Origin of the sequence: Actinomadura sp. NPDC048394 (assembly GCF_040651755.1) — a bacterium.
GTDB lineage: Bacteria > Actinomycetota > Actinomycetes > Streptosporangiales > Streptosporangiaceae > Spirillospora > Spirillospora montaniterrae.
Genome location: NZ_JBEZJL010000094.1, coordinates 1 through 42803 on the forward strand (window position 1 = coordinate 1; position 42803 = coordinate 42803).

The window sequence follows — 42803 nt, forward strand, 5'->3', positions numbered from 1 at the left end:
GAAGCCCAGGTCAACAACCCCGGATCCCTCCTGCACTGGACCCGCAAGATGATCGAGATCCGGCAGCGCCACCCCGTCTTCGGCGTCGGCACCTACGTCGAACTATCCGCCTCCAACCCCTCCGTCCTCGCCTTCACCCGCGAGATCGGGAACGGGGACACCAACCAGTGGGGCGGCACCGACACGGTCCTGTGCGTGAACAACCTGTCGCGCTTCCCGCAGCCGGTGGAGCTGGACCTGCGGCGGTTCCGCGGATCGACGCCGATCGAGTGCATGGGCGGCGTGCAGTTCCCCGCGATCGGCGAACTCCCCTACCTGCTCACCCTGCCCGGCCACGGGTTCTACTGGTTCCTGCTGCCGCCCCCGCCCGACGAGCCGGGCGACGAGAGGGTGAGGTAGCCGTGCCCGGCGGTCCAGGCCGCGGCGGCGACCCGTCCCTCGTCCGGCTGCTGGCCGGCTGGCTGCCCCGGCAGCGGTGGTTCGGCGGCAAGGACAGCCCCATCGACGACCTCGCGATCGGCACCGCCACCGAGCTGCGGACCGGTGACCCGGGCCTGCACCACCTCGTCCTCGACGTCCGCCAGAACGGCGCCACCGAGCACTACCAGGTCCTCCTCGGCGTCCGCCGCGACCTGCCCGAGCGGCTGCGGCCGCACGAGATCGGGCTGCTCGCCGGGGCGACGGGGATCACCGGCCACGCCTACGACGCCGCCCACGACCCCGAGCTGACCCGGCCGCTGCTCGCCCACATGGCCGGGGAGTCCGTCATCGGGCCGCTGCGGTTCCGCCGCGCGCCCGGCACGGGCATCCGCACCGACCTGGACGGCGCCCCGTCCACCGCCGAGCAGAGCAACACCTCGCTCATCTTCGGCGACGCGTACATGTGCAAGCTGTTCCGCAAGCTGGCGCCCGGCGTGAACCCCGACCTGGAGGTCAACCTCGCGCTGACCCGCGCCGGCTGCGAGCACATCCCCGCCGTGCACGGCTGGATCGAGCTCGCGCCCGGCGGCGACGGCGGCGATGGCGAACCCGTCACGCTCGCGCTGCTGTCGGAGTACCTGCGCACCGCCACCGACGGGTGGCAGCTCGCGCTGACCAGCGTCCGCGACTGGTTCGCGCAGCCGCTGCCGCCCGGCCCGCCGGCCGCGGTCACCCCGGACGACGCGGGCGCGGCAGGCGGCGACTTCGCCGCCGAGGCCGAGCGGCTCGGCGCCGCGACCGCACAGGTGCACCGCGACCTGGCCCGCGCGTTCGGGGTGACGACCGTGCCCGCCGAGCGGCTGCGCGCGCTGGCCGACGGGATGAACGAGCAGCTCGACGCGGTCGCCGCGGCCGTCCCGCAGCTGCGCCCGCACGCCGCCGCCGTCCGCGCGGCGTTCGGCGAGCTCGCGGCCGCGGGCGCGGAGCTGCCGTTCCAGCGGGTGCACGGCGACTACCACCTCGGGCAGGTGCTGCGCACCGACCACGGCTGGGTGCTGCTGGACTTCGAGGGCGAGCCCGCCCGGGCGCCCGCGGAGCGGCGCGCGCCCGCGCATCCGCTCCGCGACGTCGCCGGGATGCTGCGCTCGTTCGAGTACGCGGCCCGGTTCCTGATCGCCTCGGACGGGAGCCTCGCGCCGGGCGCGGCGGAGGCGCTGGAGCTGCGCGCCCAGGCGTGGGCGGAGCGGAACCGGGCCGCGTTCTGCGCCGGGTACGCGGCGGCGGGCGGCCCCGACCCGGCCGCGCACGCGGCGCTGGTGCGGGCGTTCGAGTTCGACAAGGCGGTGTACGAGATCCGGTACGAGGCGCGGAACCGGCCGTCCTGGCTGCCGGTTCCGCTGCGCTCGCTGGAGCACCTGGCCGGCTGACGCGCCCCCCGGCCGGCGCGCTCCGGCCGGCCGGGCTGGCACGACCCGGGTCCGGCCGGCCGGCGCGGCCCGGTTCAGAGGTCGATGGAGTAGTCGAGGACGACGCGGTCGGCGGGCAGCACGATGTCGCGGCAGACCTCCATGACCGAGGCGCGCGACAGCATCCGGCGGGTGATGGCGATGACGGGGACGCCGCCGCCCATGCGGAGCGTCTCGGCCTCCTCGGGGGTCGGCATGCGGGAGCGGACCGACTCCTCGACGCGGGTCGGCGGGTGGCCGAGATAGGCCAGCTGCGCGAGCGTGCCGCCGGGCCACGGCTCGCGCTCCGGGTCGGCGACGGGGGTGCCGCCGACGAGGTTCCACGGCAGGTAGTTGACGGAGATCTGCTGCGGCTCGCCGCGGGCGTAGAACACGAACCGGCGCCGCAGCAGCTCGGTGCCGGTGGGCAGCTCGAACAGCGCGCCCAGGTCGTCGTCCGCGCGCACACGGGTGAACTCCTTGTCGAGCCCGTACTCCTGCCAGCTGATCTTCTGGTCGCGGGTGAAGGTGGTCTCGGGCACCGCGAGCGGCCTGGTCACCGCGCGGTAGCGCTCCATCGCGACGCGGCGGGCCGGCGGCACGACCCGGACCACGGTGCCGCCGCCGCGGCGCGTCTCGACGAGCCCCTCGGTGCGCAGCAGCGCGACCGCCTGCCGCACGACGATCTCCGAGACGCCGTGCGCGGCGCACAGCTCCGCCATGGTCGGCAGCCGGGTCCCCGGCGGAAGGCTGCCGTCCCGGATCCCCTCTCGCAGCGTGTCGGCGATGCGCAGGTAGGCGGGACGGTCCGGCACCGGCGTCACCTCCCCTTCGTTCAGGCGCGCCCCCGGTCATTCGACGCAGTGGTCATTCGATGCGGCGTTCGATTTCACCCCTCCTCCCCGTCACTCATACCTAGCGGGCCGCTATCCGCGGGGGCATGGTCCGCTTACGGACAGCTTGACACCTCTCAGACCGAGTAAGACTTTTGTATACAGAAGAGCCGCCTCGGGGAAAGGACGACCTTGATGGGCGACTTCGAGGATCTGAAGACGGCCATCGAGGGGGAGTTTCCGGGCTGGCAGGTCTGGCGGAGCGACGCCGGGCGCTGGTACGCCACCCGGAGCGGCGATCTGACGGACGCGCAACTGCAGGCGGGATGTGCGATGACGGTGGCCGCGGACGATCCGGCGGGGCTGCGCGAGCTGCTGCTCGAGCAGGCGCGCGGGGACGGGTGAGGCGGCCGCGATGGGACGTCGCGGGGAGCGGCGCGGCCCGGTCCGCGGGCGGGGGCGGACCGGGCCGGAACGCTCCGGTACGGAAGGTACCTGTGTCGCTGAGGTGACACAGGAATGGATCCCAGGGCGGCGGGGTCGCCGTCACCCCTGGGGCCAGGTAGACGTGACCGCATGGACGGCGCAATCGGCGCGACCCCCGACAAAGTGTCGTGCCGTCCATGCGGTCGCAAATCCGCCTCGCTCCGCCATGTGAGTTCGGCCGATCTCAGGGCACTCCTACAGGGAAACGGCATCAGTGTTGTTCCCGGGGACGGCCCCGGACCCCGGAACCCCAGGCGAGGAGGCCATGACGTCATGGCACGGGTGACGCGCGCGGAGATCGACCGGCTCGTCGGCGGCGACCACCACGATCCGCACGGCGTCCTCGGGGCGCATCCGGGCCGGGACGGGGTGACCGTCCGGGCGCTGCGCCCGCTCGCGGAGAAGGTCGAGGTCGTCCTGCCGAACGGGGACCGGCACCCGCTGCGGCACTTCCACGAGGGCGTGTTCGCCGGGACGCTGCCGAAGTCGGCGTCGCTGGCGGGCGGCGACGAGGGCAAGGCGCCCCTCGCGGTCCCCGACTACCGGCTGGCGGTGACGTACGGGGACGGCATCGAGACCGTGCAGGACGACCCGTACCGGCATTTGCCGACGCTCGGCGAGCTCGACCTGCATCTGATCAGCGAGGGCCGGCACGAGGAGCTGTGGCGCGCGCTGGGGGCGCGCGTGCGGACGTACGCATCGGCGTTCGGACCGGTGTCGGGCACCGGGTTCGCCGTATGGGCGCCGACGGCGCGCGGGGTGCGCGTGGTCGGCGACTTCAACCACTGGGACGGCCGCGCGCACCCGATGCGGTCGCTCGGCTCCACGGGCGTGTGGGAGCTGTTCGTCCCGGGCGTCGGCGACGGCATGTGCTACAAGTTCGAGATCCTCGGCGCGGACGGGCAGTGGCGCACCAAGGCCGACCCGATGGCGCAGCACACCGAGCGTCCGCCGGCGACCGCGTCGCGCGTCTACACCTCGTCCTACGCGTGGGGCGACGGCGACTGGATGGACGCCCGCAAGGAGCGCGAGTGGGTGCACGAGCCGATGAGCGTGTACGAGGTACACCTCGGCTCGTGGCGTCCCGGGCTCGACTACCGCGAGCTAGCCGAGGAACTGACCTCGTACGTGAAGGACATGGGGTTCACCCATGTGGAGTTCCTGCCGGTGGCGGAGCACCCCTACGGGCCGTCCTGGGGCTACCAGGTGACGTCCTACTACGCGCCGACCTCCCGCTTCGGTACGCCGGACGACTTGCGGTACCTCGTCGACAAGCTGCACCAGGCCGGTATCGGCGTCATCATCGACTGGGTGCCCGCGCACTTCCCCAAGGACGAGTGGGCGCTGGCGCGCTTCGACGGCACCGCCCTGTACGAGCACGAGGACCCGGCCCGCGGCGAGCATCCCGACTGGGGCACGCTGGTGTTCAACTTCGGGCGCGCCGAGGTCCGCAACTTCCTGGTGGCGAACGCGTCGTTCTGGATCGAGGAGTTCCACGTCGACGGGCTCCGCGTGGACGCGGTCGCCTCGATGCTGTACCTGGACTACTCGCGCAACGAGGGCGAGTGGACGCCGAACGTCTACGGCGGCCGCGAGAACCTGGAGGCGATCTCGTTCCTCCAGGAGATGAACGCGACGGTCTACAAGCGCAACCCGGGCGTCCTCACGGTCGCGGAGGAGTCGACGGCGTGGCCCGGCGTGTCCCGCCCCACGCATCTCGGCGGCCTCGGCTTCGGGTTCAAGTGGAACATGGGCTGGATGCACGACACCCTCGAGTACCTCCGCCACGAGCCCGTGTTCCGGCACTACCACCACAACGAGATCACGTTCTCGCTGGTGTACGCGTTCTCGGAGAACTACGTGCTGCCGCTCTCGCACGACGAGGTCGTCCACGGGAAGGGGTCGCTGCTCAGCAAGATGCCGGGCGACACCTGGCAGCGGTTCGCCGGGCTGCGCGCCCTGCTCGCCTACATGTGGTCGCATCCCGGCAAGCAGCTGCTGTTCATGGGCCAGGAGTTCGGGCAGGGCGCCGAATGGGCGGAGGAGCGCCCGCTCGACTGGTGGCTGCTGGACAACGCCGCCGAAGGCGCGCTGCATCTCGGGCTGCAGAAGCTCGTCCGCGAGCTCAACCGCGCCTACCGGGAGGAGCCCGCGCTGTGGTCCCGCGACAGCGACCACGAGGGGTTCCGCTGGATCGACGGCAACGACGCGGGCGGCAACACCCTCTCCTACCTGCGGTACGGGACGTCCAAGGACGACGGCGAGCCGCCCGTGATGGCCTGCGTCGTCAACTTCGCCGGCAACCCGCACGAGAACTACCGCATCGGCCTGCCGAAGGAGGGCGGCTGGCGGGAGGTCGTCAACACCGACGCCTACGAGTACGGCGGCAGCGGCGTCGGGAACCTCGGGCGCGTCGAGGCGACCGCCGAGCCCTGGCACGGGCTGGAGGCCTCGGCCGTGCTGCGGGTCCCGCCGCTCGGCGCCGTGTGGCTCGTCCCGGAGTGACCGGGCTCTAGGGTGGCGCCATGAGCGCCGCGCAGCACCTGCACATCGTCCCGTCCGAGTTCCTGGTGGAGCACCTGCCGAACGCGACGTTCCCCGAGGACGACGAGTGGATCGCGCTGGTCCGCGCCCCCGAGGGCCTCACGGTCGTGCGGGAGGCGTCGCCGTTCACCGAGGCGGAGCGCTGGGTCGGCTTCTACGGCGACGCCGGCCACGGCCTGGACCTGCCCGGCATGCTCGCCGCGGTCGTCGGGCCGCTCGCCGACGCGGGGGTGCCGGTGTTCGTCGCCTCCACGTACCACGCCGACCTCGTCCTGGTCCCCGACCACCGGCTGAAGGACGCGACGCAGGCCCTCCGCGACGCCGGTCACCGCGTCTCGGACCGCTGACCCGGTCCCCCGCGGTCAGCGCCGTTCGAGCCGGTCGAGGAGCCAGCGGGGACCGGTGACGTGCGCGCCGGCCGCCTCGCAGCGGGCGCGCAGCCCCCGGTCCGCCGTCACGACCAGGTACTCGGTGTCGGGCTCGGGGTTCCGGACGAGGTCGACGATGTGGTCGTCGCCGCTGCCCGGCGCCGCCACCACCCGCACGCCGTCCGCCGGCTCGTCCGCCACCGGCCGCGCCGCGCCCTCGACGACCAGCACGACCTCCGGGAAGCAGCGGTCGAACGCGACGAGGCCGGGCGGCACGCCGCGCACCCCCTCGCCGAGCACCTTCAGCGAGTCGCGGAGCCGCGCGTTCGCGCCCGCGCGGTCCTTCCACCAGCCGTCCGGCCGGGACCCGACGACGTTCGCGCCGTCCACGACGAGCACCAGGCCCTTCATCGCGTCCCGCAGCAGCGGCCACGACCGCTCGAACGGCGCGAACAGCTTGCGGTCCTCGACCTCCTCCACGCGGACCCACTCGGCGCGGCGCGTCTCCCGCGACGCCGGCTTCACGTGCACCTTCTCGTCGAGCGCCCCGATCACGGACGTGAACGCCCAGCCGCCGTGGTCCTCGACGCGGGTACCGCGCACGCGCACGAGCGCGGTGTCGAGCGTGCACTCCTCGCTCGTCTCCCGCAGGGCGCCCGTCACCCCGTCCTCATGGCTGTGGATGGCGCCGCCGAACATCCCCCATGTGCCGCCGCCGAGACCCCACCAGGCGCGCTGCTGCAACAGGATCCACATCTGGCCTTCCGCGTCGCGGTGGTAGGCCAGCAGGCCCGCCGCGCCGTACCGTCCCCAGTGCGTGTGCCCCTGGTCGCAATCGGCCCAGCCGTCCCCATCGCCCATGAGCCGACGATATCCGCTCGGTGACCGAAGTACGGTGGTGCCGTCGTTCGGGGGGCCGACGCAGGTCCCCCATGCCGGAGGAAGCCGAAGATGCCCGCTCTGCCCCTCGTTCCCGACGATCCCCGCGCCATCGGCCGCTACCGGCTGACCGGACGGCTCGGCGAGGGCGGGCAGGGCGTCGTCTACCTCGGCGAGGGGCCGTCCGGCGAGCGCGTCGCCGTGAAGGTCCTGAAGAACGCCGACGCGCGGGCCCGCGAGCGCTTCGCCCGCGAGATGGCCGCGGCGCGGCAGGTCGCGCCGTTCGCCACCGCCGCGGTGCTCGACTCGTCAGCCGAGGGCCCGCTGCCCTATGTCGCCAGCGAGTTCGTCGACGGGCCGTCGCTGCAGGAGCGCGTCGCGGACGCGGGTCCGCTGCGCGGCGGGGACCTGCAGCGGCTGGCGGTGAACACCGCGAGCGCGCTGGCCGCGATCCACGCCGCCGGGATCGTGCACCGCGATCTCAAGCCCGCGAACGTGCTCCTCGGCCCGGACGGCCCCCGCGTCGTCGACTTCGGGATCGCCCGCGCGGTCGACGCCGAGACCCGCACGCAGATGGTCGGCACGCCCGCCTACTTCGCCCCCGAATGGCTGCGCGACCATCCGCCGACGGTGAAGTCAGACGTGTTCGCGTGGGCGGGCACGATGGTGTTCGCGGCGACGGGGCGCCCGCCGTTCGGCGGGGCGGTGACGGTCGAGGCGATGATGCACCGGATCGCCACAGCCGACCCCGACCTCACCGGGGTGCCGGACGCGCTGCGCCCCCTGCTCTCCGAATGCCTCGCCAAGGACCCGGACCGGCGGCCGTCCTCCCGCGACCTCGCGATGCGGCTGATCGACCCGACCTCGCGTCCCGCGCCGGACATCACCCGGCCGCAGCAGCCCTACGGGGGTCCGCCGGTGCCGGTCCCGCCCGCGCCTGGCCCGGATGCCGGCGGGGGCTCGTTCCCGTCCGGGCCGGCCACGGACCCGTCTCCGTCGCGGAACCTCACGCAGCCGCACCCCCAGCCGCCGGTCCCCGGACCGCCGCCCGCCGACGACCGGCGCGGCGGGGGCAGGAACACCCGTGTCATCGTCGGGGCGGCCGCCGCCGTCGTCCTCGCCATCGCGTGCGCGACGGCCGTCATCCTGCTGAACAAGGGCGGGGGCTCTGACTCGCCGGTCACCGCGTCGTCCCACAACTCGCCGGCCCAGAGCTCCTCGTCCTCTGCGACCTCCCCGTCGACGTCCGGCGGCGGGGACGGCTCGGGCGGGAACGGCTCGGGCGGGGGCGGCGGGGCGCTGCCCGCGGCGTTCGGCGGGACGTGGGAGGGCACGCTGACGCAGAAGGGCGGCATCACCATCGGCGACGCCAGCACCACCGTGACGGTGCACCTGGCCGGCGGGAGCGACGGCGGGACGGCCGAGTACCCCCGGTGGGGCTGCCAGACCCGGCTGACGGTCTCCGGCGTCTCCGGCTCGAAGGTCGACTTCGACGAGACGGCCGTGCGCAGCACCGGCTCGGCCGGGTTCTGTACGGGCGGGCCGGTGTCGCTGGAACAGGTGTCCGGCGGCCTGCGGTACACCTCGACCGGCATCGGCACCACGTCGGGGACGCTCCACAAGGTCGGTTGAGGCGGCCCGGTGACGAAGGGCACAGTGCCGCGCGGACGGTACGCCGAATACCATTCGGTGCGAGACGTCGCATGATCAGGGGAGACACGAGTTGAGCGTCGAGGCGGGACCGGCGGCCTTCGAGGAGACCGCCCGGATGTGGGACACCCTGACGGGCGCCGAGCTGATCCAGGCCATGGCCGACGGAACGTTCCCGCAGATCTCCGACATCAACGACCACATCGGGCAGGTCATCACGTCCGCCGAGCCCGGCCGCGTCGACATCTCCTGGACGCCCGCCGAGAAGCTCTGCAACCCCGGCGGCACCGTCCACGGCGGCTACATCGCCATGATCCTCGACAACGCCGTCTGCCTCGCGGGCAGCAGCACCTGCGAGCACTTCATGCCGATGCTCACGCTCAACCTCAACGTCGACTACCTGCGCGGCGTCCGCGCGGGCGAGACCTACACGGTCGCCGGGACGTGCGTGCACCCCGGCAGCACCCGGATGGTCGCCAACGCCGTCATCAGCGACGCGCAGGGCCGCCCCGTCGCGCAGGCGTCCGCCAGTGTCCTGCCGAACAAGGCCTTCAAGCGCAAGTAGGGCCTTCAAGCGCGAGTAGGGCCTTCAAGCGCGAGTGGGGCGGGCCGCGGGCGAACGCATAGGCTGGGGCCATGGTGGATCCCGGAACCGTCGTCAACGTCATCAAGCAGGCCCGGGACCGGCGGACGGCACCGCTGATCCTGGAGCTGGACCTCACCGAGGGGATCGTGGAGACCGCGCCCGCGGACCCGATCTCGGCGATCATGTCCATGCGCCGGACGAACCTGCGCGACGTGCTCGACGGGCTGCGCCGCGCCCGCTCCGACCACCGGGTGAAGGCGCTGGTGGTGAAGGTGACCGGCGGCGTCGGGCTGGCGCTCGCGCAGGAGCTGCGCGAGGCGGTCGGGGCGCTGCGGGACGCCGGCAAGCTCACCGTCGCCTGGGCCGAGACGTTCGGCGAGGGCGGCCACGGCACCGTCCCGTTCTACCTCGCCACCGGGTTCGACAAGGTGTACCTGCAGCCGACCGGTGAGGTCGGGCTGACCGGCGTCGCGCTGGAGGAGCCGTTCTTCGCGGGCGCGCTGGAGAAGGCGGGCGTGCAGCCGCGGTTCGCCAAGCGGTACGAGTACAAGACGATGGCGAACACCTTCATGGAGAAGGCGTACACGCCTGAGCACGAGGAGTCGTCCCAGCGGCTCGTCACCTCGCTCGGCGAGCAGATCACGGCGGGCATCGCCGCCGCCCGGGACCTGCCCGAGGACAAGGTCCGCGACCTCACCGACCGCGGCCCGCTGCTCGCCGGCGAGGCGCTGGAGGAGGGCCTCGTCGACCACCTCGGGTACCGCGACGAGGTCTACGCCTTCCTGCGCAAGGAGTTCGGCGCGGAGGCGCAGCTGCGCTACGTCTCCCGCTACAACCGCACGCACGGCCTCGCCCGCCGCATCCCGCAGCCGGGCCGCCAGGACGTCGTCGCGCTGATCAACGGGCAGGGCCCGATCCGGCTCGGCCGCAGCGGCCGCGGCGGCCCGCTGCCGAACTCCGGCCCCGCGATGGGCTCCGACACCGTCGGCGCCGCGTTCCGCGCCGCCGTGAAGGACGACCGGGTCAAGGCGATCGTGTTCCGCGTCAACAGCCCCGGCGGGTCCGCCGTCGCGTCCGACGCGATCTGGCGGGAGGTCGTCCTCGCCCGCCGCGCCGGCAAGCCGGTGGTCGTCTCGATGGGGAACGTCGCCGCGTCCGGCGGCTACTACGTCTCGATGGCCGCCGACACGATCGTCGCGCAGCCCGGCACCATCACCGGCTCGATCGGAGTCGTCGTCGGCAAGGCGGTGGTGAACGACCTGCTCGACCGGATCGGCATCGGCCTGGGGTCCGTCGCGGACGGCGACCACGCCCGCATGTTCAGCGCCACCAAGGACTTCAGCGACTCGGAGTGGGAGCGCATCAACGCCTCCCTCGACAAGATCTACGACGACTTCACGGCGAAGGTCGCCGAGGGCCGCGACCTGTCCCGCGAGCGCGTGCACGAGCTGGCCCGCGGCCGGGTCTGGACGGGCGCCGACGCCCGGGACCGCGGCCTCGTCGACGAGCTGGGCGGCATCGACATGGCGCTCGACCTCGCCCGCAAGAAGGCGGGGCTGCCCGCCGACGCGCCCGTCCGCTCCTACCCGCACACGTCGCCGCTGGAGCGGCTGCGCCCGCCGGAGTCCAGCGAGGACCGCACGGCCGCGTCCGCCCGGTTCGACGGCTGGGGCTCGCTCGGCGGCCTCGCCGCCCGCCTCGGCCTCCCGTCCGCCGGCCCCCTCACCCTGCCCGGCTCCTGGGAGATCCGCTGAGCAGCGATTTCGTCGAGGCGGTCGCGGGGTTCGCCACCGGGGTCGTCGTGCTGACCGTCCGGGACGGCCGCGACGACCTCGGCACGACGGTGACCTCGTTCATGTCGGTGTCGCTGGAGCCGCCGATGGTGCTGGCCGGCGTGGCGTCCTCGTCCTACCTGGCGGAGGTGCTGTCGCGCGCGGACCGCTGGGCGGCGACGGTCCTCGGCGCGGGCCAGCGGGCCCTCGCCGGACGCTTCGCCGCCGAGGGCCGTCCGAGCGCCCGGCTGCTCCTCGCGAGCGAGCCGCACCACCGCGGCGAGGCGTCCGGCGCCCTGATCCCCGAGTCGGGCGTCACCGCCCTCGAATGCGAGACGTGCCAGCGCATCGAGGCCGGTGACCACACCCTCTTCACCGCCGAGGTCCTCGCCACGGACTACGTCGCCCGCGACCAGAGGCCGTTGATCAGGGTCAACCGCCGCTACCTGCCCCTCTGAGGCCTCTGAGGCGTTTCGCGGACCTGAGCCGCCGCGCGAGCGCGTTATCTGACCGGTGGGGTGAAGCCGGAGGCGAGCCCCACCGGGAAGCTCGCGAAGCGAGGTCGCGCTCGCCCGAGCACGGTCAAGGGCCGAGCCGCCAGGCGAGACCCTTGGGCCGGGATCGCGGTCATACAGCCGGCAGGCGTTCGAGCATGCCGCGCAGGTCGTCGGCGTGCTCCTCCTCCTGCGCGAGGATCTGCTCGAAGACGCGCTTGGTGGTGGGGTCGCCGTCGCCGAGCCACTGGATGATCTCGGTATAGGACGCGATCGCGATGCGCTCGGCGACCAGGTCCTCCTTGATCATCGCGACGAGGTCGCGGCTGTCGTCGTACTCGGCGTGCGAGCGGGTGGTGAGGGTGTCGGGCGCGAAGTCGGGCTCGCCGCCGAGCTGGACGATCCGCTCGGCGAGCTGGTCGGCGTGCTGCTGCTCCTCGGCGGCGTGCTGGAGGAACTCGCCGGCGACGGCCTCGGCGTGGATGCCCGTGGCGGTGTAGTAGTGCCGCTTGTAGCGCAGCGTGCAGACGATCTCGGTGGCGAGGGCCTCGTTGCACACCTGGATCACCCGCGTGACGTCGGCGCCGTACGCCTCGGTGATCGGGCCCTTGTCGATCTCCTGGCGGGCGCGCTCGCGCAGGGTCTTGATGTCCGTCAGGAACTCGGCCATTCCGTTGCCTCCCGGGGTCGGTTACCCGGAGGCACCTACCCGATGGCCTCGTTTCCATACGGCAAATGTTTGCGGGACGCCGGGGCGGTAGGCGAGGTGGATGTGCGACGGGGCGTCCAGCACATGGACGTCCGCGCGCGCGCCGACGGATAGGTGCCCGACATCGGTGCGCCGCAGGGCGCGGGCACCGCCGGCGGTGGCGGACCAGACGGCTTCCGCGGGGGTCATGCGCATGTCGCGGACGGCCACGGCGACGCAGAACGCCATGCTGGAGCTGTAGCAGGAGCCGGGGTTGCAGTCGGTGGCGAGGGCGACGGTGGCGCCGGCGTCCAGCAGGCGGCGGGCGTCCGGGTAGGGCTGGCGGGTGGAGAACTCGACGCCCGGCAGCAGCGTCGCGACGGTGCGGGACGAGGCGAGCGCGTCCACGTCCGCGCCGCTCAGGAACGTGCAGTGGTCGGCGGACGCGGCGTCGAGCTCCACGGCGAGGCGGACGCCGGGGCCCTCGCCGAGCTGGTTGGCGTGCAGCCGGGGCATGAGCCCGGCCTTGATCCCGGCCTGCAGGACCTCGCGGGCCTGGTCGGCGTCGAACGCGCCCCGCTCGCAGAAGGCGTCCACCCAGCGGGCGTGGGGCGCGCAGGCCGACAGCATGCCGGTGGCGGCCAGGCGCGTGTAGCCGGCGGTGTCGTCACCGTACTCGGACGGGACGACGTGCGCGCCGAGGTAGGTGACCTCGTCCGCGACCTCGGCGGCGATGCGGACGGCGCGTTCCTCCTGCTCGACCGTGAGGCCGTACCCGGACTTGCACTCGACGGTGGTCGTCCCCTGCCGGGCCATCTCGTCCACCAGGCGGCGGAGGTTGGCGCGCAGCTCGTCGTCGGACGCGGCGCGGGTGCGTTCGACGGTGGTGCGGATGCCTCCGGCGGCGTAGGGGCGGCCGCTCATCCGGGCGGCGAACTCCTCGGCGCGTTCACCGGCGAAGACGAGGTGGGCGTGGGAGTCCACGAACCCGGGGAGGACGGCGCGCCCGGCGGCGTCGAAGACCTCGTCGGCGGCGGGCGCCTCGGCGGCGGGGCCCGTCCACGCAACGGCGCCGTCCTCGATCACCAGCGCGGCGTCCCGGACGATGCCGAGCGGCCCGTCGCCCCGCCCCGGGTCGTTGGTGACGAGTTCCCCGATGTTCGTGATGGCGGTGCTCAAGCGGGCTCCTCGCGGGTGGCGGACTCGACGGCGGCGGCCAGCGCGGCGGGCACGTCGTCGACCAGCAGGTGCCGGGCGTCGTGCACGATCTGGCGGCCGGACACGACGACGTGCCGGACGTCGGCGGCGGTGGCGGCGAAGACGGCGGCCTCGGCGGCGTGCGCGCGCCCGGCGCCGGCGGTGCGGACGGAGTCGAGCGCGACCGTGACGAGGTCGCAGTAGGCGCCGGGTTCGAGGCGTCCCGCCTCGGGCCAGCCGAGCGCGTAGTGGCCGTTGGACGTGGCGGCGGCGAGCAGCTCGCCGGCCGTCCAGTGGCCGCGGACGCGGGTGCGGAGGCGCTCGTCCAGCTCGACGGCGCGGGCCTCCTCGAACAGGTCGATGACGGCGTGCTGGTCGGAGCCGAGGCAGATGGGCGCGCCCGCGTCGGCGAGGCCGCGGGCGGGCCCGATGCCGTCGGCGAGGTCGCGTTCGGTGGTCGGGCACATGCAGACGCCGGTCGTGGTGGCGCCGAGCAGGCCGATGTCGTCGTCGGTGAGGTGGGTGGCGTGGACGGCGGTGCTGAGCGGGCCGAGGGCGCCGGCCTCGGCGAGGAGGCGGGCGGGCGTCACGCCGTACGCGTCGAGGCACGCGGTGTTCTCGGCGGGCTGCTCGGACAGGTGGACGTGCAGCGGCGCGCGGTGCTCCTTCGCCCAGGACGCGACGGCCCGCACCTGCTCGCGCGGCACGGCGCGGACCGAGTGGATCGCGGCGCCGACGCGGGCGTGCAACCGGCCCGCCTTGTCGGTCTGCTCGTAGAGGGTGTCGACGCGGCGGGCCCAGTTCCCGGCGGTGCCGTCGCCGAACCGCAGCTGCGGGCCCTGGAGCGGCTTGCCGATGCCGCCGGTGAGGTAGCAGGTGTCCAGTAGCGTGATCCGGATGCCCGCGTCGGCGGCGGCCGCGATCAGCGCCTCGCCCATCGCGTTCGGCGCGTCGTAGGGTGCGCCGCCGGGGCGGTGGTGCAGGTAGTGGAACTCGCCGACGCAGCTGATCCCGGCGAGCGCCATCTCCGCGAACACGGCCCTGGCCAGCGCCCGGTAGGAGTCGGGGTCGAGGCGGTCGGCGACCTTGTACATCTGCTCGCGCCATGTCCAGAACGTCCCTCTGTTCATCTGGACGCGGGAGCGGAGGGCGCGGTGGAACGCGTGCGAGTGCGCGTTCGCGAGGCCCGGCAGGGTGAGGCCGGGCAGGTGCTGGGCGTGCGGCGGGGCGGGGACCCCGCGCGCCAGGCGCGTGATCCGTTCGCCGTCGGCCTCGATGAGGACGTCGGCCGCCACCCCGTCGCCGAGCCAGGCGAACTGGGCATGCCATTGCATATCGGGTTCCCTACCCGCGGGCCAGGTCGTCCAGTACCGCCGCGAGGGCCTCGACCCCGGCGAGGCAGTCGGCGGTCTCGGCGTGCTCGGCGGGCGCGTGCGACACGCCGGTCGGGTTCCGGACGAACAGCATCGCGGCCGGTACCCGCGCGGACAGGACGCCCGCGTCGTGTCCCGCGCCGGTCGGCAGCACGGGCGCCCCGCCGAGCGTCCTGACCAGGCGGTCGCGCAGGGCCAGGTTGAAGTCGACGATCTCGGTGTAGGACTCCTCCGCGACCTCCACCGTCACCCGGTGCGGGCGGGCGGCCTCGCGTGCGGCCTTGCCGACCTCGTCCACGGTCCTGCGGACGGCGCCGTCGGCGGGCCCGCGCGCGTCGAGCCAGGCGGTGACGGACGACGCGATCGCGTTCACCCCGCCCGGGACGACGCGGACCTTCCCGACCGTCGCCACCGTCCCGTTGCGTTCGGCGGCGTCGCGGGCGGCGAGGACCATCCCGGCGAACGGGATCATCGGGTCGCGGCGGTCGGCGAGCGCGGTCGTCCCGGCGTGGTTGCCCTCGCCCGCGAACCCGAACCGCCACCGCCCGTGCGGGACGATCGAGCTCGCGACCCCGACCGGTTCGGCGAGCGCCCGCCCCTGCTCGACGTGCAGTTCGACGTAGCAGCCGACGCGCCCGAGCAGGTCGTCGTCGGGCCCGATGGCGTCCGGATCGAGCCCGGCGCCGTGCAGGACCTCGGCGAACGTACGCCCGTCCCCGTCGGTGAGCCCCCGCGCCCGGGCCGGGTCGATCGCGCCGGCCAGCAGCCGCGATCCGAGGCAGGCGACCCCGAACCGGGCGCCCTCCTCCTCGGCGAACGCGGCGATCCCGACGGGCCGCCGCAGCGCCGCGCCGCGCTCGCGCAGCAGGTCGACGGCGGCGAACGCGGACACGATCCCGAGCGGCCCGTCGAACGCGCCGCCGCCGGGCACCGAGTCGAGATGGCTGCCGGTGAGCACGGCACCGTCGCGCGTGCCGTCCCCGGGGTACCACCAGGCGATCATGTTGCCGTTGCGGTCGTGCTCCAGCGGCATCCCGCGGCGGCGCGCCTCGTCGGCGAACCAGGCGCGGCACTCCAGCTCAGGCGGAGTCCACGCGAACCGGTGGTATCCGCCGGTGGCGGCGTCGCGCCCGACGGGCAGCAGCGCCCGCCACATCTCATCGAAGCCCATCAGCCCTGCTGCATCGGGATGCGGACACCGCGCTCGGCGGCGACCTCGGCCGCGCGGTCGTAGCCGGCGTCGACGTGCCGCATGACGCCGGTGCCGGGGTCGTTGGTCAGGACGCGCTGGAGCTTCTCGCCCGCGAGGGCCGTCCCGTCGGCGACGCAGACCTGCCCGGCGTGGATCGAGCGGCCGATGCCGACGCCGCCGCCGTGGTGGATCGACACCCACGTCGCGCCGGACGAGGTGTTCAGCATGGCGTTCAGCAGCGGCCAGTCGGCGATGGCGTCCGAGCCGTCCTTCATGCCCTCGGTCTCCCGGTACGGGCTGGCGACGGAACCGCAGTCGAGGTGGTCGCGGCCGAGCACGATCGGCGCGCTGATCTCGCCGCGCGCGACGAGGTCGTTGAAGACCTCGCCGGCCTTGTCGCGCTCGCCGTAGCCGAGCCAGCAGATCCGCGACGGCAGGCCCTGGAAGTGGACCTTCTCCCCCGCCATCCGGATCCACCGGGTCAGCGGCTCGTTGTCGGGGAACAGGTCGAGGATCGCCTGGTCGGTGCGCGCGATGTCCTTCGGGTCGCCGGACAGCGCCGCCCACCGGAACGGACCCTTGCCCTCGCAGAACAGCGGCCGGATGTAGGCCGGGACGAACCCGGGGAACTCGAACGCGCGCGCGTACCCGGCGAGCTGCGCCTCGCCGCGGATCGAGTTGCCGTAGTCGAACACCTCGGCGCCCGCGTCCTGGAACCCGACCATCGCCTCGACGTGCCGCGCCATCGACGTGCGGGCCTTGGCGATGAAGCCTTCCGGGTCCTTGTCGCGCTCGGCGGCCATGTCGTCGAACGCGACACCGCTCGGCAGGTACATCAGCGGGTCGTGCGCGCTGGTCTGGTCGGTGACGATGTCGATCGGCGCGCCGCGCCGCAGCAGCTCGGGGACGAGGTCGGCGGCGTTGCCGAGCACCGCGATCGACAGCGGCCGCCGCGCCTCCCGCGCCTCCTCGGCGAGCCGGAGCGCGTCGTCCAGCGAGCCGGCCTTCACGTCGCAGTACCGGTGCTCGACGCGCCGCTCGATGCGGGACGGGTCGCACTCGATACAGATCGCGACGCCGCCGTTCATCGTGACGGCGAGCGGCTGCGCGCCGCCCATCCCGCCGAGCCCGGCGGTCAGCGTGATCGTCCCGGCGAGCGTCCCGCCGAACCGCTTCTCCGCGACGGCCGCGAACGTCTCGTAGGTGCCCTGCAGGATGCCCTGCGTGCCGATGTAGATCCACGACCCGGCGGTCATCTGGCCGAACATCGTCAGCCCGAGCGACTCCAGCCGGCGGAACTCCTCCCAGGTCGCCCACTGCGGCACCAGGTTGGAGTTGGCGATCAGCACGCGCGGCGCCCACTCGTGCGTCCGGAAGATCCCGACCGGCTTGCCCGACTGGACGAGCAGCGTCTCGTCGCCCTCCAGGTCCGCGAGGGACCGGACGATGCCGTCGAAGGCGTCCCAGCTGCGGGCCGCCCGCCCCGACCCGCCGTAGACGACGAGGTCGTCGGGGTGCTCGGCCACCTCCGGGTCGAGGTTGTTCTGGATCATCCGCAGGGCGGCCTCCTGCGGCCAGCCCTTCGCGGCGGTGAGCTTCGTGCCGCGCGGCGCGCGGACGGGACGGGGACCGGACATGTGCGGGCTCCTTAGGAGAGGGGGCCGGTGACGGATTCGGCGGCGGCGACGAGCGAGCCGTCCCGGACCAGGGCGGTCGCGGCGGCGATCTCGGGCGCGAGGTAGCGGTCCGGGCCGGGCGGCGGGACGGCCTCGCGCAGCTTCGCGACGACGGCGGCGGTCGCGGGTCCCGGACGCAGCGGGGTGCGCAGGTCCAGCGCCCGCGCGGCGGTGAGGATCTCGATCGCGATCACCTGCGTCAGGCCGTCCACGGCGCGGCGCAGCTTGCGGGCCGAGTTCCAGCCCATGGACACGTGGTCCTCCTGCATCGCCGAGCTCGGGATGGAGTCGGCGGACGCGGGAGCGGCGAGCCGCTTCAGCTCGGAGACGATCGCGGCCTGCGTGTACTGGGCGATCATGTGGCCGGAGTCGACGCCGGGGTCGTCGGCGAGGAACGCGGGCAGCCCGGACGAGCGGCCCTTGTCCAGCATCCGGTCGGTGCGCCGCTCCGACATCGACGCGACGTCCGCGGTCGGGATGGCGAGGAAGTCGAGCACGTACGCGATCGGCGCGCCGTGGAAGTTGCCGTTGGACTCGACCCGCCCGTCCGGCAGCACCACGGGGTTGTCGACGGCGGACGCCAGCTCCCGCCCCGCGACCAGCTCGGCGTGCGCGAGGGTGTCACGGGCGGCGCCGTTGACCTGCGGCGAGCAGCGCAGCGAGTAGGCGTCCTGGACGCGGGTGCAGTCCGGGCCGCGGTGCGACTCCATGATCTCCGAGTCGGCGAGCAGCGCCCGCAGGTTGGCCGCCGACGCGGCCTGCCCCGGATGCGGCCGCAGCGCCTGCAGGTCGGCGGCGAACACCCGGTCGGTGCCGAGCAGCGCCTCGACGCTCATCGCGGCGGCGACGTCGGCGGCGGTCAGCAGCTTGTGCAGGTCCCGGATGGCGAGGACGAGCATGCCGAGCATGCCGTCCGTCCCGTTCAGCAGGGCGAGGCCCTCCTTGGCGCCCAGCATGACCGGGGCGATGCCGTTCTCGGCGAGCACCTCGGCCGCGGGCCGCAGCTCGCCGGCCGCGTCCCGCACCTGCCCCTCGCCGATCAGCGCCAGCGCGACGTGCGCGAGCGGCGCGAGGTCGCCGGAGCAGCCGAGGCTGCCGTGCTCGAACACCTGCGGCGTGATCCCGGCGTTCAGCAGCGCGGCGAGCGTCCGCGCGGTGACCGGCTGGACGCCCGTCCGCCCGGTCGCGAGGGTGTGCAGGCGCAGCAGCATCAGCGCCCGGACGACCTCGCGCTCGACCTCCATCCCGGACCCGGCGGCGTGCGACCGGACGATGTTGAGCTGCAGCTGCGCCCGCATCTCCGGCGGGATGTGCCGCGTCGCGAGCGCCCCGAACCCCGTCGAGACCCCGTAGACCGGCAGCGGGCGCGACGACAGCTCCTCGATGTGCGCCCGCGACTCCCCGATCAGCGTCAGCGCCTCGTCCGTCAGCGAGACCGCCGCGCCGTCCCGCGCCACCGCCACGACCTGCTCGAACGACAGCGGATCCGGACCGACCCGAACACTCGTGTCTCCCATGACGAAACCCATACCCACGATTCCACCCGCCAGGGGGCGCCGCAGGCAGGGCCGGGCGGCCACATCCGTCTCAGATACGAGACAATGCGAGCATGAGCCAGGTCCCCGCCGCCCGCCGCGCGCTGGCGGTGCTGCGCCTGCTGGCCGCCGCGCCCGGCCCGCTGCCCGCCTCCGCGATCGCCCGCGCCCTGGACCTGCCCCGCTCCAGCACGTACCACCTGCTCACCGCGATGGCCGAGGACGGGTTCGTCACGTCCATCCCCGAGGAGCGCCGCTGGGGCCTCGGCGTCGCCGCCTTCGAGATCGGCTCCGCCTACCTGCGCCACGAACCGCTCGAACGCCTCGCGCGCCCCCTGCTGCGCCGGCTCGTCGACCGCGTCGGCGAGATCGCCCAGCTCGGCGTCCTGCACGGCGCCGAGACCCTCTACCTGCTCAAGGAGCAGCCGCCCCGGCACGCCACGCTCGTCACGGACGTCGGCGTCCGGATGCCCGCCCAGCTCACCGCGAGCGGCCTGTCCCTCCTCGCGCACCTGCCGCCCGCGCAGGTGCGCGCGCTGTTCCCGGGCCGCTTCGTGAACCGCACCGGCCGCGGCCCGGCGTCCCTGCGCGAGCTGCGCCGCGTCCTGGCCGAGGACGCGCGGCGCGGCTGGTCGTCCGAGGACGGCTACATCACCGAGGGCTTCGCCAGCATCGCGGCCTGCGCGTTCGACCACACCGGACACCCGACCGCCGCCGTCACCGTCACGTTCCGCCGCGACCGCCACCCGCCCGAGACCTGGCCCGGCCTCGCCGCCCACACCCGCACCGCCGCCAGTGCCCTGACCACCCGCCTCACCGGCCGCCCGCCCTCCTGACCCTAGGTAGATTAAGTATTTGCCTAATACCTCTAGGCAGACTAGCGTCGCGGGCATGCGACCCCTCACCGAGCGCGACATCCGCACGTCCTTCGTCAACTGCTCCAAGGGCGAGGCACGGCGGCTCGGCCTGCCCAAGGATCTCGGCGAGCGCCCCTGGGACGACCTCGACTTCCTCGGCTGGCGAGATCCCGGGGCGCCCGAGCGCGCCTACCTGGTCGCCGACCGCGGCGGCCGCCTCGTCGGGATCGCGCTGCGCGGGACGTCCGGCACGTCCCGCGGCTTCACCGCGCGCAGCCTGTGCTCGCTGTGCCTGACCACCCGGACCGGCGGCGGCGTCGCCCTGATGACCGCGCGGCGGACGGGCGAGGCGGGACGCCAGGGCAACACGGTCGGCCAGTACCTCTGCACCGACCTCGCCTGCTCGCTCTACCTGCGCGGGAAGCGGCAGGCCGCGGTGGGCGGGGACCTCGACGAGTCCCTGACCGTGGACGAGAAGGTCGCCCGCACGCGGGCCAACCTGCACGCCTTCCTCGACAAGGTGACCGCCTGAACCGGCGCGCGGGGATACCCCGGCAAGGCCGGGCGCGGCGCGCCGCCGGGCATTCATTACCATTCCGCGGACGCCCATCCCATCGGTCGTCCTTTTCCGGCCCAGCCGGGATATTCGCTGAAGCCGCGGCGAACTCTAGGGCAAGATGACTCCATGCCCGATCGCGGAATCCACGGAAAGCGGCACCGTGGCCACGGTGGGCATTTGAATGGTCACTTGCCGCGGCCGGCCGCCGGAACCGGCCCGGGCGCGCGACCAGCAGCCGCCTCCGTAGCCCAAAGGTAGAGGCCAACTCCTTAAAAGAGTCGAAGTGTCGGTTCGAGTCCGACCGGGGGCACCGCGCATCGCCGCGGTATGCGGTGATCGATCCACGATTGCCGCGTGCCGCCCGACGGTGCCGACGCGCGGCCCCGGCAGTGGCCCTCCCCGGCCACGGCTCGGTGGCGCTGGGCGCGGCGGCGGGGCAGCAGATCGAGGCACAGTTCCACCAATTCGTCGACCACACGCCGGCTTACGGATACAACGGCGTCGTCCTGCCGGGTTTCCTCGAGTACATCGGCTTCGGCGGGGTGGGCGGCGGCCATGCCGCCCACCGCGCGGCGATGCGCGCGGCTTTCGGGCAGGTCTGGCGGTACGCCCACGACATGGGCATGAAAGTGCATTTCCAGACCGCCGGACGGCCGCGGTGGCGACCGTTCACCCGTCCCGGGTGAAGACGCCCCGGCGGATTTCGAGGGGGCCGTCGGTGAGCGCGGTGATGTAGTTGATGACGCGGGTGTAGCCGTCGTCCAGGAGCATCGGCAGCGACGGGCCGGCAGGCGGGCCGTCGGCGAAGGTCTTGTCGATCCAGGTCCGGACCCAGGGCGTCTCATCGGTCCATTCGACGGTGGTGAAGCCGGCCCGCTCGATCGAGGCGTGCAGCGCGCCGGCGGGGACGACGAAGCTGTCGGTGCCGTCGAGCGACCACGGCATCGGCCAGGTCAGGTCCGGCGGGCCGCAGGCCTCCCAGACGGCCAGGCGCGCGCCCGGCGCGAGGCAGCGGGCGATGCGGGAGAACCAGGCCGACTTGTCGTCGACGTTCATCTGGACGTGCATGGTGATCGCCGCCTGGAACGGCCGTTCGGGGGTGAACGCGGCGATGTCGCAGGTCTCGAAGCGGACGAGGCCGTCCAGCCCGGACCCGGCGGTCAGCGCGCGGGCGGCGGTGACGTAGGCCGGGGTGATGTCGATGCCGGTGACCCGGTTGCCGGTGCGGCGGGCGATCTGCCGGGCCGGGCCGCCGAATCCCGACCCGACGTCCAGGACGGTGCCGCGCTCGGCGAGGGCGAGGCCGCCGATGAGCAGGTCGACCGCTTCGGCGCCGCCGATGTGGAACTGGTCGAGGTCGCCCGGTGTGCCGGGATGCTCGCGCAGGAGGCGGTCGATGGTCCGGTCGATGCCGGTCTCGTCGTAGGTCATCGCGTCAGTTTAGTTTTTAAACTAGCTGGTTTCTATAGTAAACCGCAGTGGGCTAGGCTCGGCGGGTGCGAAGCTATGGCCAGTACTGCTCGATCGCCCGCGCCCTCGACGTCGTCGGCGACCGCTGGACGCTGCTGATCGTCCGGGAGCTGCTCCTGCGGGGGCCGTCCCGGTTCACCGACGTGAAGAACGGGCTGCCCGGCGTCGCGACCAACCTCCTGTCGACCCGCCTCAAGGAGCTCGAAGACGCCGGGCTGGTCGGCCGCGAGGACGCCCCGCCGCCCGTCGCCACCGTCCTGTACGCACTGACCGACGACGGGCTGGCGCTTGAGCCGGTGTTGAAGGCGCTCGGGCTGTGGGGGCTGCGGCTCATGGACGCGGAACGCCCGGACGACGCGTTCCAGGCGCGCTGGCTCGCCTACGCTCCCGCCTGGTTCGCCGCCGACGCCGATCCCGGCGCGCCGCCGGCGGTCGTCCAGCTGATCGCGTCGGGCGAGGAGGCCGTCATCGAGGTCGGCGGAGGGGAGGTCCGCGCCCGCACCGGGCGCGCCACCGACCCCGATCTCGTCCTGGAGGGACCACCCCACGCCGTCCTCGGGCTGCTCACCGGCGTGATCGGCATCGACGACGCCGTCGGGCTCGGGTTGACCGCCGAGGGCCGGCGCGAGGTGCTCGCCCGCCTCCGGCCCGCCGGCGGCGGCTGAATCAGGAGAGGCGGAAGCGCGACACGAAGTTCCAGATGACGGCGTTGGCGTCGATGTCCTGGGTGGTGCCGCCGAGCAGCGGCCCGAGGTACGGCGTGCCGCCGGGCCAGTTATGGCCGCCGCCCTTGATCTGGTAGAGGATCACCGGCGCGGCGGCGGGGCAGCCGTCGTAGGCGTGCTTGATGACGGTCGTGCCGTCGTCGGGGTGGGTGTCAGGCAGGCTCGTGTCGGTCGTCGTGGTTCCGCAGCCGTTGTTGCGGGCCCAGAACGGCGCGGCGGCCGTCGCGGTCGCGTACGGGACGATCGGGTCGGCGTCGCCGTGGATCATCAGGACGGGCACGGCGCGGCCGGGATGGCAGGCGGCCTGGTCCTGGAGCTGGCCGGAGACCGGCGCGTAGGCGGCGAACCGCTTGTTCTCGCAGGCCAGCTTGCTGGTGAAGAATCCGCCGTTGCTCATGCCGGAGGCGTAGAGGCGGCGCGGGTCGGCGTTGAAGCGGTGGACGAGGACGTCCTGGAGCGCGGACACGAAGCCGGGGTCGTCGACGTCGGCGCCCGGCTGGCCGCCGGCGACGCCCTGCCAGCCGGTGCCGTAGTGCTCCGGTGTGATCATGATGAAGCCGCGGGTCCGGGCGTAGTCGGCCATGTGCCCGTAGAACTCGGCGAACAGCGGCGTCTCGAACAGCCCTGGGAAGTGGAACAGGGCCGGGAGGGGCCGGCCGTCGTAGCCGTCGGGCAGCCGGAGGATCGCCACCCGCTGCTGCCCCGCGTGGACGAGGTGGATCGCGTGGTCGCCCGGGTCGGGGTGGCGGTCCTGGACGGTGAAGCCGACCGTCCGGGTGCTCGTCCGGCCGTCGGCCTCCACGGTCCCCTGGCCCTGCCAGGTCACCGTGCCGTCCGAGGGCGTCCGCACGCCGCTGACGACGGTCGCGGAGATCCGCACTCCGGCGTCATCGAGGCCGAAGGTCCCCGACAGGCCCGCGAGGGTGCGGGTCAGCGCGAACCGGACGGTCGCCGTCCCGCCCTTCGCCCCGCGCAGCGTCCCCTGCCCCTGGACCTTGTTGGTGTTGTAGTCGGGCGTGGCCTCGGTGACGGTGATCCCGCCGGAGCGCAGGTCGCCGTCGAGCCGGTAGGCGGGCGCGCCGTCCACGGTGACGGTGATCCGGTCCGGGCGGAGGGCGTCGGCCCGCGCGGACGGCGCCGGCGCGACCGCCGGGGCCGCCGTCGCGGTGCAGGTCAGCGCCACTGCCGCAGCGAGGCGCCACCGGGCGGGGAGGGGATGCGGGTGCATGGGGCCGTCCTTCCTGCGGGCGTCCCCCCTGCGCCGCGGCGTGCCGCCGGGCCCGCGGCCCGGCCGTGTCGAGCCGAGCCTAGGTTCGCCCGCCGGGCGGCCGCTGCTCACGGAATGGAGACTGCGCCCCCTCCGATTGCGCACTCAGTGACAAAACCCGGTGCGCCTCGGGCCGTGCTGCGGGGCACCGCGAACCGCCGGCCGGCCGCCGGCGCCGCCGGCCCGGGGCCGGGCGGCGCGGCGGCACGGGGGCGGCCTGGGCTACCAGCGGTACCAGCGGCCGCGGCGGCCGGACGGGCCGGTGCCGCGGGCGACGAAGCCCAGCAGCCACACGATCAGGACGATCGCGGCGATGATCCAGAGCACCTTCAGGGTGAAGCCGATCCCGAACAGGAGCAGCGCGAGGAGCAGGACGAGAATCATGAGCCAGGGCATCGGGGGGTCCTCCTTGTCGAACGTGTCGGCGATGGATGTCCCCAAAGAAGAGCCTTTGACTCTTGACAAGCATCACGTTTTATCGAGGTGCGGCCGCCCGTCCAGCGCGACGGTGCGGCCCTCGTCGGCCGCGAGCACCTCGCCGCCGAACTCGGCGCGGGCGGCGGCCACCGCGGCGGCGCGGTCGTTGCCCGGCCAGAAATGGGTGAGCATCAGCCGCCGGGCGCCCGCCTGCCGCGCCCACCGGCCGGCCTCGGCGGAGGTCATCAGGTTCCGGACGGCGGCGTCCGTCTCGCCGGGACGGTCGGTCGCCTCGACGATGAACAGGTCGGCGTCGCGGCCGAGGTCGGCCAGCCGGGGGTCGGGGCCGGTGTCGCCGGAGTAGGCCAGCACGGTCCCGCCGGCCTCCAGGCGGACGCCCGCGTTCGGCACGAAGTGCGGGAGCGGCAGGCCCGTCAGCCGGAACGGGCCCACCTGATGGGTGCCCGGGAGCGGCCGCACGTCGAAGACCGCGCGCAGGTCGACGTCGGGTTCGAGGCCGGCGAGCCGGTCGAGGACGCCGGGCGGGCAGTACAGCGGGAGGCGGGGCGCGCCGGGGCTCCCGTAGAACCGCAGCCGGAACAGCCCGTGCAGGTCGACGCAGTGATCGGGATGCTCGTGGGTGATGACGACGGCGTCGGGGGCGCCGTCCGGCCAGTGCGCGAGGAGGCGCGGCAGCGTCGCGTAGCCGAGGTCGAGGACGAGGCGGTGGCCGTCCCAGTCCACCGCGAAGCCGCTGCAGGCCCGGCCCGGTTCCGGGAAGGCGCCGCAGCCGCCGAGGACGGTGATCTGTCTCATCCGCCCCAGCATGCCAGGGACGCGGAAGCCCGCCGCGGCGGGCGCGGCGGGCTCCAGGGCGGGTCGGGCCAGGCCCTCGGGGGCGGGTCGGGCCAGGCCCTCGGGGGCGGGTCGGACCAGGCCCTCGGGGCGGGCCAAGCCAGGCCCTCCGGGCGGGTCAGACCAGGCCGGCCTTGCTGAGCCAGTCCTTGGCGACCTTCTCCTGGTCGTCCTTGTCGATCGCGATCCGCTTCATCATGTCCAGGAGGTCCTGGGTGGTGAGCTTGGCGGAGACGGCGTTCAGCGCCGCCACCGCGGTCGGGTTCACCGCGGACTTGTTGACCAGCGGCGTCACGTTCTGCGCGCTGAAGACGTGCTGCGGGTCCTCCAGGACGACGAGCTTCTTCTGCACGATGGTCGGGTCGGTGGTGAACAGGTCGGCGGCCTGCACCTTGTTCTCGGTGAGCAGCTTGACCAGGGTGGCCTGCGCGCCCGCGTCGAACGGCTGGAACTTCTTGAAGTCCAGCCCGTACACCTTCTTCAGGCCGACGAGGCCCTGCTGGCGCGTCTTGAACTCCGACGGGCCGGCGATGGTGAGCTGGTTCGCGACCGGCTTGAGGTCGGCGATGCTCTTCAGGTGGTACTTCGACGCCGTCTGCGGGTTGACGGTGACGGAGTCCTTGTCCTCGGCCTGCGCGGAGTTCAGGACCTCCACCGACGGCGGCAGCTTGGCCTTGAGGGCGGCGTTGACCTCGTCGGTGGTGGCCGCGGTGCTGGTCTTGTCGACCGAGGTGGTGAGCAGGGCGCCGTTGTACTCCGGCATCACCCCGATGCCGCCCTTCACGACCTGGTCGTAGTAGATCTCGCGGGCGCCGATGTTGAACTTCCGGTTGACCTTGAGGCCCTTGGCCTCCAGCGCCTGCGCGTAGATCTCGCCGATCAGGCCGCTCTCGGGGAAGTTGGCGCCGCCGACGGTGATGGTGCCCTTGGCGGCGCCGCCGCCGGACAGCGGGTTCTTGTCGTCGCCGCCTCCACCGCCGCCGCAGGCGGACAGCGTCAGGGCGGCCACGAGGCCGACGGCCGCGCCACGGATGATGTGCTTCATGGTGGGTTTCCTTCTGTTGGAAAGGGTCAGGAGGAACGGGCGGTGCCGAGCAGGCCCGGCGAGACGACGAGGCGGCGCAGCGCCGCGAACACGACCTGGACGATCAGCGCGAGCAGCACCACCAGCACCGTCCCCCCGACGACGAGCTGGTAGTCGTTGCGGGCCAGCCCGTCGATGATGTAGCGGCCGAGGCCCCCGAAGCCGGGGTAGGCGACGATGGTCGCGGTCGCCACCACCTGGATCGCGGACGTGCGCAGTCCGAGCAGGATCAGCGGCAGCGCCATCGGCACCTCGGCGCGCCACAGCACGCCCCAGCCGGTCATGCCCATGCCGCTGGCGGCGTCCTTGGCGTCGGCGTCGACGCCGCGCAGGCCCTCGTAGGTGTTGACGAGGATCGGCGGGACGGCGAGGGCGACGAGCGCGATCAGCGCGGCCGTGATGCTGTAGTGGACGAGGACGACGTACACCACCAGGCCGAACGTCGGGATCGCGCGGGCCAGGTTCGCGACGCTGACCACCGCGAAGCCGCCGCGCCCGGTGTGCCCGACGAGCAGGCCGAGGGCCAGCCCGATCACGGCGGCGCAGGCGAGCGACACGCCGCTGTAGATCACGTGCTGGAGGAGCCGGTGCGGGATGCCGTCCTCGCCGTGCCACTGCGCGGACGCGGTCAGCCACGTCCAGCAGAGCCGGATCTGGTTCCAGACGTCGTTCACGAAGCCCTCCTGCGCGCTCGCGACCACGGGGTGAGCAGCCGCTGGACGATCACGAGGACCGCGTCGGTGGCCAGCGCCAGCAGGACGATCAGCACGGACGCCGCGAGGATCTGGGTCTGGAACTGCAGCTGGGAGCCGCGGATGATGTCGTAGCCGAGCCCGCCCTGGCCGATCAGCTGGCCGATCGCGACGAGGCTGATCGACGACACCGCGGCGACCCGGACGCCGGCGATGACGACGGGCACCGCGATCGGCAGCTCGACCTGGACGAGCCGGCGCAGCGTGCCGAACCCCATCGCGGTGGCGGCCTGCCGGACCGGTTCGGAGACCGAGCCGAGGCCGTCCACCACGTTCGGGATCAGCACCGACAGGCTGTAGAGGGTCAGCGGGATCATCACCGTGGACGCGCTCAGCCCGGTGTACTGGATGAACAGCATGAACAAGGCCAGCGACGGGATCGCGTAGAGCACGTTCGACACGGTCAGGACCGGCGCGTACAGCCACTGCCAGCGGCGGCACGCGAGCCCGGCGGGCAGCGAGATGAGCAGCCCGAACAGCACCGGCAGCAGCGCGAGCCGGATGTGGATGAGGGCGTGGTCGCCGAGCGTGCCGGTGTGGTCGCCGATCCAGCCCCAGTCGATGTCCATCAGTCGCCGGCACCGCCCTTCACGGGCGCGTCGGCGGGCTCCGGCGCGTCGGCGGGCTCGGCCGCGGTGCTGTCGCCGGCGCTGTCGGCGGCGGCGCGGTCGGCGAGGCCGTGGGTGGGGACGGCGAGCAGGTCGGCGCCGCCCGCGGTGCCGACCACCGCGCCCGTCTCGTCGACCCCGACCGCGAGGCCCGCCGGGGACAGGACGGCGGCGTCCAGCGCGACGCGGACCGAGTCGGCGCCGGCGCGGAAGGTGGCGCCCACCGGGACGAGCCGCGCCTCGGCCAGCGGGCCGGTCTCGTCGGCGGGCCGGGCCCAGCCGAGGGGCCTGCGGTCCTCGTCGACGACGAGGACCCAGTCCAGCCCGGCGGCGTCCGCCGCGTCCGCGGACCCCGCGAAGACCGCGTCGTCGCTCAGCCTCAGCCCGCCCGTCTCGGCGAAGCCGAGGGTGCGGATGCCGCGGTTCTGCCCGATGAACCCGGCGACGAACTCGTCGGCGGGGTGGGCGAGGAGGTCCTCGGGGGCGTCGACCTGGACGAGCCTCCCGCCCGTCTGGAACACCGCGACGCGGTCGCCGAGCTTGATCGCCTCGTCGATGTCGTGGGTGACGAACACGATGGTCTTGTGCAGCTCGGCCTGCAGGCGCAGGAACTCGTCCTGCAGCTCGGCGCGGACCACCGGGTCGACGGCGCTGAACGGCTCGTCCATCAGCATGATCGGCGGGTCGGCGGCGAGCGCGCGGGCGACGCCGACGCGCTGCTGCTGGCCGCCGGACAGCTGGAACGGGTAGCGGCGGGCCATCGACGGGTCGAGGCCGACCCGCTCCATCAGCTCGTGCGCGGCGGCGCGGGCCTTCTTCTTGTTCCAGCGCAGCAGGTACGGGACGGTGGCGATGTTGTCCTCGATGGTGCGGTGCGGGAACAGGCCGGCGTGCTGGATGACGTAGCCGATGCCGCGCCGCAGCTCGGCGGGCCTGCGCTCGCGGACGTCGCCGCCGTCGATGAGCACCCGCCCGGCGGTGGGCTCGACCATCCGGTTGATGGTGCGCAGCGCGGTGGTCTTGCCGCCGCCCGAGGTGCCGACGAACACGGTGATGCGCCCGGTGGGGCATTCCAGGCTGACGTCGTCCAGGGCGACGGTGCCGTCCGGGTAGCGCTTGGTCACGCCCTCAAAGGTGATCAAACGATTCACGTCCTCGTTGGGCGTCGCAACGCCGATGATCGACTTCGGCCTTCTCCCCAACCGTAACCAATGTGTACCGTCTCGTCAGAGTCCCGCCTTGTCCGGAACGTCGGTTCTTGAGGATAACTACCTGAAATTAGGGGAAAGTAGCGTAGGCCCGTGGAGAACAGCCGAATCGTTATCGACGGGACCTCGCTCACCTGCTCCCAGGTGGTGCTCGCGGCCCGCGAGGATGTGACGGTCACCATAGATTCCGGCGGGGTGGAGCGCGCCCGCGCGGCCTGGCGGGTGGCCCGCGAGGTCGCCGGCTCCCAGCCGGTCTACGGGCGGACGACCGGCGTCGGCGCCAACCGCGTCGTGGACGTCGAATGGGAGGACGCCGACGCGCACGGGCTGCGGCTGCTGCGCAGCCACGCGGCCGGGGCGGGGCCGCTGGTCGCCCCGGAGATCGTCCGCGCGATGCTGACCGTCCGGCTGAACCAGATCGCGGCGGGCGGCTCGGGCGTCGAACCTGGAGCGCTCCAAGCGCTGGCGGACGTCCTCAACCTGGGCCTTCTCCCGCCCGTCCCGGTGTACGGGGCGATCGGCACCGGCGACCTGACGGCGCTGGCGTCGACCGCGCTGTGCCTGCTCGGCGAGCGGTCCTGGCTGGCCGGGCCGGACGGGGCGCCCGAGCGCGGCCCCGGCTACCGGCTCCAGTCCGCCGACGCGCTCGCCTTCATCAGCTCCAACGCCGCGACGCTCGGGGAGTCGGCGCTCGCCGTCGCCGACCTGCGGCGGATGCTGCGCGCCTCGACGGTCGTGGCCGCGCTGTCGCACTTCGCCGTCCGGGCGTCGGAGGAGCCGTACGCGCCGCCCGTGCAGGACGCGTGCCCCCACCCCGGCCAGCGCGAGGCCGCCGACGCGATGCGCACCCTGCTCGCCTTCGACCGGCCCGCCCCGATGCGGATCCAGGACCCGTACGGCTACCGGGCGTTCCCGCAGGTCCACGGCCCGGCGCTGGAGGCCGGGGCCTATGCCGAGCAGGTCGTCACCCGGGAGATCAACGCGGCCGCCGAGAACCCCCTCGTGGACGTCGCCGGGCGGACGGTCTGGCACAACGGCAACTTCCACACCGCCTACGTCGGCCTCGCGCTCGACGCGGCCCGCGCCGCCCTGTTCCAGACGATGGCCCTGGCCGCCGCGCGGCTCGGCACGCTCGCCGAGCCGTCGTTCACCGGCCTCTACCCGTTCCAGGGCGCCACGGAGGCGTCCTCCGGGATCATGATCCTGGAGTACGTGGCGCACTCGTGCCTCGCCGACGTGCGCCGGCTCGCCACTCCCGCCGCGCTCGGCAGCGCCGTGCTGTCGCGCGGCGTCGAGGAGCACGCGGGCTTCTCCACCCAGTCGGCCCGCGCGACCACCGACGCCGTCGCCGCCTACCGGCTCGGCCTCGGCTGCGAGCTCGTCGCGGCCGTCCGGGCCCTGCGGATGCAGGGGCGCGCCCCGTCCGGCGGGCCGCTGCGGTCGGCGTTCGACCTGGCCGAGGCCGTCCTCGACCCGCGCGTGGAGGACCGCCCCCTGGACACCGACATCGCCGTGGCCGCCGACCTCCTCCCCCGCCTCGCGCTCCTGTATCCCTGATTTCCACAAGCCCGGCCCAAGGGGCTCAGGAGTGGGGGCCGCCGGTGGAGGTGCGGACGCGGAGCGACGGCTCGCGCACCACGCGGCGCTTGCGCGGCTTGCCGTCGATGACGTCGACGATCAGCCGGACGGCCGCGTGCACGATGCCGTCGATGTCCCAGTCGACGGACGTCAGCGGCGGGGTGAGCAGGGCCGACATCGGATGATTGTCGTAGCCGCAGACCGCGATGTCGCCGGGGACCTCCAGGCCCAGCTCGCGGGTCGCGGCGTACACGCCGTAGGCGATGGAGTCGGCGAAGCAGAACACCGCCGTCGGCCGGTCGGGGCCGCCGAGCACGCGCAGCGCGACCTCGGTGGACTCGGCGAGCGACTGCGGCACCACGACCACGCCGACGCGCAGCCCGAGCCGTTCGGCCTCGGCGTTGACGTGCACGTCGGCCGGGCGGTCGGGGGTGCTCGCGCCGGTGGAGGTGAACACGGTGACGCGCTCGTGGCCGAGCTCGCGCAGGTGCTCCAGGGCGAGCGTGACGCCGCGCCGGTTGTCGAACACGACCTCGCCCTGCGACCGGCCGCCGTGCAGGGCGTCGCCGATCGACACGACCGGGACCGTCTCCGACAGCTCGGCCCAGAACGGCGCGGCCGGGTCGAGCGGCTGCACGATCAGCCCGTCCACCCGCTGGTCGCGCAGCCGGCGGGCGAGCGCCAGCTCCCGCTCCGGGTCGCCGCCCGCGTCGACGATCAGCGCGTAGCGGTCGCGGGCGAGCAGCGCCCGGCCGATGCCGGTGGCGAGGGACTGCTGCCAGTAGTCCTCCAGCGACCCGCACAGCAGCCCGACCTGGTCGGTGCGGCCGCTGGCCAGCGCGCGGGCGATGGGGTGCGCCTCGTACCCGAGCTCCTCGGCCGCCGCCCGGACCCGCTCCTGGGTCTCCTCGGAGGTCTGGATGCCGCGCAGCGCGTACGAGACGGCGGCGGGCGACAGGCCGGTCGCCTGGGCCACTTCACGGATGGTCGCGCGCTTGCGCCTCTCCGACATCTCTCCAACCCTAGACGGCCCCGCTGACAGAACGGGGGATTCCACTTGACGGGACGGTTGCTGAACCGTTTCACTGAAACGGTTAACTGATGCGGTTCAGTCGTCGTCTGCGCTGCTCACCGCGTCGGCCCGTCCCGTCATGGAAAGGAAGGAGCGCACCGTGTCCCACGATGTCCTGCCCCGCACCCCCGGCTTCGCGGACCTGCCCGCCCGCACCCTCGGCAAGCGCGAGCTGCGCGCGCTCGTGGACGACCTCGCGGAGCGGCCGGAGCTGTGGCGGCAGCACGTCGCGTTCCCGGGCGGCGGCCACCGGCACTACGCCTCGCTCCACCGGGACGAGCACGTGGACGTGTGGCTGCTGTGCTGGACGCCGGACGACGACACCGGCTGGCACGACCACGACGTGTCCTCGGGCGCGGTCCGCGTCGTCAGCGGCGCCATCGAGGAGAGCAACCCGCGGATCGGCGGCGCGCACGCCAGCACGGTCGTCGCCGAGGGCGGCTCGTTCTGCTTCGGCCCGGACCACATCCACCGGCTCACCGGGGTGGCCGACGCGAGCGTCTCCATCCACGCGTACTCGCCGCCGCTGTGGCGGATGGGCCAGTACTCCATCGACGATTCCGGCGTGATGCGCCGCCTGTCCGTCAGCTACGCCGACGAACTACGCCCCCAGGACTCCCCCGCCTGACACGGACTTCGAACATCACCCGAGCAGCGACCTCAGCCACCACGCGAGCGCGCTATCTGACCGGCGGGGCGAAGCCGAAGGCGAGCCCCGCCGGGAAGCTCGCGAAGCGAGGCCGCGCTCGCCCAAGCAAGGTCAGCGTGCGAGCCGCCAGGCGAGCACGCTGGGCCTGGCTTGCATAAATTGGGCCTGGCTTGCATAAATACTGCCTCCGGCGGGTCCGACCGGGGGAGACGGGCCCGCCGGAGGAGGGTGGCCGTCCGATGCCCGCTCACATCGGGCGGCCACCCACATGTCCCTCAGCGCGGCGCGGTCCGGAAACGTCACACCTCCGGCGCGGCCGTTTTCGGGGGTGCCGCGAGGCGGCGGTCGATCCAGCGGTCCGTCAGGGCGCAGACCGCGATGGCGACGGCGAAGCAGAGGGCGGCGGCGCGGAGGACGCCGGCTTCGTAGTAGGTGTCGGTGACCAGGAGGACGGCGGCGGCGCCGGCCGCTCCCCCGGCGAGCAGCGCGGCGGCGATCTGGGCGGCCCAGAGCATCGTCCGGCGCGGTCCGGCGCCGGCGAGTCCTTCGCGGAGTGCGTGGACGGCACCTGCCGCGCAGATGAGCAGGCCGGCGATGCCCGCGATGAGCGGTGTCCCGAAGTTCACGCCGTAGCGGACGGCCAGTGCCGGGATGAAGAAGAGGGCGAGCGCCCAGCGCAGCCCGGTGCCGATGGAGGTCAGGGCGAGTCCCGGTTCGCCGCGCTGGGGCGTCCGGGCGGCCCGCCAGCGGGCCGCGACGAGGATCGCCGCCGTGACGAGGGCGCCTGGGAGGCGTCCAGCGAGATGCCCGAGGTTGTAGAGGAGGGCCGTGTCGTAGACGGTCAGGACCAGTTGGCCCAGTGCCCACACCGAGATGGCGAACAGGAGCATCTGCGGGAACGACGAGATCGTGGGCGCGTCGGTGTCCTGCCGGGCGAGCCATTGGACGAGCAACGGCGTCACCAGGCCGGTGCACGCGCGGATGACGATGTCGTCCACCGTGTAAGGGGTGTGCAGGACCCACTCCACGACGCAGAAGGAAAAGGTGTAGGAGAGGGACGCGGCCCACACCATCCATGACATGGCGACGCGCCTGTACAGGCCGCGATCCAGCCACCGCAGCACGGTTACGAAGGAGAGCAGCCCGAAGGGCAACTCCAGGGACGCGGGTACGCGCAGCAGGCAGGGTGCGAGCAGCCCCGGTTCAGGGAAGTGCGCGGCGAACGCGCGCATGGACGAGCCGTCCGCCAGCGCGAACCAGCCCGCCGGTACGTAGTGCGCTATGAACGACGCGTCCCCGTCGTGGACGCGCAAGACGTACACGGTGAAGAGCACCTGGTTGATGTAGACGAGCGCTACGACCAGAGCGAGGAACGCTTCTGGACGGGCCCAGACGCGTCCGGCGGTCCCGCCGGCATTGGCCTGCCGTACGAAGCGCGGTACAAACGCCAGGCTCACCACCGTCGAAGCCACCGCCGCGGCGTCCACCCCTATGGCCATGACCGACAAACATAAGGCCGCCGGGGCGGGACGGTCAGCGGGTGGCGAGTTCCGGCTCCGCCTCGGGGGCGCGCGGGGCGGGCACGTCTTCGACAGTCGCGTCCGCTGCGGGCGGGTCCCCGGCAGGAGGCCGCTTCATAGCGCGCATCGGCTCCAGCGACGCCAGCAGCCGGGCCCGCATCCACGCCGCGCCGGGCCGTTCCACCAGGCGATGCACCGCGTAGGCGAGCGCCAGGGACGCCGCGATGACGGCGGCGAGCGCGGCCCACCGGTTCATCCCCGGGTACAGCGCGTCCAGCAGCGGCAGCGCGAGCTGCGAATGGACGAGGTATAGCGGGTACGTCAGCGCCCCGAGGACGGTCAGGCCGCGCCACCGCACCCAGCCCAGGCGGCCCGTCGCGACGAGGATCATCACCAGGAAGATGCCGGTGACGGCGGCCGCGACGGGCAGGTGGGCGGAGCCCTTGAACGCGCCGTCCGCGCGCCAGCCGCCCCAGTGCAGCGCCAGCAGGTAGGACGCCGCGACGTATCCCCAGAGCAGCAGCGTCGGACCGAACCGGTGGATCATGTACAGGGCCATCCCGGCGATGAAGTACGGGCTCCACGTCGGCACCAGCATGATCTGCAGGAACCTGCTGCCGGCCTCGTCGGCGAAGACGCCGCCGAACATCCACGCCGCCATGAAGACCAGGCACGACCGGTACGTGATGCCGATCCCGGCGAGGACCGCCACCAGGACGTAGAAGTGCATCTCCACCCAGAGCGTCCAGTAGACGGCGTCGACGTTCTGGATGCCGAGGCCGCCCTGGAGCATCGTCAGGTTCGGCACGACGAGCCCCGGAACGCCGTGCCCCTGCCGGAACACCGCGTACACGACGGCGCCGAGCAGCACGCTCGCCCAGTACGCCGGCATCAGCCGCACCAGGCGCGAGATGCCGAACTCGCCCGGCGAGCGGCCCCACGCGCTCATGAGGATCACGAAGCCGCTGATGACGAAGAACAGGTCGACGCCGAGGTAGCCGTACCGGGTGACCGCGCCCAGCGCGGGGAAGACGTCCCGCGCGCGCTCCGGCCACGGCCCCGCGCCGCCGAAGCCGGTGAAGTGGTACAGCACGACGGCGGTCGCCGCCAGGAAGCGGAGCAGGTCGAGTTCGCGGAGCCGCGGGCGTCGGGGGGTCACCGCGGAACCCTCTCGGGGACGGGTTGCGCGGCGCGGGACGCGGCGTGAGGACCCGGTGAACGGCGGGTGTAGCCGGGGATGGCCCGCCGCGCCGGGCCGCCCCGGGATCACCCGGGAAGGAGGGGCGGGGGGTTTCGCGCGACGGGCGCGTGGGGCGGGAGGGGATCAGTAAGATACCGGTGCATTCTCACCCGACTATTGGTGGTCCTCCATGACATCTCGCCGCGCCCGACGCGGCGCGGCGACCCTACTGCTGTGCCTCGGCCTGCTCGGCCTGCCCCTGCTGGCCGGCTGCGGCGGCACCGGCGGGACCGGCCCGCGGACGGCCCGGGCGGACGGCCCGCCCGCGAAGAAGCCGGTCCCGCGGCCGTCGGTGGTGTTCTTCCTCGGCGACAGCTACACGGTCGGGGACCGCGGCGTCCAGCCCGAGACGACGTACGCGTCGGCGACCGGGCGGCTGCTGGGCTGGCAGGTCATCGTGGCGGGACGGGCCGGCACCGGCTTCGTGAAGACGGTCGCCGGGCAGGCGTTCCTGCAGCTGTTCGAGAGCCAGCTCGGCTGGCGGCCCGCGCCCGACCTGCTGATCGTCTCGGGCGGGCACAACGACTGGCGGGTCCCGCCGCCGCGCGTCGCGGCGGCGGCGCGCGCGCTGCTCGAACGGGCGCGGCAGCGGTGGCCCGGCACGCATCTCGTGCTGATGGGGCCGCTGTGGGGCAACGACACCCCGCCGCCCAACGAGCTGGGCGTCCGCAACGCGCTCCGGAACCTCGCGACGCAGATGGCGGTCCCGTTCGTCGACCCGCTCGCGGAGCGGTGGATCACCGGGAACCGGCTGACCCGCCGGGGCAACGCGCCGCAGTACATCAAGCGGGACGGGACGCACCCGGACGAGGCGGGCCACCGCTACGTGGCGACCCGCCTCGCCGCCGACATCAAGCGCCTGGGCCTGGCCCACGCACTGCGCCGTCCCGCCTGACCGCGCCGGGTCAGGGGCGGGCGGGGCGGGCCAGGCTGAGGGAGAAGTCGCCGGCCTCGTCGGTCCAGAACTCGGCCAGTTCCATGCCGGCGGCCCCCAGCTCCGACGCGAGGCGCTCGCGGCGGAACTTCGCGGAGATCTCGGTGCGCATCTCCTCGCCCGCCGCGAAGTGGACGTCCAGGTCGAGGCCGCCGACGCGGACGTCCTGGTCGCGGGTGGAGCGCAGCCGCATCTCGATCCACTCGTCGGTGCCGTCCCAGACGGCGACGTGCTCGAACGCGTCGGGGTCGAAGTCGGCGTCCAGTTCCCGGTTGATCACCGACAGCACGTTCTTGTTGAACTCGGCGGTGACGCCGGCCGCGTCGTCGTAGGCGCGGACGAGGCGTCCGGGGTCCTTGACGAGGTCGGCGCCGAGCAGCAGGAAGTCGCCGTCGTCCATGGTGGCGCGCAGCCCGCCGAGGAAGCCGATGCGGGCGGCGGGCGGCATGTTGCCGATCGTCCCGCCGAGGAAGGCGATCAGCCGGCGCTCCCCGGCGGGCAGCAGGTGCAGGTGCTGCTCGTAGTCGGCGACGACGGTCCGGACGGTGAGGCCGGGATGGTCGGCGGCGATCCCGGCGGCGGCCTCCTCCAGGAAGTCGCCGCTGACGTCGACGGGGACGTAGGCGCGCAGCGTCCCGGCGAGCGCGCCGAGCAGCAGCCGGGTCTTCTCCCCCGACCCGGCGCCCAGCTCCAGCAGGGTGCGGGCGCCGGTGATCGCGGCGATCTCGGGGGCGCGGTCGGTGAGGATCTCGCGCTCGCGGCGGGTCGGGTAGTACTCCTCCAGCTTGGTGATCTCCTCGAAGAGCGCGCTGCCGCGCTCGTCGTAGAACCACTTGGGCGGCAGGGTCTTCGGCGTGCCGGCGAGCCCCTCCCGGACGTCCTGTCGGAGCGTCTTGGCAAGGTCGTCGGCGGTCAGGAACCGGTCCACGTGGTCCTCCTACAGCGGGTCTATGCGGACGCCGGACCGCGGTCCGGCGGTGACGAGCGAGCGGTCCGGGACGGGCCGCCAGCCGGGCCGGTCGTCCAGCGGTTCGGAGACGATCCGGATCGCGTCCGCGTCCTCGCGGACGAACAGGGAGTCGCCCCAGGTGGTGGCGGCGAGGGCCGTCCCGTCGGAGGCGAGCAGGTTGTAGCGGCCGCCGGTGAGGCCGGTGACGGCCGCGACGACGGCGGCGAGGCCCTCGCCGAGGGACGCGCCGTCGCGCCAGTGCCGGACGGCGATGGCGAACAGCGGCGCGGAGTCGAGCGGGGCGCGGGCGTCCGGGACCCCGGCGAGGTCGCCGGCGAGCTCGCGGAGCTTGGCCTCGACGCCGGCGAAGCCCTCGACCTTGCCGTTGTGGCTGAACAGCCAGGTGCCCTCGCGGAACGGCTGGGCGCACGACTCGTCGACCGGGAACCCGACGGTCGCCGAGCGGATCGCGGCGACGGCGCAGGACGCGCGGACGGCGCCGGCGATCTCGCGGAACGACTGGTCGGTCCAGAGCGGCTGGGCCCGGCGGAACCGGACCGCGGCGCCGTCGGCGTACCAGCCGGCGCCGTACCCGTCGGCGTTCAGCAGGTTCCCTTGCGTCATGCGCGGCGCGTACGCCTGGTGCTCAAGGGAGTACTCCCCCTCGTAGATGAGCGAGTGCAGGGTCCTCTCGGGACCGAGGTAACCGAGATGACGGCACACTCAGGACTCACCCGCCTGTGCCCTGTGGAGGGACGACCCCCCACGCCCCCCGGCAACCGCGGAACGCGCGCAGCGGAACCCAGAGAAGATCTGCCGCCGGATCGGGTAGTCCCAGTTGCGGAACGAGCCGCGTATGGCGAGCGGGTGCGTCGCCCATGAGCCGCCCCGCAGGACCTTGTAGTCAGGGCCGAAGAACACTTCGGAGTACTCCTTGTAGGGGAACGAGCGGAACCCCGGGTAGCCGTGGAAGTCCGACGACGTCCACTCCCACACGTCGCCGATGAGCTGCCGGACCCCGTAGGCCGACGCACCGGACGCGTAGGAACCGGCGTCGGACGGGCGCAGCAGCCGCTGGCCGAGGTTGGCGCGGCCCTCCTCGTAGACGTCGCCCCAAGGGAACTTCCGGGACCGCTGTACGGCGGGGTCCCAGCGTGCGGCCTTCTCCCATTCCGCCTCTGTGGGGAGGCGCTTGCCGGCCCACCGCGCATAGGCGTCCGCCTCGTACCAGCACACGTGCTGGACGGGTTCGCGCGGCGGAACGGGCTCGGTACGCCCGAACCGGCGCCGCAGCCACTGCCCTCCCTCCCTCGACCAGAAAGCGGGGGCGCGCTTGCCGCTCGTGTTGCGCCACTCCCAGCCGGCGGAAGTCCACCAGCGCGGGTCGTCGTAGCCGCCCGCCTCCATGAAGGCGAGGTAGGCGGCGTTGGTGACGGGCTCCACGTCGATGTAGTAGGCGGGCAGGTCGACCATGTGGCCCGGACGCTCGTTGTCGTACGCCCACGGTTCGTCCGACGTGCCCATCTCGAACGGTCCGGCGGGAATGAGCACCTCGTCGGCCCCGGACGCGGCGGCGGGCTTCTGCAAGGCCTCCGCGACCGGGTCGAGCAGGGCGGGAGCGCCCTTGCGGAGCTGATGCGTCGCCAGCATCGTCTCGTCGTGCATGTGCTCGTGCTGGACGACCATCCCGTACACGAACCCGCCGGACGTCAGCGGGTCCGCCGTGTCGAACCGCACGGACGGCAGCGCGTCCAGCACCTTGGCGCGCACCGTGCCGATGTAGGCGCGCGCCTCGTCCGGCGGCAGCAGCGGCAGCGACGGCCGCTCGGCGCGCGGGTGCTCGAACGCGTCGTAGAGGCCGTCGATCTCGGGACGCATCGGGTCGGCGCCCGCGGCGGCCCGCAGCAGCCACAGCTCCTCGTAGTTGCCGACGTGCGCCAGGTCCCAGACCAGCGGCGACATCAGCGGCGACACCTGCGAGGTGAGGTCGTCCCCGTCGAGGACGTCGGTGGTCAGGCCGAAGCTGCGGGCGCGCACGCCGCCGAGCTCCTCGGCGATCAGGTCCTTCAGCGCGTCCTCGTCGTGCTCGGCGATGGGGCCCGGGGAGCTCAGCGGGGCCATGTCGGGTCCTCCTCGGACGTCGTGGTGGGAGCATCGTGGGGCCGGTGGGCATCGTGGGCGGAGCCCGCGTGGGCGGCGCCGTTGCGGGCCGGGCCGTCGTCGGCGGGGGTGCGCCCGCGCTCGACGTACCGGCGCGCGTACTCCTCCACCAGCGGGACGAGACCGTCCGCGCCCATCCGGGGCAGCGCGTCCAGCGCCGCCGTGAAGCAGGTGCGCGCGGCGGCGGCCAGCGCCGGGTCGGCGAGCCCGAAGCGGGCCGCCTCCGCCCACAGCCGCGCCACCGGTTCGGCGGCCTCCTCGGCGGCGCGGGACGCGGCCGGGTCGTCCAGCAGCGCGGCCGCGACCGCGACGGGCACCGGCCAGTACCGGGCCGGCAGCGCGTCGATCATCCGGAGTTCCAGCCAGCCGCGCGGCCGGACCGGCGGGAACAGCGTGGACAGGTGGTAGTCCAGGTCCTGCGGGCCCGGCTCGCCCTTGTCCAGCCATTCCTTGAAGGACATGCCGGGGTCGGACACCCACTCCCCCGACGCGGTCTTGACCAGCATGACCCGCGCGTCCAGCGCGTACCGCGTCCACGCCTCGGCGGGGTCGGCGTCCGCGCCGTCGCGCAGCACCGGCAGGGTGCGGCACGGGTCCAGCTCGGTCCAGATGGCCTGCCGGGACGAGCGCAGCCCGGTGCGGCGGCCCGCCTTCAGCGGCGAGTTGGCGAACGCCGCGATGAGCAGCGGCCCGAGCGCGTGCGTGAGGCGCCAGCGGCGGGCCGCGTCGGCGCGGTCGGCGCCGATGTCCAGGCAGACCTGCACGGACGCGGTCGAGCACATCATCGCGAGCCCGGCGTCGCCGAACCCGCCCGCGCTGAAGTAGTCGCGCATGCACCCGTAGCGGGGGTGCTCCGCCTGGAACCGCGGCAGCCGCACGGGGTCGACGCCGTGGCCGACGAGGTCCAGCCCGGCCGGGGCGAGCGCGTCCCGCACGTGCGCGATGTCCCCGGCGAGCGCCGAATGCAGTTCGGAAACGCCGCGGAACGGCGCGGAGCTCAGTTCCAGCTGCCCTCCGGGTTCGTAGGTGACGGCGCTTCCGCCGGGCGGCGGCCCGGCCTCGTCGACGAGCATCCGCACCCGCCGCGCGGGCACGTGGGCCGCCTTGTCGGCGGCGTCGACGACGAACCACTCGGTCTCGGCACCGACCGTCCCGGGCGGGCCGGTCTTGAAGCAGACGCCGTAAATGTGCTGGTAGACGCCGTCCTCGGTGAGCCGTGGCACGCGACCTCCCGAAAAAACTCGATAACGAGTTCGAATCCTTCCCTGCTGAACCGGATCAGGAATCCGCTAATTTTCGGGAACTTCCTTAAATCTGGGTGAACATGACCGTCTGCCGTCGAAGTGATTACTTTCCGTGCTATTCGACACGATGTTCACACCCTGGCTTCTCACAGGTTGACTCGAGGCGCTAGAGTCCCGCTACCGACCGGTATGCACGGTTTCGTGCCATCCGGTGCCAGCAGCGGAGACGACCGGGAGGTCACATGCGCGGCGACCTGGGCTCGCTCTACGACGCGCACGCCGCCCGCCTGTACGCCTACTGCTGGTCGCTCGTCGGCGACCAGCTCGCGGCGGCGGCGGTCGGGGACACCTTCGCCGCGGCGGTGCACCAGCCGCCGCGGGGCGACAGCGTGCTCTGGCTCTACTCCCTGTCCCGCACCGCCTGCGCCGAGCGCGGCGCCTTCGGCCCCATGCCCGGCGGCCTGCCGTTCGCCGACCCCGACCCGCTGGTGCGCGCCGCGGGCTCGCTGCGCGCCGACCACCGCGAGGTCCTGCTGCTGTGGGCCGGCGAGTGGCTGGAGACCCACGACATCGCCCGCGTCCTCGGCCTCGCGCCCGACACCGTCGTCCAGCTGCTGAACGCCGCGCGGTCCCGGCTGGAGCGCGCCGTCCTCGACACGCTGATGCGCGGCTCCGCCGGGCCCCAGCTGGAGCTGATCGCCGCGTTCGAGAAGGGGCGGCTGCCGCAGCTGCTCGCCAAGCGCGCGCCCGCGCAGGCGCCCGGCTGGCTGCGCGACCAGGTCCTCGCCGCGTGCGAGGCGGAGGCCGACCGGCCGCTGCCGAGCGTCGCCGCCCCGAGCCCGCTCGTCGTCATCGGCGACGACGGCCGCAAGCCGCGGGAGCGGCGCGGCGTGTGGTCCAAGGGCCTCGGCGCCGTCGCGGGCGTCGCCGCGTCCGCGGCCGCCGTCATCGGCCTGCTGGCGTCCTGGCCCACCGCGAAGGGCGGCGGCGCCGCGTCCCTCGTCCCGACCGCGGGCACCGGGCGCACCGACCCCGCGTCGGCGAAGACGACCAAGGTCACCGACACCCCGCCGCCCGGACTCACCGGCTCCGAGCGGGCGACCGGCGACAGGGCCGACCCGTCGAAGAACCCGGTGACCAGCGCGTTCGACGGGCAGCCGACGCCCGCCGGGGGCGCTCCTGGCCAGCGCACCGCGCCGGGCTCGCCGAGCACCCCGAACTCCCCGGCCGACTCGCCCGTCGGTTCGTCGCCGTCGAACGGCGACGAGCCCGGGAGCGGCACTCCGAGCAAGCCCGGCGACACGTCCCCGACGACGCCGCCCGACTCCGGCACGCCGACCACTCCCCCGGACTCCGGCAGCCCCGACCCGACGACCCCGCCGGACGACGGCTCGACCGATCCCACGACGCCGCCGGACACCCCGTCCGACCCGCCCGCGACCGGTACGCCGGGCCCGAGCCCCACGTCCAACCCCACGCCCGAGCCCGGCCAGAGCTGAGCCGCACCTCCGGCGGGCGCTCGCGGCGTCAGGCTTCGGAGGGGGCGGGGCCGGGTTTGAGGGAGTCCCCGACTTCCTGCACCGCGTGCACGGCCCTGGCCTCGGCGGCCTCGATGACGTCGGCGACGGGCGTGGCGCCCGCGACGCGGCGGCGCTCGCGCGGCAGCAGCACGCCGCCGACCAGCGCGCCGCTGAGCATGGCCACCAGGTGCCCGACGGCGGCGACCTCCAGCGAGAGCAGGCCGTCGAACAGGAAGGGCAGGAGCGAGACCCAGGCGGCGAAGGCCAGCAGCCGGCGGATCCGGCCGCGCCCGTACAGGATCGCGGCGACGAGCGCCGCGCACAGCACGTAGGACGGGCCGACGTCGGAGATCGTCCGGACGGAGTCCGACAGCAGGCCGGCCTCCAGCCGCACGAACGCGATGCCCTGGCTGATCAGCGTGCCGGCGACGTGCGAGACCGCGACGAGCACGACGGCGCGCGCGTTGCCGAACCGCCGCACGACGGGGAACAGCCCGAGCACCGCGACGACCAGCAGCGCGCCCTGCGACCCCTCGGCGACGAACGCCGAGGCGACCATCGTGCCGATCGGGTCGACCGCGAGGTTCGCCAGGTTGGTGCTGGTCCACGCGACGACGGCGCGCTGCGCCGCCGGCGGCAGCAGGACGGCCTGCACCAGCCACATGGCCGCGAACAGGCCCAGGAACGTCAGCGGCATCGGGTACCGCTTGATAAACCCGCCCATCATCCCGGTCATCCCGGCAAGCCTAGGTGCTCCAGCGATGTCCGGGGCTCGATACCCCCGATACTCACAGGAAAACGACGGCTTCTCCAAGGTGCCTCCCTGCCCACGGGTACGGCCGCCGCTGCCGGGCGGTTCGGTGCCCTGGCGCCGGGCTCTCGATGCCCGGCCCGGCGCCGGGCTCGCGTACGGCGGCGCGGTGCGCCGTCCCTGAGATCGGAAGAGCGTCGGGGAGGGAAAGAGTGTATGCGTGGTCGTGTAGAAATAGGTGGTAGC

The 42803-nt window shown here is 73.6% G+C and carries 41 protein-coding genes and 1 tRNA gene; 18 read left to right on the forward strand and 24 right to left on the reverse strand.

Annotated features, from left to right (window positions below; genetic code table 11):
• Together AB0C78_RS43645 and AB0C78_RS43650 are read left to right on the forward strand one after the other, a co-directional pair.
• Nucleotides 1–399, forward strand: a 399-nt coding sequence (locus AB0C78_RS43645; protein ID WP_360760206.1) for an alpha-glucosidase C-terminal domain-containing protein, incomplete at its 5' end; no start/stop codon positions are given.
• A gap of 2 nt (nt 400–401) precedes the next feature.
• Nucleotides 402–1847, forward strand: a complete 1446-nt coding sequence (locus AB0C78_RS43650) for an aminoglycoside phosphotransferase (protein WP_360760209.1) — start codon at nt 402–404, stop codon at nt 1845–1847.
• A gap of 74 nt (nt 1848–1921) precedes the next feature.
• On the opposite strand, the gene AB0C78_RS43655 is transcribed toward AB0C78_RS43650, so the two are convergent.
• Complete coding sequence (locus AB0C78_RS43655) at nt 1922–2680, reverse strand: GntR family transcriptional regulator (RefSeq protein WP_360760212.1); 759 nt, start codon at nt 2678–2680, stop codon at nt 1922–1924.
• A gap of 213 nt (nt 2681–2893) precedes the next feature.
• On the opposite strand from AB0C78_RS43655, the gene AB0C78_RS43660 reads away from it, so the two are divergent.
• The 3 genes from AB0C78_RS43660 to AB0C78_RS43670 all read left to right on the forward strand — a co-directional run bounded on the left by AB0C78_RS43660 (nt 2894) and on the right by AB0C78_RS43670 (nt 6075).
• Nucleotides 2894–3103 (forward strand): hypothetical protein, encoded by a 210-nt coding sequence (locus tag AB0C78_RS43660; RefSeq protein WP_151540147.1) that lies wholly within the window; start codon nt 2894–2896, stop codon nt 3101–3103.
• A gap of 354 nt (nt 3104–3457) precedes the next feature.
• Nucleotides 3458–5689 (forward strand): 1,4-alpha-glucan branching protein GlgB, encoded by a 2232-nt coding sequence (gene glgB, locus AB0C78_RS43665; RefSeq protein WP_360760216.1) that lies wholly within the window; start codon nt 3458–3460, stop codon nt 5687–5689.
• A gap of 20 nt (nt 5690–5709) precedes the next feature.
• A complete protein-coding gene (locus AB0C78_RS43670) occupies nt 5710–6075 on the forward strand; it encodes an ACT domain-containing protein (RefSeq protein WP_360760219.1) in 366 nt (121 codons plus the stop codon).
• A 15-nt stretch (nt 6076–6090) separates the two neighbouring features.
• On the opposite strand, the gene AB0C78_RS43675 is transcribed toward AB0C78_RS43670, so the two are convergent.
• Nucleotides 6091–6957: an NUDIX domain-containing protein gene (locus tag AB0C78_RS43675; protein WP_360760222.1), complete on the reverse strand. Its 867-nt coding sequence runs from the start codon at nt 6955–6957 to the stop codon at nt 6091–6093.
• Between the two features lie 90 nt (nt 6958–7047).
• Here AB0C78_RS43675 and AB0C78_RS43680 point away from each other — a divergent pair, with 90 nt between their 5' ends.
• The 4 genes from AB0C78_RS43680 to AB0C78_RS43695 all read left to right on the forward strand — a co-directional run bounded on the left by AB0C78_RS43680 (nt 7048) and on the right by AB0C78_RS43695 (nt 11441).
• The gene (locus AB0C78_RS43680; protein ID WP_360760225.1) at nt 7048–8607 is read left to right on the forward strand and encodes a serine/threonine-protein kinase; all 1560 of its coding nucleotides are present in this window, start codon (nt 7048–7050) and stop codon (nt 8605–8607) included.
• Between the two features lie 91 nt (nt 8608–8698).
• On the forward strand, nt 8699–9190 hold the full coding sequence (locus AB0C78_RS43685; RefSeq protein ID WP_225991570.1) for a PaaI family thioesterase: 492 nt from the start codon (nt 8699–8701) through the stop codon (nt 9188–9190).
• A gap of 71 nt (nt 9191–9261) precedes the next feature.
• The gene (gene sppA / locus AB0C78_RS43690) at nt 9262–10965 is read left to right on the forward strand and encodes a signal peptide peptidase SppA (protein WP_151540142.1); all 1704 of its coding nucleotides are present in this window, start codon (nt 9262–9264) and stop codon (nt 10963–10965) included.
• Nucleotides 10950–11441: a flavin reductase family protein gene (locus AB0C78_RS43695; protein ID WP_360760314.1), complete on the forward strand. Its 492-nt coding sequence runs from the start codon at nt 10950–10952 to the stop codon at nt 11439–11441. Before sppA ends, AB0C78_RS43695 begins: the two co-directional genes overlap by 16 nt.
• A 169-nt stretch (nt 11442–11610) precedes the next feature.
• On the opposite strand, the gene AB0C78_RS43700 is transcribed toward AB0C78_RS43695, so the two are convergent.
• Genes AB0C78_RS43700 through hutH form a run of 6 tightly spaced genes read right to left on the reverse strand, consistent with a single transcriptional unit; the run spans nt 11611 to nt 19120 of the window.
• Nucleotides 11611–12147, reverse strand: coding sequence for a DUF892 family protein (locus tag AB0C78_RS43700; protein WP_360760230.1), 537 nt, complete (start codon nt 12145–12147; stop codon nt 11611–11613).
• A 21-nt stretch (nt 12148–12168) separates the two neighbouring features.
• Nucleotides 12169–13344 carry an imidazolonepropionase gene (gene hutI, locus AB0C78_RS43705; RefSeq protein WP_360760233.1) on the reverse strand — a complete coding sequence of 392 codons (1176 nt, stop codon included), beginning with the start codon at nt 13342–13344 and terminating at the stop codon, nt 12169–12171.
• On the reverse strand, nt 13341–14696 hold the full coding sequence (locus AB0C78_RS43710; RefSeq protein WP_360760236.1) for a formimidoylglutamate deiminase: 1356 nt from the start codon (nt 14694–14696) through the stop codon (nt 13341–13343). The genes hutI and AB0C78_RS43710 overlap by 4 nt, the downstream gene beginning before the upstream one ends.
• Nucleotides 14697–14706: 10 nt before the next feature.
• Nucleotides 14707–15906: an allantoate amidohydrolase gene (locus AB0C78_RS43715; protein ID WP_360760239.1), complete on the reverse strand. Its 1200-nt coding sequence runs from the start codon at nt 15904–15906 to the stop codon at nt 14707–14709.
• Entirely contained in the window at nt 15906–17564 is a 1659-nt protein-coding gene (hutU, locus tag AB0C78_RS43720) for a urocanate hydratase (RefSeq protein ID WP_360760242.1), read from the reverse strand. Before hutU ends, AB0C78_RS43715 begins: the two co-directional genes overlap by 1 nt.
• An 11-nt stretch (nt 17565–17575) precedes the next feature.
• The gene (gene hutH, locus AB0C78_RS43725; RefSeq protein ID WP_360760245.1) at nt 17576–19120 is read right to left on the reverse strand and encodes a histidine ammonia-lyase; all 1545 of its coding nucleotides are present in this window, start codon (nt 19118–19120) and stop codon (nt 17576–17578) included.
• Nucleotides 19121–19212: 92 nt separating this feature from the next.
• On the opposite strand from hutH, the gene AB0C78_RS43730 reads away from it, so the two are divergent.
• From AB0C78_RS43730 to AB0C78_RS43745, 4 genes are all read left to right on the forward strand, one after another.
• On the forward strand, nt 19213–19974 hold the full coding sequence (locus AB0C78_RS43730; protein ID WP_360760248.1) for an IclR family transcriptional regulator: 762 nt from the start codon (nt 19213–19215) through the stop codon (nt 19972–19974).
• Between the two features lie 55 nt (nt 19975–20029).
• The gene (locus AB0C78_RS43735) at nt 20030–20527 is read left to right on the forward strand and encodes an FBP domain-containing protein (protein WP_360760251.1); all 498 of its coding nucleotides are present in this window, start codon (nt 20030–20032) and stop codon (nt 20525–20527) included.
• A 264-nt stretch (nt 20528–20791) separates the two neighbouring features.
• Nucleotides 20792–20864: transfer RNA gene (locus AB0C78_RS43740), tRNA-Leu, on the forward strand.
• A gap of 103 nt (nt 20865–20967) precedes the next feature.
• Nucleotides 20968–21240, forward strand: a complete 273-nt coding sequence (locus AB0C78_RS43745; protein WP_360760253.1) for a hypothetical protein — start codon at nt 20968–20970, stop codon at nt 21238–21240.
• Here the strand turns inward: AB0C78_RS43745 and AB0C78_RS43750 are convergent.
• Nucleotides 21224–21985 carry a class I SAM-dependent methyltransferase gene (locus tag AB0C78_RS43750; RefSeq protein WP_360760256.1) on the reverse strand — a complete coding sequence of 254 codons (762 nt, stop codon included), beginning with the start codon at nt 21983–21985 and terminating at the stop codon, nt 21224–21226. The genes AB0C78_RS43745 and AB0C78_RS43750 overlap by 17 nt on opposite strands.
• A gap of 65 nt (nt 21986–22050) precedes the next feature.
• On the opposite strand from AB0C78_RS43750, the gene AB0C78_RS43755 reads away from it, so the two are divergent.
• Complete coding sequence (locus tag AB0C78_RS43755) at nt 22051–22689, forward strand: helix-turn-helix domain-containing protein (protein ID WP_360760259.1); 639 nt, start codon at nt 22051–22053, stop codon at nt 22687–22689.
• Nucleotide 22690: 1 nt separating this feature from the next.
• Here the strand turns inward: AB0C78_RS43755 and AB0C78_RS43760 are convergent, their stop codons facing one another.
• From AB0C78_RS43760 to AB0C78_RS43790, 7 genes are all read right to left on the reverse strand, one after another.
• Nucleotides 22691–23977 carry a hypothetical protein gene (locus AB0C78_RS43760; RefSeq protein WP_360760262.1) on the reverse strand — a complete coding sequence of 429 codons (1287 nt, stop codon included), beginning with the start codon at nt 23975–23977 and terminating at the stop codon, nt 22691–22693.
• Nucleotides 23978–24238: 261 nt separating this feature from the next.
• Nucleotides 24239–24412: a hydrophobic protein gene (locus AB0C78_RS43765; protein ID WP_360760265.1), complete on the reverse strand. Its 174-nt coding sequence runs from the start codon at nt 24410–24412 to the stop codon at nt 24239–24241.
• Nucleotides 24413–24484: 72 nt separating this feature from the next.
• A complete protein-coding gene (locus tag AB0C78_RS43770) occupies nt 24485–25249 on the reverse strand; it encodes an MBL fold metallo-hydrolase (RefSeq protein WP_360760268.1) in 765 nt (254 codons plus the stop codon).
• A gap of 157 nt (nt 25250–25406) precedes the next feature.
• The gene (locus AB0C78_RS43775) at nt 25407–26333 is read right to left on the reverse strand and encodes an ABC transporter substrate-binding protein (protein WP_192808744.1); all 927 of its coding nucleotides are present in this window, start codon (nt 26331–26333) and stop codon (nt 25407–25409) included.
• A gap of 26 nt (nt 26334–26359) precedes the next feature.
• Nucleotides 26360–27046, reverse strand: coding sequence for an ABC transporter permease subunit (locus AB0C78_RS43780; protein WP_151540129.1), 687 nt, complete (start codon nt 27044–27046; stop codon nt 26360–26362).
• Nucleotides 27043–27693: an ABC transporter permease gene (locus AB0C78_RS43785; RefSeq protein WP_360760272.1), complete on the reverse strand. Its 651-nt coding sequence runs from the start codon at nt 27691–27693 to the stop codon at nt 27043–27045. Before AB0C78_RS43785 ends, AB0C78_RS43780 begins: the two co-directional genes overlap by 4 nt.
• Complete coding sequence (locus AB0C78_RS43790; protein WP_360760275.1) at nt 27693–28874, reverse strand: ATP-binding cassette domain-containing protein; 1182 nt, start codon at nt 28872–28874, stop codon at nt 27693–27695. The genes AB0C78_RS43785 and AB0C78_RS43790 overlap by 1 nt, the downstream gene beginning before the upstream one ends.
• A gap of 159 nt (nt 28875–29033) precedes the next feature.
• Here AB0C78_RS43790 and AB0C78_RS43795 point away from each other — a divergent pair, with 159 nt between their 5' ends.
• Nucleotides 29034–30497, forward strand: coding sequence for an aromatic amino acid ammonia-lyase (locus AB0C78_RS43795; protein WP_360760278.1), 1464 nt, complete (start codon nt 29034–29036; stop codon nt 30495–30497).
• Between the two features lie 25 nt (nt 30498–30522).
• Here AB0C78_RS43795 and AB0C78_RS43800 read toward each other — a convergent pair whose 3' ends face one another.
• A complete protein-coding gene (locus tag AB0C78_RS43800) occupies nt 30523–31530 on the reverse strand; it encodes a LacI family DNA-binding transcriptional regulator (protein ID WP_360760281.1) in 1008 nt (335 codons plus the stop codon).
• A 160-nt stretch (nt 31531–31690) separates the two neighbouring features.
• Between AB0C78_RS43800 and AB0C78_RS43805 the strand changes: the two genes are divergently transcribed.
• Nucleotides 31691–32218, forward strand: coding sequence for a cysteine dioxygenase family protein (locus AB0C78_RS43805; protein WP_360760284.1), 528 nt, complete (start codon nt 31691–31693; stop codon nt 32216–32218).
• Between the two features lie 320 nt (nt 32219–32538).
• Here AB0C78_RS43805 and AB0C78_RS43810 read toward each other — a convergent pair whose 3' ends face one another.
• A complete protein-coding gene (locus tag AB0C78_RS43810) occupies nt 32539–33738 on the reverse strand; it encodes a hypothetical protein (protein ID WP_360760287.1) in 1200 nt (399 codons plus the stop codon).
• A 34-nt stretch (nt 33739–33772) separates the two neighbouring features.
• Entirely contained in the window at nt 33773–34918 is a 1146-nt protein-coding gene (locus AB0C78_RS43815) for an acyltransferase (protein WP_360760290.1), read from the reverse strand.
• A 211-nt stretch (nt 34919–35129) separates the two neighbouring features.
• Between AB0C78_RS43815 and AB0C78_RS43820 the strand changes: the two genes are divergently transcribed.
• Nucleotides 35130–35894 (forward strand): SGNH/GDSL hydrolase family protein, encoded by a 765-nt coding sequence (locus AB0C78_RS43820; RefSeq protein ID WP_360760293.1) that lies wholly within the window; start codon nt 35130–35132, stop codon nt 35892–35894.
• A 10-nt stretch (nt 35895–35904) separates the two neighbouring features.
• Here the strand turns inward: AB0C78_RS43820 and egtD are convergent, their stop codons facing one another.
• From egtD to egtA, 4 genes are read right to left on the reverse strand one after another with little or no spacing between them, the layout of a single operon-like run.
• Nucleotides 35905–36861 (reverse strand): L-histidine N(alpha)-methyltransferase, encoded by a 957-nt coding sequence (gene egtD / locus AB0C78_RS43825; protein WP_360760296.1) that lies wholly within the window; start codon nt 36859–36861, stop codon nt 35905–35907.
• A 9-nt stretch (nt 36862–36870) separates the two neighbouring features.
• Complete coding sequence (gene egtC / locus AB0C78_RS43830; RefSeq protein ID WP_360760299.1) at nt 36871–37605, reverse strand: ergothioneine biosynthesis protein EgtC; 735 nt, start codon at nt 37603–37605, stop codon at nt 36871–36873.
• Nucleotides 37606–39003: an ergothioneine biosynthesis protein EgtB gene (gene egtB / locus AB0C78_RS43835; protein WP_360760302.1), complete on the reverse strand. Its 1398-nt coding sequence runs from the start codon at nt 39001–39003 to the stop codon at nt 37606–37608.
• Entirely contained in the window at nt 38991–40265 is a 1275-nt protein-coding gene (egtA, locus tag AB0C78_RS43840) for an ergothioneine biosynthesis glutamate--cysteine ligase EgtA (RefSeq protein WP_360760305.1), read from the reverse strand. The genes egtB and egtA overlap by 13 nt, the downstream gene beginning before the upstream one ends.
• A gap of 263 nt (nt 40266–40528) precedes the next feature.
• Between egtA and AB0C78_RS43845 the strand changes: the two genes are divergently transcribed.
• Nucleotides 40529–41785, forward strand: coding sequence for a hypothetical protein (locus tag AB0C78_RS43845; protein ID WP_360760308.1), 1257 nt, complete (start codon nt 40529–40531; stop codon nt 41783–41785).
• 28 nt (nt 41786–41813) lie between these two features.
• Here the strand turns inward: AB0C78_RS43845 and AB0C78_RS43850 are convergent, their stop codons facing one another.
• Nucleotides 41814–42542, reverse strand: a complete 729-nt coding sequence (locus AB0C78_RS43850) for a rhomboid-like protein (RefSeq protein ID WP_360760311.1) — start codon at nt 42540–42542, stop codon at nt 41814–41816.
• Between the last annotated feature and the right edge of the window lie 261 nt (nt 42543–42803).

Coding starts and splice junctions, on each gene's coding strand:
- AB0C78_RS43660 (WP_151540147.1), top strand. CDS start 2,894: ATGGGCGACTTCGAGGATCTGAAGACGGCCATCGAGGGGGAGTTTCCG.
- glgB (WP_360760216.1), top strand. CDS start 3,458: ATGGCACGGGTGACGCGCGCGGAGATCGACCGGCTCGTCGGCGGCGAC.
- AB0C78_RS43670 (WP_360760219.1), top strand. CDS start 5,710: ATGAGCGCCGCGCAGCACCTGCACATCGTCCCGTCCGAGTTCCTGGTG.
- AB0C78_RS43675 (WP_360760222.1), bottom strand. CDS start 6,957: ATGGGCGATGGGGACGGCTGGGCCGATTGCGACCAGGGGCACACGCAC.
- AB0C78_RS43680 (WP_360760225.1), top strand. CDS start 7,048: ATGCCCGCTCTGCCCCTCGTTCCCGACGATCCCCGCGCCATCGGCCGC.
- sppA (WP_151540142.1), top strand. CDS start 9,262: ATGGTGGATCCCGGAACCGTCGTCAACGTCATCAAGCAGGCCCGGGAC.
- AB0C78_RS43700 (WP_360760230.1), bottom strand. CDS start 12,147: ATGGCCGAGTTCCTGACGGACATCAAGACCCTGCGCGAGCGCGCCCGC.
- AB0C78_RS43710 (WP_360760236.1), bottom strand. CDS start 14,696: ATGCAATGGCATGCCCAGTTCGCCTGGCTCGGCGACGGGGTGGCGGCC.
- AB0C78_RS43715 (WP_360760239.1), bottom strand. CDS start 15,906: ATGGGCTTCGATGAGATGTGGCGGGCGCTGCTGCCCGTCGGGCGCGAC.
- hutU (WP_360760242.1), bottom strand. CDS start 17,564: ATGTCCGGTCCCCGTCCCGTCCGCGCGCCGCGCGGCACGAAGCTCACC.
- hutH (WP_360760245.1), bottom strand. CDS start 19,120: ATGGGAGACACGAGTGTTCGGGTCGGTCCGGATCCGCTGTCGTTCGAG.
- AB0C78_RS43730 (WP_360760248.1), top strand. CDS start 19,213: ATGAGCCAGGTCCCCGCCGCCCGCCGCGCGCTGGCGGTGCTGCGCCTG.
- AB0C78_RS43735 (WP_360760251.1), top strand. CDS start 20,030: ATGCGACCCCTCACCGAGCGCGACATCCGCACGTCCTTCGTCAACTGC.
- AB0C78_RS43750 (WP_360760256.1), bottom strand. CDS start 21,985: ATGACCTACGACGAGACCGGCATCGACCGGACCATCGACCGCCTCCTG.
- AB0C78_RS43760 (WP_360760262.1), bottom strand. CDS start 23,977: ATGCACCCGCATCCCCTCCCCGCCCGGTGGCGCCTCGCTGCGGCAGTG.
- AB0C78_RS43765 (WP_360760265.1), bottom strand. CDS start 24,412: ATGCCCTGGCTCATGATTCTCGTCCTGCTCCTCGCGCTGCTCCTGTTC.
- AB0C78_RS43770 (WP_360760268.1), bottom strand. CDS start 25,249: ATGAGACAGATCACCGTCCTCGGCGGCTGCGGCGCCTTCCCGGAACCG.
- AB0C78_RS43775 (WP_192808744.1), bottom strand. CDS start 26,333: ATGAAGCACATCATCCGTGGCGCGGCCGTCGGCCTCGTGGCCGCCCTG.
- AB0C78_RS43785 (WP_360760272.1), bottom strand. CDS start 27,693: ATGGACATCGACTGGGGCTGGATCGGCGACCACACCGGCACGCTCGGC.
- AB0C78_RS43800 (WP_360760281.1), bottom strand. CDS start 31,530: ATGTCGGAGAGGCGCAAGCGCGCGACCATCCGTGAAGTGGCCCAGGCG.
- AB0C78_RS43810 (WP_360760287.1), bottom strand. CDS start 33,738: ATGGCCATAGGGGTGGACGCCGCGGCGGTGGCTTCGACGGTGGTGAGC.
- AB0C78_RS43820 (WP_360760293.1), top strand. CDS start 35,130: ATGACATCTCGCCGCGCCCGACGCGGCGCGGCGACCCTACTGCTGTGC.
- egtB (WP_360760302.1), bottom strand. CDS start 39,003: ATGGCCCCGCTGAGCTCCCCGGGCCCCATCGCCGAGCACGACGAGGAC.
- AB0C78_RS43845 (WP_360760308.1), top strand. CDS start 40,529: ATGCGCGGCGACCTGGGCTCGCTCTACGACGCGCACGCCGCCCGCCTG.
- AB0C78_RS43850 (WP_360760311.1), bottom strand. CDS start 42,542: ATGACCGGGATGATGGGCGGGTTTATCAAGCGGTACCCGATGCCGCTG.